Origin of the sequence: Vibrio sp. 10N.286.48.B8 (assembly GCF_003050085.1) — a bacterium.
Taxonomy (GTDB): Bacteria; Pseudomonadota; Gammaproteobacteria; order Enterobacterales; family Vibrionaceae; genus Vibrio; species Vibrio crassostreae.
On the sequence record NZ_PIGD01000016.1, the window covers coordinates 57,672 to 115,342 of the forward strand.

The window sequence follows — 57,671 nt, forward strand, 5'->3', positions numbered from 1 at the left end:
AACTCGATATAAAAAGAAACCGAAGGATCGCAAGATCACTTCGGTTTTTTAGTCTTTGAACTAGAGTGCATTGCTCACAACGCATTATTAGCGTGTTTAAGCGACCTTCACCGCAGAGACACCCCACTTCTTAAGCATCTCTTTAAGATCATTGGCGGTGTAAGGTTTACTCAAAATGTCATCCATTCCACACTGAATACAACGTTCCCGCTCTTCAAGTGTCGTTCCGGCGGTCAGTGCCACAATAGATTTAACGTAACCCTTCTCTCTTAGTTTCTCTGTCGCTTCAAAGCCGTCCATAACGGGCATTCTGCAATCCATGAATACAATGTCGTATTCATTGTCTGACGCGAGCTCAAACCCTTCGACACCATTACTTGCGATAGCCGGTTCAATCTCATGTTTACGAAGCATTTGCTGGATGATGATCTGGTTCATCTTAATATCATCAACCACCAACACTTTAAGTAGTGACAATTCCGCCTCAGACTCAAAGCCCTTGGTAACACTATCACTCTCAGCCGGAACATCGACAACTTGAAGAGGAATCGAGATGGTAAAAGTCGTGCCTGAGCCAACAACACTGGTCACGCTAATATCACCGTGCATCAAACCTACTAGCTTACGACAGATGGCGAGACCAAGCCCAGTCCCTTCGTAGTTTCGGCTACTTGAATTATCCGCTTGAGTAAAAGGTTCAAACAGCGTCTTATGAGAGGATTGAGCGATCCCAACTCCAGTGTCCTCTACGGAAAAAATAAATTGGTCTCTCAACCATTTAATCTCAACGCTCACATGTCCTTTATCCGTGAACTTGATGGCGTTTCCAATCAAGTTTACGAACAGTTGAGTAATACGCTCTAAGTCACCATAGAAATGGCTCGGTACACCTTTGTCTACATCAACATCAAACTTAAGCTGCTTTTCAAGTGCTCGATTGGTAAAGATACTATCGATAGTATTTCTCAAATCATGAAGCGCGAACTTCTTCGGTATTAACTCCAACATTCCCGCGTTGATTTTACTGTAATCCAATAGGTCATTAATGATGGTTCTGAGAAACTCTCCAGATTGACTTAAGTTGTTCACTATTTCACGTTGAGAACTATTCAGTTCGGTATCGCTAATCAATTCGGCACTACCTAGTAGGCCATTAAGCGGGGTTCTTAATTCATGGTTGATCATTGCGACAAAGTCACGCGTTGCTCTTTCAGATTCTTCTGCTCGTTTACGTGATTCAATGTTTCGATTGATAGCAAGCTGGTGGGTTAAGGCACTACAAATAAGGTCGGTAACTAACAACAGTTGGCTTTGGATGAATTCGAAATCTTGGTCTAATACCCTGACCTTCACAATTAACGCGCCGACTATGACCTTTTCAACCTCTAATGGTACGGTAAGGTGGTTGCCTTGCCAATGAGGCTCTTGAATATCTTGCTCTATCACCTCGACGGTTTCGTCACCATAGTCATAAGTGTGTAATTGAGGGAGCAGCTTGGGAGGCAAAATCAAACGACTGGCTTCAATCAGATAACTGTTGGTCACACTTGTCGTCAATTGTGACAACATGACGTCATCAAGATCATTACTCAGAAAAGCGCGTCCGAAATCAATCAACAGGTTGTCGATTTGTTCTTGGAATTCAATGCGACGTATGTTTGCATTGGAACGCTTCTCTAACTGACGCAGTGCAAGCTCGAGTTGGTGGTTGGCCTCAAAAAGTTCAAGGCTCTTTTGTTCCAACAAGGCTTCTGCTGCTTTTCGCGCAGCAATTTGGCGTTTAAGTTTTTTCTCTAGGGCTGAGGCCAGATCCATATCACTTTTCTACTTTGAGATTAAACCTAACCACGCTCTGGTCATCATTTTGTGGCGTCATCTCCACCGCAATAGATTCACCGTGGTATTCAGCGCACCCTTCGATAAGCCCTAAACAAACATGAGACATACATCTTGCGCTTTTGTAGTCAAAAACAAGTTGTGCTTCGGTCGTGGTGATAAAACTGAATTCAGGTGGCTCAGCATCTGGATAGAGCTTCTTCACTTCAACGTGAATGTAGCGCTCTACGTGCTGAATAAATTGAAAGGTGGTATTGCTGTGAGCAATGCTAGCTTTATTCGGCAATGAGGCTAATAAGTTCTTAAATACGGACTGCCCGAAAACGCGTTGCAAGCTTGCTGCATCTATATCGGTTTTTTTGCTCAGATTAATGATGAGTTTAACCAGATCTTTGTGGTCGTAACTTCCGACAGATGTGTAGATCCCTTCATCTTCTGACATCTCTAGAACTTCTTCCAAAAGCTCTAACCCAAACTTGTCTTCAACAAGCTCTAAAAATTCGGTGAATATGATTCCTTTCATCTCATACCTTTTCTTCTATTTCTTTTTAGAATGGTTCACTAAGTCATTGTTATCAAATTCTTAAACACAAAATCTACGCTCCGTAACCCAATTTTATGACATGGGTAACGCTTACTCGCAGATGCGTACATATTGAATATAGCAAAAACCGGCATTTTAAGGATGTCAGTAACTACGTGGCCCTTAATTACGCCTAGTTAATAGCTAAACTAAAGGTAAGTAAATGAAGACACACTCAAAATTGGTAATCAGCCCACTGTTATGTCTATACTTAAAATCATAATAATCAATATATTGGCTTGATATGAATAAAGAAAACTTCCTTCAACAATTCCAACTAAACCCTACCGTTGGCTATCACCCAGAGTCAGTAGAGCGTGTTTCGCATATCAGTGGCGATCAATTACGTAAAGCGGCAGTGGTGGTAGGTTTAGTTGAAAGAGAAGATGGTTTACATGTCATTTTTACTAAAAGAGCCGCTCATTTAAAGCATCATCCTGGCCAAGTCAGTTTTCCTGGCGGTAAACATGAACTCTCTGACCCTTCTATGCAATTTACTGCACTTAGAGAGCTCCATGAAGAGGTAGGAATTCGATCGGATCAAGTTAAAATTGTTGGGCAATTACCCGCTTTGAGTACTATTAGTAAATTTTCTGTGACACCGATTGTTGCTCTGGTCGATCCTGACTATGAAGCCATCATCGATGAGAATGAAGTTGCCTCTATTTTTGAGGTGCCTGCCACCTATGTTTTAGACCAAGCCAAGTTACACAGCCACACTGTTAACTTCAAACAAATCAAGCATCGTGTTTTTGCGATGCCCTTCCAAGAGCACCTAATTTGGGGCGTTACGGCGCAAATCATCCAATCTCTGCAGCAGCATGTAGTGCAACAAATCACATAGCAACTACGTTTTGTTTAATCTCTGTTAACAAATCGCAAGCTTTGTATGGAACAGAATTATTAATGCAATTTTACGCAAACGTTTCCCTGGTATAAATCTGAACAACCCCGCCTTTCGCATAATAAAAACTAATACCTAGCATGAGCATAAATCACCTGTAGCACGCCAATTTCGTGATCAAAAATCCGTTTTTCGCATATCATGTGACACGCCGTTTCATTACATGATTTAGATCTATTTTTTGTAGAAGAAAATTCTGCAGAATTAGCCCCGACTTATTTCCTGTTCCCAAAAAATGAGTAATTTAACATGAACACAACAACTTCTTCGGCAAATGCCGTTAAAGATTCAAGCAAGTTTAACTATAAAGATTTTACCTGGTGTTTATCACTATTCGGTACAGCAGTTGGTGCTGGCGTACTATTTCTTCCAATCAAAGCTGGTGCGGGTGGTTTTTGGCCATTAGTTATCCTAGCTCTAATCGCGGCACCGATGACTTGGTTCGCACACAAATCTCTAGCTCGCTTCGTACTGTCAGCTAAAAACCCTGAAGCTGATATTACAGACACAGTTGAAGAGCACTTCGGTAAGACTGGCGCAAACATTATTACTTTTGCTTACTTCTTCGCTATCTACCCAATCGTTCTTATCTACGGTGTTGGTATCACAAACACGGTTGATTCTTTCCTAGTAAACCAAATGGGTATGGAATCTATTCCACGTCCTCTTCTTTCTGGTGCACTTATCCTTGCTATGACAGCAGGTGTTGTATTCGGTAAAGAGCTGATGCTTAAAGCAACGTCAGCGATGGTTTACCCACTAGTATTCATCCTACTAGCACTATCTTTCTACCTAGTTCCTGATTGGAACACTTCAATGATGGACGTAAGCCCAGAATGGTCAACAATGCCTTCTATTATCTGGCTTGCTATTCCAATCATCGTGTTCTCTTTCAACCACAGCCCAATCATTTCACAGTTCTCGAAAGAGCAACGTCGTGTATACGGTGAAGACGCAGTTAAGAAAACTGACCAAATCACTGGCGGCGCAGCAATGATGCTGATGGGCTTTGTAATGTTCTTCGTATTCTCTGTAGTACTTTCTCTATCTCCAGAGCAACTAGCAACAGCACAAGCACAGAACATCTCTGTTCTTTCTTACCTAGCTAACGTACATGAGTCTCCACTTATCTCTTACATGGGTCCTCTAGTAGCGTTCGCAGCGATTACTTCAAGCTACTTCGGTCACTTCCTAGGTGCTCACGAAGGTCTTGTTGGTCTAATCAAGTCTCGCTCTGGTTCTTCAATCTCTAAGATTGAGAAAGCTTCTCTAGCGTTCATCGTTGTTACAACTTGGATTGTTGCGGTAGTTAACCCAAGCATCCTAGGTATGATTGAAACAATGGGTGCTCCAATGATTGCAGCTATCCTGTTCCTAATGCCTGTATTCGCAATGAACAAAGTACCAGCAATGGCTAAGTACAAAACTTCAGCACCTGTACAAATCTTTACAGCTTTATGTGGTCTAGCGGCTATTAGTTCTGTAATCTACGGCGCTCTTTAATCTCAAGCCCTTTTTATAAGATGGCATCCATCTTATATCGCGAGATTAAACAAAAAATATAATGATAATAAATGAGCCTCCCTACTCCCCTTGGGAGGCTCTCTTTTTGAGGTAATCGCTATGATTAGTGTATTTGATATCTATAAAATCGGTGTTGGTCCATCGAGCTCACACACAGTTGGACCAATGAAAGCGGGTAAAGAGTTTATTGATGACCTACGTTCAATGGGAAAATTGCGCGACATCACTAAAATCACCGTGGACGTATATGGATCACTATCACTGACAGGGAAAGGTCACCACACAGATATCGCAATCATCATGGGTCTTGCTGGCAATACTCCTGAGCGTGTTGATATCGATTCTATTGCAGGCTTCATTGCTCGCGTAGAAGAAACTGAGCGCCTTCCTGTTGGCATGCACTGTCATACAGTATCGTTCCCACGCGATGGCGGTATGAACTTCCACACTAGCAACCTTTCTCTACACGAGAACGGCATGAGCATCCATGCATGGGTTGGTGACGAAGTTGCATACTCAAAAACGTACTACTCAATTGGTGGCGGTTTCATCGTTGACGAAGAAAACTTCGGCAAAGAAGAAGAAAACCCAATCAAAGCACCTTACGAATTCACTACAGCTGAAGAGCTGGTTAATCAGTGTAAAGAAAGCGGTCTTTCTATCAGTACACTGGTTATGAAAAACCAAGCAGCATTCCACTCAGACGAAGAGTCTCGCACTTACTTCGCTAACATCTGGAAAACGATGCGTGAGTGTATGGATCGCGGTATGAATACTGAAGGTATCCTGCCAGGTCCACTGCGTGTACCTCGTCGTGCAGCAGCACTTCGCCAACAGCTGATCACTTCAGAAAAAACAACTAACGATCCAATGACGGTTGTTGACTGGGTGAACATGTTTGCTTTCGCAGTAAACGAAGAAAACGCAGCGGGCGGTCGTGTAGTAACTGCACCAACAAACGGCGCATGTGGCATCATCCCTGCGGTATTGGCTTACTACGATAAGTTCATCCAAACAGTGACAGAGAAAGACTACATCCGTTACTTTGCAGCTTCTGGCGCGATCGGTGGTCTTTACAAGCGTAACGCTTCTATCTCTGGTGCCGAAGTTGGCTGTCAGGGTGAAGTTGGTGTGGCATGTTCTATGGCTGCTGCTGGTCTTGCTGAGCTTATGGGTGGTAGCCCTGAGCAAGTATGTATGGCTGCAGAAATCGGCATGGAGCACAACCTAGGTCTAACGTGTGACCCAGTAGCTGGCCAAGTACAAGTACCATGTATCGAGCGTAACGGTATTGCTGCAGTTAAAGCAATCAACTCGACTCGTATGGCACTTCGTCGTTCTTCTGCTCCTACTGTTTCTCTAGATAAAGTTATCGAAACAATGCTAGAAACAGGCAAAGACATGAACGCTAAATACCGTGAGACTTCTCAAGGTGGTTTGGCTGTTAAGGTTGTTTGTTAATCACTCTGAATTAATAAACCGATAATAAAAAAGGAACGCCGATGCGTTCCTTTTTTTGTAACTGAAATTGGTTGACTGATTTATTCACCCAACCAAATTGTTTTATTAAATCACTTGCGAGATAAGCAGGAAGCAACCAAACAACAATGAGAAAAGCATCATTGGCTTGCCACCTTCCGCGCTGTATCTATCTTCTGCTACTTTCATGAAGCGTTGCTTGTGAACCATCACCAGAGGAACGAACACAGCTAAGAACACTAAGATGATACCTGCGTAGTTCAACACTTGTAGGAACTTGTCTGCAGCAAGCAGTGAACCTGCCAACGGTAAGATAAAGCTAATACAGTACGTTACTGCCGTATTTTGGTTGAACATGTCTTTGTTCTGGTTGAACAACGCCATCGCCACGCCAAAGAAAGAGGTCAACAACGCCAACCCAGTGAAGGTAGACAGAACATTACCCACCCAAGGAGATTGAGCCTCAAACGCCGCCATCAAATCGGATACGTTCTTAAAGCTTCTGAATTGCTCTTCACTCAAGTTACCCACTACCGCAAACAACCAGCACAAGTAACACACTAAAGGGATCAGAGAACCGACGATCACCATGTTACGCAGCTGTTTGTCTGTCGCTTCGTGGTTGTAAGAAACTAAAGTTGGAATCACAACCATAAAGCCAAAGCTTGTAAACAGGATTGCACTGGTTTTGATTAAATCAACGTGGTCATGGCTGGTTACCTGCATCAAGTTTTCTTGAGTCATGCTCGGTGCCAAGAACGCCATGGTTGCAAACAAACTTGCAAGCATCACGAAGAACAATGCGCGGTTGAGTTTATCAATCACACCAGTACCACTTGCGACTACAGCGCCAGCAAGCAAGGTAAACACTATTTGGCTGGTAGTAGCGGTAATTTCGACGCCAAAGTTAGACAGTAACTTACTCAGCAAGTCACCTGCGCCCAGAATGTAAGCCATTAATAGACAAATTAATAACGCGTATAGCAAACCGTTGGTAAGCAACTGGCCTTGTTTACCCAAGGTTTTTCGGGCAATAGAGTTTAATCCTAGACCGCCACCCGCTTTGATGGTCGCTTCTAGAAGTAATAATGCTGCGTAAGTCGTACCGAAGCAGATCAGTACCATCAGCAGTGTGCCATAAAGCAATCCAAATTGAGCTAATACCATTGGGATCGCGAGCATACCAGCACCGAGAGCGGTACCAGCGATAATTAGGGAGCTACCCATCATTTTAATATTCATTATTTTTAACTTATTTGTTTAGTTTTTATAGGTGTGAGTCTTCGTGCATCAAGTGGATGACAAAGGAATTCAGATAGAAATAAAGTTATAAAACGAATAACAATAGGAGCGATAAGCGGTAAAGAAGCGTGCAGAGACGTTGTCGAACAGGGCGTTCAAAGGGGAGCTTGTCTTAAGAGAGGTAAAACGAGAAGCGTGAGTAAGCGTTAACTGATGTGGTGAACCTTCCGTAGGTTCAATAATCGGCGATGTAATCTTGAATTTCATGTATGTGTCCAATAATTGATTCACATTCCATAGTATTTGAAGCAGCGTATCCGTTGCTGCCCTACCTCTAGCATTAGAGACCTTCTCATCTTATCGAATGAGACTCGAAACACAACGCTATAACCACACTTTTTGCTATTAAATTGAACAAAATAGCTATCTGGATATAAGTTGACCACCAAACCTTCTAATACAATAATTTTCATTGATAAAAGACAAGCTGATAAATACATCTAGCCCATGGAACCCGAGACTCTCTCCTCTAACTAGAATCAAATTCACAACTCAACGTTATATTTTGACATAAGACATAACACAAACTTGCTACATCACAGAAACATAACCACAACCGGAGTATGGTCACACAATTCGCCATACCCCATAGGTGGTAGTGACTCTTACACGTACAGTATGCGCGTCATTAAAAAATAAAAAATTAATACCTTATGCGCTCAACTATAACCTTCAAAATTCTAGTGGCCCTCGCTATTGTGTTCACTTTTTTGCTAGCAATATCGACCTACTTTCAATATTCGCAGCAAAAACAACTTGTTAACTCTGTATTGAGTGAACAGCTTCATGATAAGGCAAGTAACTATTTCGATAGCCTTAATATGATGATGCTGACTGGCACAATGGCGCAAAAAGAGACCCTGCGTCAAAAAGCGTTAGCACAAGAAGGCATTGAAGACGTTCGTGTTTTGCGCGCTGACGCTGTAAGCAAGTTATACGGTCCCGGTAATGACAATCAAATACCTGTTGATGATATCGACAAGCGAGCGCTAGCAGGTGAAACGGTTATCGAACCCTTTTCTGCCGATTGGGGTAAAGGCTTGGTTATTGCTCTACCCATGAAGTCGAGTGAAGATTACCGGGGTACCAATTGCGTCGCCTGTCATATGGCACCAGAAGGCGAAGTATTGGGGGCAATTCGCCTTGAATACAACCTTAGTCATGTCAACTCGCTGATCAACACTCAAACCATGACCGCTATTGGCATTATGACGGTGATCTCGTTTGCCGGATTTGTTCTTACGATGGGATTAATTCGCAAGATTATCGTGCGCCCTCTTCAACAGACTTCTCGCTTCATGACCCAAGTCAGCAGCGATAAAAACCTGTCCACTCGCCTGCCTGAACAAAGTAAGGATGAGATTGGCACGCTGGCTAACTCCATCAACTCGTTCATGGGCACCGTATCTGACAGCTTAGAAAAGGTACAGAATACTTCGCATAAACTGAATGCGTCTGCCAACCAACTGACTAGCGTCGCGCAAATTACCGAGCAAGCCGCCAGCGACCAGCAAAGCGAAACCGCAGAAGTGCAACACAATGTCGAAGGGATACAGGCGCAACAAGTCAATGTAGAACAAGCCACTTTAACCGCTTCAGAACTCATCAATCACACCGCCGATGTAGCGTGTAAGAGTGCCAACCAAGCACACGACGCAAGCAATGAGATAAAGAACCTAGTCAGCAGTATAGAAGAAGTGAAGCACAAGATACTGACACTCAATGAGCAAACCGGTGAGGTCTCTTCAATATTGAGTGTTATTCGTGGCATTGCCGACCAAACCAACCTTCTTGCATTAAATGCAGCGATTGAAGCGGCTCGCGCCGGAGAACAAGGTCGAGGATTTGCAGTAGTTGCTGATGAAGTTCGTCACCTAGCATCAAGAACCGCCGAAGCAACAGGCAGCATTGAGTCAATCATTCATCAATTCCAGCAAGGCAGTGAAGAGTCTCTGACTTCGACCGATCGCGTTTGCGAACAAGCCCATCAAAGCTCCACCGACATCGACGCACTTTCAATAGAAATGAATGGGGTGGTTGAAGAGATGAAACAGGTGCTAACCCACGCACAGAACATTCAGCAGCAAACGCAATCCACCACACAAGCGACTCAAGATGTTCAACAAAAGGTTGAAACCATCACTTCTCACGCCGACAACACATCGCAATCTGCGGCTGAAACCCGCGACATCAGCAATGACTTAGAAGAGCTGTCTGATCACCTTGAGTCACTGATTAATCAGTTTACTTTGTCGAGTACAAAGAAGAACCCATAGGTCGTCTACAACAAAAAAGCGCTCACAATGAGCGCTTTATCTTCCTAACAATGTCTAGTTCAGGCTTTCAAATAACCTTAGACAACGATTAGTGCGTAATGGAAACCGCGGTTAAGTCTTTATGCTTGTGGTACATCGCGTGTTTGAATATCAGATTCGCACTCACGGTATCCATTCCAGAAACCTCCACATAAGCCCCCTTTTTACGGAACTTGAACACAACCTTATCAAGCGCCTCAACCGAAGTGTTATCTAGGAACGAAGCATCCGATATATCGATCGTCACTAAAGAGGTCGCGTTGTCATAATCAAATAGATCGACAAACGCATCTGAAGAAGCAAAAAATACATGCCCTTTTACTCGGTGGATGGTGTGCATTTCGTTGGTCACCACTTCATCAGATATAAAGACCATCGACTTGCTAGCATGTGCATAAAACAGAGCCGATAACACCACGCCAACCGCCACCCCAATCGCTAAGTTATGAGTAAACACCACCACCGCCACGGTCACTAACATGGTTACATTAGTTGGAAGTGTGTGGTCTTTAAGCTCAACAATAGAACGCCACGAGAATGTGCCGATAGAAACCATGATCATCACAGACACTAAAGCTGCCATCGGTATCAGCTTCAACCAATCAGAAACAAACACCACCATTAATAACAAAACAACCCCGGCGATCATGCTGGACAATCGGGTTAAGCCGCCTGATTTGATGTTAATGATTGACTGGCCAATCATCGCACAACCCGCCATACCACCAAAAAGGGAGGCCACTATATTGGCAACCCCCTGCCCTTTACACTCATTGTTTTTATTACTTTCAGTATCTGTCAGGTCATCGACGATGGTCGCTGTCATCAAGGATTCCAATAAGCCAACCAAAGATAGAGCAATCGAATATGGAAGGATGGTTGCAAGCGTATCGAACGTGAATGGAATATTGGGAATTAAAAACACAGGCAGTGAATCAGGAAGCTTACCCATATCGCCAATCGTTCTCACATCTAATCCGAACAACAAACTAATGACTGTCAGGGCAACAATCGCGACTAATGGAGAAGGTATTGCACGACCAAACTTGGGGAAATAAGGAAGCAGATAAATGATCGCCAAACCCAAAGCGACTAATACATAAACGCTCGAAGGGACGTTGACCAATTCAGGGAGCTGGGCCATGAAGATTAGGATGGCGAGCGCGTTAACAAATCCAGTAATCACCGATTTGGAAACAAAGTTCATCAGGTTACCGAGCTTGAGATATCCCGCCGCGATTTGAATAACGCCTGCAAGAAATGAAGCAGCAAGCAAGTACTCCAATCCGTGCTCTCTCACTAAGGTGACCATTAACAGCGCCATTGCGCCTGTTGCTCCGGAAATCATTCCTGGGCGGCTGCCAACCAAAGCGGTTACGAAACAAATACAGAACGAAGCATATAGCCCTACTTTAGGGTCAACGCCTGCAATAATTGAAAATGCGATGGCTTCAGGGATCAATGCGAGTGCAACCACAACCCCAGATAATGAATCTCCTTTAACGTTTGATAACCAGTGTTTTTTTAAATAATTAAGCATGTAATTCTCTTTTACTTGTACAGCCAGTCCTGCCTTGTTGAGACATAATCTGATCGACTGTTTTTCTTGAATGAGCGAGCGCTCGAAAAGTGCGGGTGTAGAGAGAATGCAGGGGTTAAGGCGGCGTAATTAACACGTAGATATTAAACTCCTCTTGTTGCTTTAGTGGGAAATTAAGAAGGTGATCAAGTCCGATATGACTGAATCCGCGCCAATATAGAGCGAGTTTCAACACAATCACACTCCAATTATTGAAAACAAAGGTTTCGATTACGCCTTGTTCATTCGACGATTCACATTAGGCGGAACGTAAGGCGCACGCTAAGATCGAACAAAAAACACACCCTCAAACGTATTTATGGTCAGTAGACACAATATTTCTTTCACCAAGCAAGAATAAAGGTTGAAGCTGTCGGTATGACAGGTAATATGTTCAATCGATTTAAAAAGTTTATACAACTTAATGTTTCGGCTAATTATTGTGCAAATGTATGTTTATTTGCAGCAATGCCAGAGACTTTGAGTTGAATTTGTCCCTCAATGGAGAATGAAATCAACATGACTTACGCGCCTGTAACAGACGTACTTGGCGGCAAGCTAGCGGTAGACAGTGAAGTAACTGTTCGCGGCTGGATCCGTTCACGTCGTGATTCCAAAGCTGGAATCTCTTTCCTTGCCATTTATGACGGCTCTTGTTTCGACCCGATTCAGGCCGTGGTTCCTAATAATCTTAATAATTACGAAAACGAAGTATTAAAGCTAACAACTGGCTGCTCTGTTGAAGTAACAGGTAAGATTGTTGAGTCTCCTGCGAAAGGTCAAGACTTCGAACTAGCAGCAACTGACGTTAAAGTTGTGGGTTGGGTTGAAGATGCTGACACTTACCCAATGGCTAAGACACGTCACTCTATCGAATACCTTCGTGAAGTTGCTCACCTACGTCCACGTACAAACGTGATTGGCGCAGTAGCACGTGTACGTAACTGTCTATCTCAAGCGATTCACCGTTTCTACCACGAGCAAGGCTTCTTCTGGACTTCTGCTCCGCTTATCACTGCATCTGATGCAGAAGGCGCTGGTGAAATGTTCCGTGTTTCTACGCTAGACATGGAAAACCTACCACGCACTGAAAAAGGCGACGTAGACTTCAACGAAGATTTCTTCGGTAAAGAGACGTTCCTAACAGTATCTGGCCAACTTAATGCTGAAGCTTACGCTTGTGCACTAAGCAAGGTTTACACGTTCGGTCCTACGTTCCGTGCTGAAAACTCAAACACAAGCCGCCACCTAGCTGAGTTCTGGATGGTTGAGCCTGAAGTTGCGTTTGCAGACCTTAACGACGTAGCGAAACTGGCTGAAGACATGCTTAAGTACGTTTTCGCTGCTGTTCTTGAAGAGCGCCGCGACGACCTTGAGTTCTTCGCTTCTCGCATCGACAAGCAAGCAATTACTCGTCTAGAGCAATTCGTTGACGCTGACTTCGCACAAGTTGACTACACTGACGCAATCCAAATCCTACTAGACTCTGGTAAGAAATTTGAGTTTGACGTTGAGTGGGGCATCGACATGTCTTCTGAGCATGAGCGTTACCTAGCTGAAGAGCACTTCAAAGCGCCTGTTATCGTTAAGAACTACCCGAAAGACATCAAAGCTTTCTACATGCGCTTAAACGACGACGGCAAAACAGTTGCAGCAATGGACGTACTTGCACCAGGCATCGGTGAAATCATCGGTGGTGCACAACGTGAAGAGCGTCTAGACATTCTAGACGAGCGTATGATTGCTATGGGTATCGACCCTGAGCACATGAGCTGGTACCGCGACCTACGTAAATACGGCACAGTGCCGCACGCTGGCTTTGGTCTTGGTTTCGAGCGTCTAGTATCTTACGTAACAGGTATGGGCAACGTTCGTGACGTGATTCCATTCCCACGTACGCCACGCTCTGCAAACTTCTAATTCGAAAACCTATTCGATTTATAAGTTAAGAACAAATAAAACCTCCGCAATCGCGGAGGTTTTTTATGTTCTGAATAAAACAAAACGACGGCTGCTTCTGCTTCTGCTTCTGCTTCTGCTTCTGCTTCTGCTTCTGCTTATCACCATCAGAGACTAGTTATTCAAAAACTAATCAACATCTTGGTCTATAGCGTATTTTATTGCGAGACCGCAGATTGCCATCATAACGAACGGGATAGCCGCAGTGGTGTATTCCGCCCATGCCATATCAGCGAACGCTTTTGCTAGCAGTACGTGGCCGAGAATAAGCAGAAGCGCACACACAATCGCGACGATAATCAACTTAACTTCATTTCCCATAGTCATTTTCAACATAACGGTATCTCCAATATTTGCTCTACCGTTATTGAACCATAACTCTCTGGTCAATTAGGCGTACAGTTACGCCACAAACAACCCGTACAGTTGGAATGATTGTCTTTTTTATGAGGGACTTAAGGTTTTACGAGTTCGTGAGTTGATGTGCAAGTTTACCAAGCAAGATAAGCGCTTGTCCTTTCTCTTCTGTCAATTCATAAGAGAAGTTCAATCGTATCGCGTTATCCACTCTGCCCTGCTCACTGAACAGATCGCCAGATGCGACGCTAATACCTTGCTCAATAGCCAGTTGATGAAATTGTTGGCTGTCGAATTTTTCAGAGAAACGAATCCATATAAAGTAACCACCAGCTGGTTCTTCAATCTCGATTGAATGCGGGAAGTACTGCTTAATGACGTCTATAAATCGCTCTTTCCTGACTAGCAGGTTTTTACGTAGTTTACGAAGGTGATTGTCGTAGCTTTCATGCGTTAAAAAATGGGTGACGCCAAGTTGAACGGGAGCACTACTCGATAACGTAGAAAGAAGCTGCAACTTTTGAATCGCATCGTTAAAACGCTTGTTCACAACCCAACCTATTCGATAGCCCGGACATAAGCTTTTTGAATACGACCCACACAACAAAACAGAATCGGTCTTATCGAAAGCCTTTAGTGGTTTCGGTTTATGCCCTTCGTAATAAAGGTCGCCATACACGTCATCTTCAATAATGTAGGTTTCATGTTGTTCTGCAATATCTACCACACGGCGCTTCGCCTGTTCCGACAAACTGGTTCCCGTCGGGTTCTGAAAAGTCGTCATCAGCCAACACGCTTTGACATCTTGGTTTTGTAGTGCGTTTTCAAACTGCTCTATATTCAACCCATTAATTGGGCAAACATCCACTTCGATAGGGTTAAGCCCTAGCCTTTCGACAGCCTGTAGAGCACCATAGAATGCGGGAGATTCTATCACTACGTTATCACCCGACTTAGTGACCGTTTGCAGGCTCAAGTTAAGCGCTTCCATTGCACCTGACGTAATCACGATGTCTTGATGATTAACTGTAATGCCTTGCTGCAGATAACGCTGTGCGATTTGCCTTCTTAAAGACTCACTTCCAGGAGGCAGATTGTTAATCACACTGGCACCCGTCATCTTCCTGCCGGCACTGGCTAGATTTCGAGTCAAGGTAGGTAATGGGAAAAGATCGGGATCTGGAAATGCAGAACCGAAAGGAATCACACCCTCGGCTGAACTCGACTTCAAAAAATCAAATAAGCGGTCATTAATGGCTTTCTTTTCACGAACGAATGGCTCTACGTAATCAACGCCGTCCAGTCTCGGCGCGACAAAGTAGCCCGACTGAGGTTTAGCGATGATCCACCCTTCGCTTTCTAGCAACTGGTAGGCTTGTAAGACAGTACTATTACTGACGTTGTAATTACGACAACTCATGCGTACCGAAGGGATCTTCTCTCCGGATCGCCACGTATTGTTGGCTATCTGAGTCCGAATATCCTTTGCAAGCTCTTCATAACGCGCCATCTAATTGTACTACCTAGAGAAATTCTGTGAGCCGGTGATTTTATCACTTACGCCAACAACTATTGCTGCTATCCATATGATCGCACCTAATTTCCACAATAGTGTGAATTAGTTCACAGATAACTTTGTAAGCTTTGCTAAGTTTGTACCCAAGGTAGGAGCTAAGTTGGCTTTCTACCTCAATAATTTGATGTAACCCAAAAACATGCGAGATAACAATGAAAAAAATAGAAGCAGACCAATTAAGTTATAAAGGAGAGTCAAACGGTGTTCACAGTTGGACAACACCGAGCGGCCAGCCATATTACTGGCACCCAGATTGGCTCCATATTGCTGAAGATGCGACAGGCTCACATCCAAAGCAAAAGATCGATGTAGAACAAGACCAAGCACCAACAGAAAAACACGCAGTGTCTGCTATTCTGAAACACATCAACCAATGGGCTGCAGACAAACTAGCATCTCACCCTGAGATTGAAACAGGCTCTATTGAAGCTGAAATCAATCTGAAAAAGTAATTTGATTTAAAGTAGGTCGCGAACTCAATCACTCGCGACTTGAGTCAAATATACCGACTGAATAGCCTCGAACCTCGACCGAGGCTATTCAAGTATCTTCATAAAAATGCGGTAATAACCCTCACCTAGCTAACAAATCTCTAACACAAACCAGTTTCTTGTATCAATCCACGAAAGCTATCGATAGAATTTCCGGTCTTATTCACGTCAGTTATACTAATCATTCGTAATTCTAAAGTCGTGAATCTAATAAGAATGAGAACAAAGGCTTTTCGATGGATACTTCAAATTACAATCAATCGCTAACGACTAAGTTATACGTCATTGCTGGCGTACTGTTTGGCACCTACGGCAGCCGGGTATGCCCTATGCTCGAGAGCTTAACGACGTTAGAGATTTTCACACAAGTCAGTATTGTGTTTGCCTTATTATGGATCGCGCGTCGTTATTTATTAGCGCAACATACATTAGTTAAACAAGGTCGATTCGCGCAGCTTGATACCCTTCTATTTTTTGCCGCAAGTGTCCCGTTCGCGCTCTACTACAACTTAAGCTACGAATTCACTATAGATAGCAATTTGAAGGTGTTGTTTGGCATGAGTCTATTCGGCTTCTTTACCGGAAGCATTCTCCAATTGAACGCTAAGCTCAGCCAAATGGATAAAATGGAGACGACTGGACAATTTGACTTCCAACTGGTTGGTGAAAGGAGTTCGCTGGTCAAGCAAATGATTGGTTTAGTTATCGTACTTCTGGTAACACTAACCACCATGCTAACTATGATTGCCGTCAAGGACATCTTTTGGCTAGAACATAACCCAGATCGCTTATTGGATGGCACAGGGAAGATCAGCGTGATCAAAGAGTTTATTTATTTGGCGGTGGTGCTGGGTGGATATGCGATTACCATCATGACGCTTTGGAGCAAACTAATTAAGCGCATTCTCCTAAGCCAAGAGTGTGCATTAAACAAGGTGACCAATGGCGAGCAAGGCGTTCGCTTACCTATTTTCGGCTACAACGAGCTTGGTTCAATGGCCTCAATGACCAACACTATGCTTGATAGCCTCGAAACCGCGCAAAACGAAGTTAAAACCACACGTGACGTTGCGATTGTTAGCCTATCTGCGCTTGCCGAATCGAGAGACAATGAAACGGGCGCACACATCCTTAGAACTCAAGAATACGTTAAGGTGCTCGCACAAGAACTCAGCAAATCAGAAACCCACTCAAGCTTGTTAACACCAAACTACATCGAGTTGCTCTACAAATCTGCGCCTTTGCACGACGTAGGCAAAGTCGGTGTGCCTGATAGCGTGTTATTGAAGCCGGGTAAATTGACGGACGAAGAGTTTGAGATAATGAAAGGTCACCCCGCGATTGGTGCTGAAGCGTTATCTATTGCAGAAAAGCAGTTGGGAAGTAGCTCTTTCTTAAGAGTCGCAAAGGAGATATCTCTGACTCACCACGAGAAGTGGAATGGCAGTGGTTATCCTAATCAGTTGTCTGGTGAAGATATCCCGTTATCTGGCCGTTTAATGGCATTGGCCGATGTTTATGATGCTCTCATTTCGAAGCGAGTCTATAAACCAGCCTTTACTCATGAGCAAGCTAAACAGATCATTTTAGAAGGCAATGGGACGCATTTTGATCCGCAAGTTGTCGACGCATTTCTAGCGGTTGAACAAGCGTTTGTTTCGATCGCTGCAACCTACAAAGATGGCAAAAATATCGCTAGTGAACTCGAACGCGAAAGCCTTGTTGCTCAGCCCGCATAATCTATTCAAAAACCACTAACTTCTTGCACCCTATAGGTTAATCCGTAGGGTGTTTTGTTATCAAATACCCTCTTTAGTCAATAAATCTGATTGAAATGGATTTTTTTTAGCCTTTCTGTTCACTTCGTATTGTCTTAAAAATTCCATACAGGTATAACTACCCATAGATACTATCCCCTCTCAATTGACATGGATGAAGATTATGTTTGAAAAAGTGTTAGCTGCTCCCGCCGATCCTATCCTCGGCCTTACTGAAGAGTTTAAAAAAGACTCTCGTGCAGAGAAAATCAACCTTGGTGTTGGCATCTACAAAAATGAAGATGGTCAAACGCCTGTACTTAAAACAGTAAAGAAAGCAGAAGCTGCACTTCTTGAAAACGAAAAAACCAAATCTTACCTAACGATTGAAGGTACCGCTGAATACGGTCTAGCGGTTCAGAAACTGCTTTTCGGTTCAGATGCAGAGATCGTAACGTCTCAACGAGCTAAAACAGCACAAGCGCCAGGTGGTACAGGTGCACTTCGCGTAGCGGGTGAATTCATTAAGCGCCAACTAGGTGATGTAAAAATCTGGATCAGTAACCCAACTTGGGCTAACCACAACGGTGTTTTCGCTGCTGCGGGTATCGAAACGGCTCAATACAGCTACTACAACGCTGAAACTAAAGACAAAGACTTCGCTGGCATGGTTGCTGACCTAGAGAAAGCTTCTGAAGGCGATATCGTTCTTCTTCACGGCTGCTGTCATAACCCAACAGGTATCGACCCAACAGCTGAAGAGTGGGAAGTACTGGCTAAGCTGGTTGCTGAAAAGAAACTACTTCCTCTATTCGACTTTGCTTACCAAGGTTTTGCGAAAGGCGTTGAAGAAGATGCTGCTGGCCTACGTGTTTTTGCTAAATACAACAAAGAAATCCTTGTTGCTAGCTCATTCTCTAAGAACTTCGGCTTGTACAACGAGCGTGTTGGTGCATTCACACTGGTTGCAGAATCTGCAGACGTAGCAACAACAGCATTCTCTCAAGTTAAAAGCATTATCCGCTCTATCTACTCTAACCCACCAGCGCACGGTAGTGCTGTCGTTACTCACATCCTTGGTGATGCTGATCTACGTGCTGAATGGGAAGCAGAAGTAGCAGAAATGCGTGACCGTATCCAAGAGATGCGTGAGCTATTCGTAACAACACTGAAATCTGAAGGTGTTGATGCAGACTTCACATTCATCGAACGTCAAAACGGCATGTTCTCTTTCTCTGGTCTAAGCAAAGAGCAAGTAACTCGCCTAAAAGACGAATTCGCAATCTACATTGTTGGTTCTGGACGTATCAGCGTTGCTGGTATGACTAAGTCAAACATGGGCCCTCTATGTAAAGGGATCGCTGCGGTTCTTTAATCGTAAAGTGAAACCTGTATTTGCAGACCAGAAACCTGCACTTACAGACCGATAAGTATGCAAAAGCCAGCGATTAAGCTGGCTTTTTTGTGTCTCGACTTTCAGTTTTAGATACTTTGTAAGTTAATACTCTAAGAAAAACTCCACGCCCAGCTCATTGGTTCGTTCGCTACGAATCTTACCTTCTCCATCTCGATGTTGGTACGAGCCACCAATCGCAAACTTGTTGGTCACGAGATAACGTAAACCTAAGTGATAAATCTCTTCATCAAACAGATCACTTCGATTCACTTGCACACTACCGTTGGCAATCCAACGTTTCGCAAAACCATAGTTAAGCTCAGCTTTTACCCCTTGGATGAACTCAGTATCTGAAGATTCAGTTCGGTTGGTGTCATTATCTTCAACCTTACCTTTAGTGATACCAAGCAGGTAGTAAGCCACTATATCTAAATCTTTCTTGATGCTGTAACGGTAACCAACACCCGGCATAAGTGTATCAATTCGAGTCGTGGTGTCGTCAGGGTGAATGAAGCGTGCACTGTAGTCGCCCAGCAACAACCAATCATCCGTCATCGCGTAACTGACGCCTAATCCATACGACGAGGCATTGTTATTACTGCCTACATCTTCATTTAAACTGCCCGAATGCGCCGTGGCATAAACGTGGTCATAATCAAGAATATCCACCGCGTTAGTGTCCGCCCACAAACTTGGAGAAAACGCTAAAACCGCAGAGACAAAACTAAGCTTCCACTTCGACATTCCTATCATCCTTAAACTGTCACTCCATTAATTGAAAGGTTAGTCTATCCATAAGACTTTAAAAAGGTTTTAGCTCACAGATTGATTTGTGACGGCAAAATATTATCAAATGTTGTACCATGAAATCATACAAACCAATGGATGATCATTATGGATGCTGAGTTATTAGAGATTCAAAACTTTCTGGCACAATACCCCCCTTTCACAGAACTCCCTGAAGAGATGTTGGCGAAAGTGACCAGTAGCGTGGAAATTTCTTATTACCGCCAAGATACCCCTATCATTCACTTTGGTGACCAAATTCATGATCTTTATATGGTTCGAAGCGGCGAAGTCGAAGTCTATCGTCGTAAAGGTGAACTATATAACCGCCTTGATGAAGGCCATCTTTTTGGTCAAATGGGCCTACTGACCAACAACAAGGTGCGTTTCCCAGTCAAAGCGACTGAAGACACCCTGCTCTACTGCATTCCTGAACCTATCTTCCAAGAGCTTTACGACAACTACGATTCATTCGCCGACTTTGTCGAAGTAGAAGATAATGCGCGACTGCGCCAAGCCAATTCAGACAGCAACGACGCTAACGACCTGACCACATCAAAGGTAAAAACGCTGCTGACCAGCGAAGCGCCAATGATCGAAAAAACGCGCACGATTCAACAAGCCGCGACCATGATGGCAGAAGACAACGTCTCGTCCCTACTGATTATCGATCCAGATATTGTTGAAGATGATGAAGATGATTCAACGCCAGTTATTGGCATCATTACCGACCGAGATTTATGTACACGTGTACTCGCCGAAGGTCTCGACCCATCGGATGAAGTGTCTAGCGTGATGACACCCGAGGTTATCTCACTCGATCACAACGCCTATGTATATGAAGCCATGATGACCATGCTTCGCTACAACGTGCACCACTTACCTGTGCTTAAAGATAAGAAGCCTATCGGTATTATCGAAGCGACTGATATTGTCCGTTACGAATCTCAAAACTCGCTGTTGCTTGTAAGTAGTATCTTCCAGCAACAAAGCATTGAAGATCTAAAGGTGCTTTCTGAGCAAGTAAAAGACAGCTTTGTACGCTTAGTTAACGAAGACGCCAACGCCCACATGGTGGGTACTGCAATGTCGGTAATTGGCCGTAGCTTTAAGCAACGTATTATTGAACTGGGTGAAGAGAAATTGGGTAAGGCGCCTATTCCTTATTGTTTCCTCGCACTTGGCTCGATGGGGCGTGATGAGCAGCTGCTCGTTACTGACCAAGATAACGCCATTATTCTTGATGATACTTACGACGAGAAAAAACACGGTAAATACTTTGAAGAGCTATCGACCTTCATTTGTGATGGCTTAGACCAATGTGGCTATGTGTACTGTACTGGCGACATCATGGCGACTAACTCAACGTGGCGTATGACTCGTCGCCAGTGGGAAGAGTGCTTTGCCGATTGGATTGATGATCCAAACCCGAAAGCACTGTTGAATGCTTCAATCTTCTTCGACTTAGATGGCGTTTATGGTCGTCTGAAATGGGCTGAGCAATTGAACAGCTTTATTGTTCGACGCGCACGCAAGAACAACCGCTTCTTGGCGTGTCTTGCACGTAACGCACTCAACCGCACACCGCCGCTCGGTTTCTTCAAAGATTTCGTGATGGAGAAAGATGGCCGTCACAACAACTCAATCAACCTTAAGCGTCGTGGTACTGCGCCTCTGGCCGATTTGATTCGTGTTCACTCGTTGGCGGTTGGCTCTCGCTCTAAGAACTCATTCGAACGTTTGGATGACATTATCGACGCAGGTATTCTGCCAAAAGGCCGAGCTCAAGATTTGAAAGATGCGATGGAGTTTATCTCTCTAGTTCGTATTCGCCACCAAGCACACGATGTCGACAACAACATCGAGCCTGATAACAACATCGAGCCTGAGAACCTGTCTGACTTCGAGCGACGTAACCTAAAGGATGCATTCCAAATATTAAGTAATGCGCAAAACTTCCTTAAGTTCCGTTATCAAGCCAGCAACAAGTTTAAGTAGGGCCTATGAACAAACTATTCAGATCACCTGCGGTCGATTGGCCATTTAAGTTTGCTCAGAAGCTAGAACGAGCGAAAGACGAGCGCTTAAAGCACTTTTATAGCCAGCCTCTTCCAGCGCCTGATACGCCACTTTCAGAAGTGATGTTCTTGGCTGTCGACTTTGAGACAACGGGATTAAACCCAAACAAAGACGGCATTATTACTATTGGTTTAGTGCCATTTACGCTCAATCGCATCTACTTGCGACAAGCCAAACACTGGACGCTGAGACCAAAACAAAAGTTAGAAGAAGAATCTGTCGTTATTCATGGTATCACTCACAATGACATCATTGATGCGCCAGACCTTAGCGAAGTATTGGGCGAGATCTTAGAATCAATGGCGGGACATATCCCGGTGGTTCACTATCGTCGAATCGAGCGTGACTTCTTGGACAATGCATTGAAGGTGCGACTCGGAGAAGGCATTGAGTTCCCAGTTCTCGATACGCTCGAGATTGAATCCCAGATCCAGAACAAACTGGCCGGTGGCCTATGGAATAAGCTAAAAGGCAAAAAACCAGCATCAGTGAGGCTTGGGCAGAGCCGTCGTCGATACCACCTACCCGACTACACGCCGCATCATGCATTAACTGACGCGATCGCGACCGCTGAGCTTCTCCAAGCGCAGATTGCTCATCACTTTGACGCAGAGATGCCTTTGAAGAATTTCTGGCTCTAATTGAGTTTCGTAAGCTAAACATAAACACAAAGCCCACTAACTTCCATTAGTGGGCTTTGTTATTTTTTATCATCTAAGTTTATGCTGCTGTTGGCCCAACCAATCGAATTTCCCAATCTTCAACTTCACCCGTTTCTAGGCGTCGTTCAACCAACTTGCCCCAAGATTCTACGAGTGGCAGTTCAGCCATCTGGCTCAGTTCTTCTCGATCCAGGCTTCCCGTAAAAACGGCACTCATAATGCGCGCGAGCGACCAGTCTGGGTATGGTCTTTCACACAGAGTAATATCGTCGCCTTCACCAATGTCACCTTCCTCTAATACACGGAAGTACCAACCCGTTCGAAGCGTGTCTTGCAACCTTCTCGCCATGTCATTTTGGTCGAATCGTACGTTAAGCTTCCAACAAGGCATGCGTCCCTGTGAGACTTCCAACAATGTTGAGCCGATACGAATCTTATCTTTCAAGCAAATCGATTCTTCGGTTATGCCCATTGAGCTAATGTTCTCACCAAAGGCGCCTGCAGATTGGAAGATCGCTTTGTCGCCCAGTTCTTGTTTCCAAATTGGGTAGTGCTCACTTGGATAGATATGAAGCGCTTTTTGAATGCCACCATGAAAGCGAGGGTCGCCTTGTTCATCATTTGTGAAACCTAGCTCTGTGGCGTGCTGACGCTCTGAGAAAACCTGCTTATCAATGGCACTTTTTGCTCCATGTGCAAAAGTTACGGTCTTACCTGCCAAGACACTGTTTACTACGCCTAACTTCTTCATATCCCTTCCTTCTTATTGGACACTTTCTTACTGAGCTGCGTGAGATAAAACGACATCGCACTCGACTTCATTCACTATGCCAAGCATGATAGCCTAACAAGCCAATGTCAGAGTAGAGATGTAAGGACAATTAACAATGCCAACCCGCCAAATAGATTCTCACTCCGATGTCATGACCTCCAATGAGATGATGGTCGCTAATCCTAATTTACCAGCGTTGGTGAAGACCATCGATATGCCCAAAGGCTATGTCGATGCAATGCACCAACATACATGGCATCAAGTGATCTTCCCGATCAAGGGCTTGCTACAAACTAAAACTGATCACTACCAACATCTTGTCCCGCACACCTCTGCTCTTTTCGTACCTGCAGGTATTCAACACGAATCTATCGCATTGAGCCATACAACATTTGTCGGCATCTACCTTAATCCTGCATTTGGAAATAAATATGAGCCTCAAGTGCGAACCATTACCCTGACGCCGTTTTTAAATGAGTTATTACAGGAAATTCGCAGACAGTGCGAAGGACTTGTGAGTGATGAAGAGGTATCGCGATTACTTTCGGTATTGCACGATCAGATCATGAAAGACAACGTTCAGACCTATCAATTGTTGCTACCCGAAGACAGGCGTTTGAAGCTTATATTTGAAGTGCTGACAGAGGCACCAACGTTGGACTTTTCGTTGAAGGAATGGGGAGATAAAGTCGGCGCATCAGAGCGAACCTTGTCGCGCTTATTCTCAAAAGAGTTCAACACATCATTTCAGTTATGGCGACAACAAATCCGCCTGATTTACTCGTTGTCTTTGCTCGATGAAGAGTTCTCAATCCAAAGCATTGCCGACCAAGTCGGTTATCAAAACGACTCGTCCTACATCAAAGCATTCAAGGCTTCCTTCAATGTCACCCCGCAGCAGTTTCGCTTAAATGGTCGACGAAGATAATTTCAGCCTCTTTGTTTTTAACATCTGTAGAGATAAAAAAAGAGGAGCCTCAGGCTCCTCTCTTTATTGGTTAATATCGAAATTCGCCTATTGAATTAAGCGTATTTCTCTTCAAAATCTTTCATGAAGTTGACTAATACTTGTACGCCTTCCAAAGACATGGCGTTGTATAGAGATGCTCTCATTCCACCCACCGCTCGGTGACCTTTTAAGGATTTCAGACCCGCAGCATCAGCTAACTCTAAAAACTTTGCATCTAGTTCTGGTTTCGCCAATTGGAAAGGTACGTTCATTCTTGAACGGTTTGCGGTGTGAACATCGTTTTTGTAGAAAGCAGAGCTATCAATCGCATTATAAAGCAACGCCGCTTTCTCTTTGTTCACCAACTCCATCGCTTCAACGCCACCTTGAGCTTTCAGCCACTTGAATACAAGGCCTGATAGGTACCAAGCGTAGGTTGGTGGTGTGTTGAACATTGAGTCTTTTTCAGCAAGTACTTTGTAGTTAAGAATACTCGGCAATACTTCGTTTGCTAGTTCTAGTAGATCATCACGTACGATAGCAATGCAGATACCAGCTGGGCCGATATTCTTTTGAGCACCCGCGTAGATAACACCATACTGAGAAACATCGATCTTACGAGACAGAATGTTAGATGACATATCCGCGACGATTGGCTTATCCGTTTGAGGAAGCTCACTGATTTCAATGCCATCGATGGTTTCGTTTGGACAGAAATGTACGTACGCCGCTTCTGGGTCGATTTTCCAATCTTTAGCCGGAACAACCGCCGCTTTGCCATCAATAGATGTCTTCGCGTTAAATACATCGATTTCGCAATATTTGCTCGCTTCAGTCACTGCGCTTTCTGCCCAGTAACCCGCATCAATGTAAGTTGCTTTCGTCGCGTCACCTAGAAGGTTTAGAGGAACAGCAGCGAATTGAGCACGAGCGCCCCCCTGACAGAAAAGAACTTTATAGTTGTCTGGGATGTTCAGAAGATCACGTAGGTCTTGCTCAGACTCATCGGCAACTTGAATAAATTCTTTGCTGCGATGGCTGATTTCCATAACGGAAGTGCCTAAACCATTCCAATCAATGAAGTCTGCTTGCGCTTGTTTCATTACCGGTTTAGGCAGTGCCGCTGGGCCAGCACTAAAGTTGAATACGTTATCTAATGTAAGTTCCATGGGGATAATTGCTCCTGCTAAATAATAACTATGCAAGTAATACCATGTTTTACCCAACATAAAAACAACAAAAGAGGTCTTAAGACCTCTTTTGTTTCGTACCGTACAAAATGTTTAACTTAACCCGTTAGATCGCCCTATCAGTATTAAGCCCGACTCTTTTTATTGAACAAAAGCCGGCATAAGCAGTGCAATTAATGGAATTTCTTGTCCATTTTCAAACACTAGATTTCCATTCTCTAGGTCAGCCGTGATTTCATAACCACTTTCTGTTTGCTTGATCATTTCCATCACGATCAATTCGTCGATACCTTCACGGATAAAAGGGTATTCTTCAACAAGCTCATTTGAGAAGCTAGATTGAACATTACCTGTTAATGCAGGAACAATCATTGAAGGGTTACTGCTGATGTTTTCTGTGCCTTCCGGTACGCTCACCAACCATTTAGATTCAAACTGACCCTTGCCTAATTCTAACGACATATTGTTCATTGAAAGGTCGAAGCCTTTAGCAAACAGTACGTCGATGAACGGAATGATCTCAGCCACATCTTCTTGTGTCAGAACAGGATTCGCCTGGTAAATTTCAAAGATTTTCTCAAACGACTGGCTGTCCAGTTTCGACATTTCAAAATCGACGTTTAGATTGTTCAACTGGCCTTCGTTGGTCTCAATATTGGCGATATCCAACTTAAGACTGCTGCTCAAGCGCTTAGTCGCTTCATCTAGATGCGATTCAAAATCGTACTTAGAGTTTTCGATGGTCATGAAAGGCTGCATTGCAGAATCTGAAATCAAGAAGCTATCAATAGTAAAATTCTGCGTGCCTAACCAGTAACCTTTCGCTTGCTGGCCTGAGCCAATGCCTTTTAGGTTAGAGAGTGTGACCTCTTCACCCGTTTCAAAATCAATTTGAACCGATGGGATAGAAAGCTGGTAATCAACCTGCCCTAATACAGTGGCATGGCCAGACAGATTCGACTTCGTGATAGATACCGAGGTACCATTTTCTTCTGAGCCTTGGTGATTGAACTGGCTTAACTCGAAGTTGAAATCCGTGTTGCCGTTTAGCTCAGTGCTGGTAGTCAGAGTAAGAGGCAGAATGTCAGTATTCTCAAACGTCGACAGCGCGTTTAAGCTCACTAAGCCATGGCTCACCGCACTATTAATGACAAACTCACTCGGTAAGCCATCGAGCGCAAGTTGCTCTTTCAAGCTCTCATCCGTCACAGTTACGCGAGTGGTTACAGTAGAAGAAAGGTAACCTCTATCGTATTCCACGATCTCAGCTTGAATGCTTGAATTGTTAAGCTTTGCAACGCCATCAGTAATCGCATTTTGTCCAATTTGCCCAACCGCTAATGGCCAACAAAGTGCCAATGAGATTGCTCCGCCAATTGCACCAATTTTTCTTAACTGTTCCATGAGTTCTCTTTCTACACTAGTCTGTTTTTTTTAGTCTAACCCATCAATAGCAAACAAGAAACATTGAGTTAAATCAGTCTATTGCTCGATACTTCGATTGCCTCAATAAATTAACGGCTAGCTCTCATCCTTATTGAGCGGTTCTTGCTAGGCTAGAGACGTCGCTACTATTAAGGTTGAGCTGTGAATCAATACGCTGTTATCTGTTTGGACAATAATCCGGTTAGCATTGAAAGGATACGTTCGGAGCTGGCTCCGTTAGCTTCTGTATTCGATATTTATACTGCCGAGAACATAGAAGACGCGCATCACGCATTAGAAGATATCCATGATCACCACCAAACCGTTGCTTTAGTGATCACTCATCATCATTCTGGATTTAATGGTGTGCAATTTCTAATTGAACTGGAACAACTGCCCCATAGTAATACCGCAAGAACAATATTAGTCAGCGCTTCGTCAGACATCCAATCCATTCTGACCGCGGTGAATGAGGGCCGGCTCAATCACTGCCTAACCAAACCCGTTCAAGATCAAGTTCTATTCAAATCGGCGCAAAAAGAGCTGACCTCTTTTGTTATCCAATACGACTCAGAAAACCTGTTATCTTACAGCGACGCGTTGGATCAACAGCGCTTATTCAGAGCGCACATCGAGCAAAAGATTCATTCTTTTCAATCAGGATTCATTCACGACTACCACCAGCTTTCTGACAATGCCCTTGCAGAGCGTGTCGTCAGTGCATTACAAGATGTGTTTTCAAAAGATGACAAAACCAAGGCCATTCGAGACTACTCACCCGAACATCTCCTCACTGTAGAAGGTGAAGACAATCGCTTTTTATGGCTGATCATTGAGGGTGAAGCCGCTCTCTATAAAAAAGATGAGTTGGGGCAACAGCGGGAAGTGGTACGACACTCTAAGGGCAACATTGTCGGCGGGATGTCATTTGTGACGGGTGAACCTTCATTCTCAACCGCGATAACCCTAACGCAAACACGAGTCATCAAGCTGGATAAAGATAGCTTTGCTCAAGTGATGCACTCAAACAATACCCTGCTGCCGTTATTCACCAATCTATTGCTCCGTCATTTTAACCGCCGCTTGCAAAGAAGTATCACTAATAAAATCAAGCTGCAACAAACGTTGGAGTCACTAGAGTCTGCACATCAACAATTGATCGAGAAAGAGAAGATGGCGATGCTTGGGCAACTTGTCGCGGGCGTTGCTCATGAGTTGAACAACCCTATTGCCGCGATCTTACGAAGTATTGAAACCTTGTCTGAACATCTCGACCAGATACTCGAAAACTCGTCACTCCCACAATCGAATAAAGGGACTGACGTGCTGGCGCATTCAAAGTTAGCCAAGCCACTATCAACGGCTCAAGAAAGACAACTCGTAAAGCACCTCACCTCTACTATCGATGATCGTGCGCTAGCCAAAAAAGCCGTGAGACTAAACCTAAGCCAAGACTCGGCGGTTCTAGACACCTTGAAAGACTCACCTGTCGCAGGCAAAGAGCTGCTCAATGACTTAGAGCATTACCACTATGTTGGAAACTCTATTCGCTCAATTCAAGTGTGCAGCAAGCGTATTGCCGATATGGTCAAAAGCCTAAAAAGCTATGCCCGAGAAGATGAAGAAGTTCGCCACTACACAGATATCCACGAAGGGCTTGAAGATACTTTAGTGATCTTTGAAAACAGACTCAAACATCACCAACTCGAGAAGCATTACGACACCAACTTACCGCCTTTATTGTGCCAGTCACTCTCTCTGCAACAAGTGTGGACCAATCTTCTTTCCAATGCGCTCGATGCCCTTTCTGAACGAGGCAAAGTGTCCATTACTACCTCTCAACATACAAAAGGTGACGACACGTTTCTTGTGGTGCAAATCTCCGATACTGGCCACGGCATTGCCAAAGAAGACATCAACACCATTTTCAACCCAAATTTCACGACCAAAAAAGAAGGTAACTTTGGTTTAGGGATTGGGCTATCCATTTCTCAACAAATCGTTTCGGCTCATCAAGGATTTATTTTGGTGGAGTCAGAGGTAGGCAGTCATACAAACATGCAAGTGTGGCTTCCATTCAAACAAGAAGGAGCACCTCATGAATAAGTACCTAATTTTATGTGTCGATGATGAACCTGAAGTTCTCAATAGTGTCCTTCAGGACTTGGCGATATTTGAAGAGAACTTTCTGGTTGAAGGTGCTGAATCGGTCGATGAAGCCATGCAAGTAATCAAAGAAATGGGACAAGATGGTATTAAGCTCGCGTTAATCTTGTGCGACCACATCATGCCAGAAAAAACCGGCATCGATTTTCTGATCGAACTCAACCAACACGACGCGACCAAGCCAACGCGTAAACTGCTACTCACAGGGCAAGCTGGGCTTGAAGATACCGTCACGGCCATTAACAACGCTGCACTTGATTTCTATATTTCAAAACCTTGGCAAGGCGACCAACTGAGAGACACGATTACTCAACAATTGACTGACTATGTCATTGCCAACGACAAACAATTGCTTAACTGGACTTCCATCTTAGATACCGAGCGTATACTGACTTCCATGGCGGATAAACGCACCAGTTTTGGTGAATAGCATTAATTGGTTAATAGATACTGAGAAAAGCAGCATTCGATATAAGAACCGTCCGAATACATACAAATTTTGGATAATTCGTTCTTCTATTTTCCTCATTCGCCCTAAAACATGAGATCTCCGTTACAGACTGATCCTTAATTTGCTTGTTTTTTAACTAAATGAGTAAGGTTTTACATTTTAAAGGATTACTTTTCCGTGAGTTAGATTAAACTGTCTCAATGTTTATGGTTTGCCGATTTGTCTCAAACCAAAGGAATTAACACTAATATAGGTTTACGGTCGTTATGCGCAAAATTCTACTTACTACCGCTATGCTATTGGCTTCTGGTCAAGCACTAGCTGTTGATGAACAACCACAGGTAATGAGCAACTTTAACTATGATTACTTTGAAGCACGCATCGGTGCTAGCCCAGTAACATTTGGTGGTGCGTTCAGTAAGTCAATTCACCCGAACGCTCATGCTGTAGCACGTATCGATTCAGAATTTGAAGGCGATTACGACTCAGCTGTAGGTCTTGGTTTCCACGCTCCACTAAACAACTGGGCAGACCTAACAGGTGAAATGCTAGCTCGTATCGTTCAGCCAGAGAACTCAAGCTCTACTGATATCGGTATGGAAATCAACGTTGGTGTTCGCCAATGGCTTGGTCCACAACTAGAAGTTGGTGGTAAAGGTGGTTACGTTTCTATCGATGACAACGATGATTGGACAGGTTCTGTTTACGCGCGTTTCCACTCTACAGAGCTTTTCTCTCTAGGTGCTGAAGCTCGTATTAACGACTTCTACGGTGACCAACTTATGTTCACTGCTCGTTTCAAGTACTAGTACTTAACGTTAAAGCCCGAACAGATAAGCTCTTAGCCTCTCAAACTTGCTAAGACAAAAACAAAAAAACCGAGGACATTCCTCGGTTTTTATTTATTAACAGTAATCTTAAGCATATAAGGCAAACTTCTTTAGTGGCAGCTCTTTAGTAATTGCTGCTTGCGTGGCTCTTGTAATAGTTTCCAGTGAATACCATCAATTGCACCCGCAAATTTCCAAAGTAGTTTTAGGTCAACATCGTTTCCGTACGCTTCGCGAACCTTATTAAACACTTCAGGCGCGCCCAACTGCATAAACATTGAAACATCATCCACACCCGCCTTTTTAACCATGCGTTCTAACGTAAGTTGCATGTTTGGTAGATCTCTTAATCTGCGGCTAGCTGATGATTTCTTGAAGCTACGTTGCTGAATTGAGTTATCGATTGAAGTACGAATAATACTATCCAATTCAGGATGTTCACATGTAAACAGATCCGTAATATCGTAGTAATTTACGGTAGCTGTTGTCTGTTTTTTTACATGACGATACTTTTCACAATCAAGATCGGTCAGTTTTTTATCTAATGATTTTCCACCTCTAATGAATAAACAACCTTCACTCAATAAAGCGAACATAGCGTCATTTTGAAAGAGGCCAATACCTCCGAACATAGAACGTTTTTGATGCTCACCAAATTGATTCACGTAATTAATAAATGCTGTCTCGGTCATATCCGTTGATCCTTAATCAAATTACCCCGATTAGGTTGATCACCAGACAAGCAGCTTGTTATGCGAAAAATTTTAAATCTATTTTGTTATTCTATAGGTGAATATTATGGTTTCGTTTTTCACCTTTAAATAAATCATACTTCGAAAAGAAAAATAAGTCTGGACATAGTTCACATCAATCAATTGAGTATTCTGGTTTTTCATGATTGACGTCACAGTAAACTATCAAACCATGCTTGAATTTGGACACCTAGTGATACACCGGTTCAAATTATTAAAGGTTATGTGGACGGATGAGTATTGCCTCGCAGCATCGTGGCTTGTAAAATGGCAGGACATACATGTTTTTACTTTTTATATGAATCATTTATCGTTTTTCTGGCTACCACAAAATAAGACTCTTCTCTTAAAGGGTCTAGAATCAGAGTTTGCCCAACTTGTTGGCCATTCTATCTCAGCGGGAAAAATAACACTTCCTCCTATCCCTAACGTTGTACTGAAAATTCAAAAGCTCTGTACCCTTGAGTCAACCGGGATTGCCGAAGTTGCCGAGTGCCTACTCGAAGATCCAGGCCTCACTGCTATCGTCATTCGTGTGGCTAACTCTGTCGTCTTTAACCGACGTAATATTACTTGTGTTGATATCATGACAGCCGTGTCCCGCCTTGGCATATTAAGAGTTCGTGACATCGTGACAGCTCAAGCCATAGAGCAACTCAAACATTCAGTGAACCTAAGCAGAGAATGTAATGAGTTATTGGTTAATAGCGCTTCTGTATCCAAAGAACTGGGCGCCACCATGGTATTGGTGACCAACGGCTTCAAAGAGCTCTCTCCTATTGAATACCGCTACCTTGAACATGAAAAATCACTGCTTGTTGGATTGCTGGCTGATATTGGCTTGTTCTGTTTGGTTAGCGAATACCACCTCTACCTCGAAAATGGCAATTACCTAGACCACGACATTGCTCTACAAATATTCCAAGGCCAATGTTCTGCTACCAGTAAATTGGTGCTTAACCGTTGGGGCTTCGACAGCGACTTTATTGATGTATGCAGCAATACCATCAACAACCACGAACAACGTGAAGTGTCTTACTTAGATATTGCTCGAATCGCTAACCACCTGCTGATGTTCAGAAACAAGGATGAGAACATCGATGATCACGAAGTTGAGCTTAACGTGACAGGTGCAGAGGTGCTTTATAAATTAAGCAACTTGAGCAAACATGATTTTAATGCAAAGCTAAGCGACGTGATCAATACTAGCGGCTTCTAAGTTACTGTTAAGTGACAAGTAAATGTAATATGAAGTAAATGCAATGGGGAAAGCATGTTTACAGGGATGATCTTTATATTTGCGCCACTCGTCGTGGGGTATCTTTTTTCAATTTCGAACGCTCAGACGCTAGACTTCATCAACCGCTCAACATCGCGGTTGATCTACGTGATTCTGGCGTTAATGGGACTCAGCTTAGCCGCTCTCGATAACTTAGGCAGTAATCTACAGACAATCCTTCTTTACACCGCCACTTTCTTCGTCTGCTTAAGCGTTTGTAACCTGATGGCGCTGCCCGCTATTGATAAGTTACTGCCACTCAAGACTGACAGCAGTAACAAAAAGCTTCCCCTCTCTTCTATGGCAATGGAGTCTGCCAAGCTGATCCTAGTGGTAGGTTCAGGCCTTATCGCTGGCTTAGTACTGCCTATTGGCCTCGATTGGGTTGATACCGCAAGCGAATGGATTCTGTTTGTTCTTCTCTTCTTTATCGGTATTCAACTGCGTAATAGCGGGCTGACACTTCGTCAGATCCTGCTCAACAAACACGGCATGGTTATCGCAATCACGATCATCACGACCTCAATGTTAGGCGGTGTGATCGCTGCTTACATCCTTGATATCCCTCTTTTCAAAGCCCTAGCTATGTCTTCTGGATTTGGCTGGTACTCGCTGGCAGGTATCTTGATGGGTGACGCCTTTGGCCCTGTCTATGGCGGCGCATCGTTCATGCTTGAGCTATTAAGAGAGTTGGTTGCTTTGGTACTGATTCCAGTGCTGATCCGCAGCTATCCATGTACCTCTATTGGTTATGCTGGTGCTACTGCGATGGACTTCACCTTACCGGTTATTCAAACAACAGGCGGCGTTCGATGTGTACCTATCGCTATCGTCAGTGGCTTTATCCTAAGCTTGCTTGTTCCGATATTGATGTTGTTCTTTGTATCTCTTGCTAACTAGATCGCAGGAATAGCGTTTGTTTTAGATTAGAATGCAACTCGAATACCAATGCTCAAGACACCGATACAGTTACCGAAATAAAAAGACACTAAGTGTCATTGCTCAACAAATAATGATCACGGTAATCTGTAACTACAAAGTTATAAAAAGAATAAACTTACAAAAGGAACCACTATGAAACGCCTTTGCGTCGCATTACTGCTAGCTTCAACTTCTACCTTCTCTTTTGCAGCAGATTCAATGTCTGAGACAAACCAATGCCAAGCAAAAAAATATGATGCGTACATTGATGCATCTTTGAATTGGTATGCCGACCTTGCTGCATTAACCTCTGAACAATATCCAGAGCTAACAGAAGTCAGTGAGTGGTTCCTAGAAGGCCGTAAACACCACTTTGAGCTTAACCGTGCAGCGGTAAACTACTACCTTGTGAACGATTCAAGTAAAGTAGCAACTGAACAACCGGTGGAAGCTTGGCTGCAACTTGAGCAACACGACATTAAAACGTTATCAACACGTGATGATGAGCTTGGCAAAATCGCGAAAACAACGTTCGACGACCGCCAATCAACGCCTCATGCTCAAAACTACGAGCTACGTTCTGCGTTTGCAGAGCTGCTTAGTCACCCTAAGCAAATCGACACAGCGCTGCAGCGTTACAATCAGTCGATTAGTAAACTTGAAGCGATTAAGTGTAAATAACCCTTGGTTTAATGCGCTTTTATGAGAAGTTGGATTTCATAATTAAGACGGGACATTGTTCCCGTTTTCGTTTAGATTGTCCCGCTCGCGTCAATATAAAAAAAAATAACTCGCTTGCTATGGTTACGGAACAAAAAACAGCAGATGTTAGCTTCGACAGTCTTTTACGTATCTTCACGGTACCGGAAGGCCCAGATTCAACACTCACTCAAATTGAAGACAAACTTTCACGAAACCTGAATCAATTCTTACGTGAACACATTGTGGCTGAAGAAAAGCCACTGCGTGAAATTGAGAAAGATTTTTCAAATGCTCATATCCCAGAGCAACCTGAGTTTGTTTCTGAACATACTGAGCATCTCCTCGATTCTCTCGTGTCTCATTCGGTTCATACGTCTTCGCCAAGTTTTATTGGTCACATGACGTCTGCCCTGCCGTACTTTCTGATGCCGCTTTCTAAAATCATGATTGCGTTGAATCAGAATCTAGTAAAAATCGAGACTTCCAAAGCTTTCACTCCCCTAGAGCGTCAAGTTCTGGGCATGTTACATCGCCTGATTTATCAAGATAGCGACCAGTTTTATTCTCGTTGGATGCACAGTGCAAACCACTCTTTAGGTGCGTTTTGTTCTGGTGGTACCATCGCGAACATTACCGCGCTGTGGGTTGCACGCAACAATGCCCTAAAAGCCCAAGGTTCGTTCAAAGGTGTGGAAAAAGAAGGCTTGTTTAAAGCCATGAAGCACTACGACTACGAAGGTCTAGCCATCTTAGTCTCTGAACGTGGTCACTACTCTTTGAAAAAAGCCGCAGATGTCCTTGGCATTGGTCAAGAAGGTCTAGTGTCTGTTAAAACGGATAACGACAACCGCATTTGCACTGACGATCTAAGACTCAAAATCGAGCAGCTTAAGCAGAACAAGATTAAGCCTTTCGCCGTGATCGGTGTGGCTGGTACAACCGAAACCGGTAATATCGACCCGTTAAGGGACATTGCAGAGGTGTGTGCCGAAACAGATTGTCATTTCCACGTTGATGCAGCTTGGGGCGGTGCGACCTTGATGTCTAACAATCACCGTCACCTACTTGATGGTATTGAGCTAGCCGATTCAGTCACCATTGACGCACACAAACAGCTTTATATCCCTATGGGTGCGGGCATGGTTCTGTTTAAGAAGCCAGATGCGATGACAGCGATTGAACATCACGCTCAATACATACTTCGTAAAGGCTCAAAAGATTTAGGCAGTCATACTCTTGAAGGCTCTCGTTCAGGCATGGCAATGCTGGTTTACGCCGCAATGCACATCATTAGCCGTCCAGGCTATGAACTACTGATCGATCAGAGCATCAACAAAGCGCGCTACTTCGCCGACCTAATTAAAGATCAGAGCGACTTCGAACTGGTTTCTGAACCTGAGCTTTGCCTACTGACCTATCGCTACGTTCCTGAAGCTGTAAAGGCAGCATTGCTTAAGGCTGATCCTGAACAACGCGTAGAGCTAAATGAACTTCTTAACGAACTCACTAAGTTTATTCAGAAAAAACAGCGTGAAACGGGTAAGTCGTTCGTATCTCGTACTCGCTTAAACCCTGAAGCGTGGGCACATCAGCCAATCATCGTTTTCCGCGTGGTGTTAGCAAACCCACTAACGGGCAATGATATTCTCTCTTCAGTGCTTGAAGAACAGCGTGAGATCTCTAAACTAGCACCTAACTTGATGGGCAAAATCACCAAACTGGTTACGCAAATCAACGCATAGTCATTCAATTTTAGTTGCATCAAATTGAAAATTTCTTTCTTTTTGATGTAACTAAGCTGTCAGTTCATACTCAATTTGCATTCTTTTTGCTCAAACCCTCTTCCAGTTCTGTAGTTTTCTAAAATTTTGTTGAGGTTTGTCATATTCTTAAGCATTCATGCCGTGTTTTTGTATTAGTAAATAGTATGTTGGGTTTATACTGACTCTATGGTGCTAGTTAGCTTGATATCTATTTGATGCAGCAGTATTTACGATACCCAATCTAAGTTTGGTTTTGTACTTATTGATATTTGTTTCAGCCATACCCCCTGGTAAAAGATATTAACTAGCAAGTTGTTCTCTATACCCTTGTGAACACTATGAATACATTAGAAAAAATACAAAAAAACCTGGAAAATTTCAGCAAGTCTGAGCGTAAGGTAGCCGAAGTAATCATGGCTTCCCCTCAAACTGCAATTCATTCTAGCATTGCTACCTTAGCTAAAATGGCTGACGTGAGTGAGCCTACAGTTAACCGCTTCTGTCGTCGTTTAGACACAAAGGGCTTTCCTGACTTCAAACTTCACCTAGCTCAAAGCTTGGCGAACGGTACACCTTACGTGAACCGTAATGTTGAAGAAGATGATGGTCCGGATGCTTATACGCATAAGATTTTCGAATCAACTATGGCTTGTCTAGACGTTGCTAAAAACAGTCTAGATGCGATGCAAGTAAACCGTGCGGTTGACTTGCTGACTCAAGCAAAACGCATTTCATTCTTCGGACTAGGTGCCTCTTCTGCTGTCGCCAAAGACGCTCAAAACAAGTTTATTCGTTTTAATATCCCAATCACGTGTTTCGAAGACATCGTGATGCAGCGAATGAGCTGCATTAACTGCAGTGATAATGACGTTATTGTTCTTATCTCTCACACTGGTCGCACTAAGAGCCAAGTAGAGATTGCAAACCTAGCGCGTGAAAACGGCGCAACGGTTATCGCTATCACAGCAAAAGACTCTCCACTAGATAAAGCAAGTTCGCTTTCTATCTCATTGGATGTACCGGAAGACACAGACGTTTATATGCCAATGGCAAGCCGAGTTGTTCAAATGACGGTTATTGATGTGTTAGCGACAGGCTTTACGCTTCGTCGTGGTTCTGGTTTCAGAGAGAACCTGAAGCGCGTTAAAGAGTCTCTTCGTGATTCACGTTACGAGAAATACTCTCAGTTCTAACCTTCTAGGGTTCGAGAAAAGAGCCTCTAAGGTAAGAACAAAAAGATAGCTATTAAAAAACGGAGCCTAAAAGCTCCGTTTTTATTTGTCTGTTTAAAATAGTTTATATTGATTTATATAGTAGACAGATCGAAGGCCGTTAAATAGTCCAACTGTTGCCTTTCTCTACCACGCTGTTCTCGGACGCATAAGAGTTGATAATGGTAAAGCTAGACTCTACTGCAGATTCTTCAAATTGGTTCATTGAAGCCGCCTCATGATCCCCTTCTCCACAACTGCACTCCTCGCAAACCTGTTTCAGAATATGCACTAGCCTCTCTTGGTTTAACGGCAAAGGGTTTCCTTTGATAGCCACTGACTTGAGCGCATCGGCAGAAACCTCATCAAACTGAGCTTCACAGACGCCAAATTCCTGCAAATTGGGTAACTTAAGCGTATCCAGCACTTCAGATAACCAAGAAATCGCCTCTTCTTCTTTTGCTTCGGAGTTACCTATCACTATCTGAGCGATTCGCTGATAACGCGCTAAAATGTCTAATCTTTTCTCTTCTCTCGCAACCGCAATATTTTCCAGCATCACGAACGGAGCTAAGCGCGCGGTAATCACACTGTGAGGCGCTGAAATCTTGCCTCCTAATGCAGAAGCTAAACCATGGGCAGCACCAAGCTTGGCGTTTGTTATCGCCATACCACCAAGCATAGAAGCAAAAGCAAGATCAGAACGTGCTTGAGGCTCGTCATAAACACACGCCCGAACCACAGAACTACTCAACTTGCGCAGCCCTTCTTCACAGATCATATCGGTTAACGGGTTGGGTTCACCACACACGTAGGCTTCCATTAGATGAGTAAATGCATCCATCGCACCTCGTCCAGATAGATACAGATTAGTTCCATGAGTTAGGGTTGGGTCGACAATCGCAACGTCAGCCAGCATGTCTGGGCTTCTAAGGCTTACTTTCACTTGGTCTTGCCCTGATTTCAGCACCGCGTTTTTAGTGACCTCCGCGCCGGTGCTCGCAGTGGTTGGAATAGCAATAAATGGCAGAGGTTTAGTTTTAAGAGGTACATTACGCCCGACGACTTCAACATAGTCGTATAAATTGCCTTGATTAGGTAAAACCGCAGCTAACGCTTTTCCCATATCGATGGCACTGCCTCCACCCATCGCGACTACCATATCTGGCTTAAATCGACGGGCAGAAATAGCGGCCTCTTCGACCATTTTAATATTAGGTTCTCCGGAAACGGCAATGTGCTGATAACGCATACTCTGCGCATCGAGATAGTCAGTAACAACTGAAGTGCGCTCTAATGTATTGCCTGTAACCAATAGCACGCTATAGCCGTATTGATTAAAGAGAGACAATGAAGCGGAAAGTGCTCCATCACCAAAGATGATCTTTGTAGATGTCATAAATTGAAACATGGTGCCTCCTGCGCCTATGACTGAACAAAACTGCGAACTCTTGGTTGTTGGAATTTAGTCTTTGTATCGTGCATCAGTATTAAGATGCCTCGTTCTGTATGAGCTTTTTTTGACGAGGTGCAACTTGTCGCATTAAAGATGGATTAAAGTCGTATTCTTAGGGGTAATTCACACTCTTAAATTAAGGGTAATCAATCTAGATACCTATCAGAAATCAACATGGATCCTTTTTGTGACCATTATTTGCTCTGATAGACAAAACCTATTGTATTAAGAGGTAATTCCATCTTTATTTCCCCATGGCATTGAGGCATAGTTGGTTTTAAGAAATTTTGAGTGGCATTCACTAAAGAATAGTTAACATAATCGAGTTAACGAGCCTCATCCCGTATTTAGGAGAAATTAAATGTTTGTAGTTATTTTTGGTCGCCCTGCTTGCCCATTCTGTGTTCGTGCAAAAGAGCATGCTGAAACTCTTAAAGCTAAACGCGATGACTTCAACTACCGTTACGTTGACATCCACGCTGAAGGCATCAGCAAAGCTGACCTAGAAAAGACTGTTGGTAAGCCTGTAGACACAGTGCCACAAATCTTCATCGACCAAGACCACATCGGCGGCTGCACAGAATTTGAAGCATACGCAAAAGAAAACCTAGGTCTTTTCGACTAAGCTAGGATTTCTCACAAGAGAATCGAGGCTAAGACTTTAAACAACTGACCAATTTATGCGTTGGACTGTACGATTTATAGAAAGCCCGCTCATTGTAGCGGGCTTTTTTTATGACCAGTTTTCATACGGAATAAGAATAAGGTCAAAATCAAGTAAATTAGCAAAATATCGCTTATAATTTATTTATATTTAGATACAATTCACCTCTCAAACTTACCCTGTGTTTCACGCCAATTATTGAGCGACCACTGTGAATATCGACGTTGTTTTTCTGTTAGAACAAAACCCCATTCTCCTCATCTTTGTTGTTTTATCGATTGGATTAGCCATTGGTAAAATTCGTTTCGGTAGTCTCCAACTCGGCAATTCAATCGGTGTTCTGATTACTTCCCTCGTTATGGGACATCTTGGCTTCTCTTTTAATGCAGATGCACTCACCATTGGCTTCATGCTGTTTATTTACTGTGTTGGCATTGAAGCGGGTCCAAACTTCTTCGGTATCTTCTTCAGAGACGGTAAGCACTACCTCATTCTGAGCCTTGTGGTACTTTCTACAGCGATTGCCCTAACCTATTTCAGTAGTCATTACCTTGGTTTAGGCTTTGGCTTGTCTGCCGGCATGATGGCGGGTGCGCTTACAGCAACACCAATTTTGGTAGGCGCACAAGACGCGCTCAACTCAGGCTTAGCAGAAGTACCAAGAAACATGGATTTGAGCCTGATTATCGAAAACCTATCGGTGGGTTACGCGATGGCTTACTTGGTTGGCTTAATCAGCATGATCATGTTCGCTCGCCTGATTCCAAAGCTGCAAAAAGTAAACCTGCACGACTCAGCTGAACAGATTGCTCAAGAACGCGGTTTAGGTGCTTCTGGTCAACGTAAGGTTTACCTTCCTATCATTCGTGCTTATCGTGTGGGACCAGAGCTTATCTCTTGGACTGACGGTAAGAACCTGCGTGAATTGGGTATCTATCGCCAAACAGGTTGTTACATCGAGCGTATTCGTCGTAATGGTATTCTTGCCCACCCAGATGGTGATGCTATTCTGCAAGAAGGCGATGAGATCGCATTGGTTGGTTTCCCAGATAGCCACGCTCGTCTAGACCCAAGCTTCCGTAACGGGAAAGAGGTTTTCGACCGTAACTTACTCGATCTACGCATAGTGGAAGAAGAGATTGTCGTTAAAAGTGACAGTATCGCAGGTAAACGCCTTTCAGACTTAAACCTGTCTGAGTACGGCTGTTTTCTTAACCGCGTAGTACGTGCTCAGATTGAAATGCCGATGGACTTAAACATTGTGCTTTCTAAAGGTGATGTACTGCAAGTGAGTGGCGAAAAGAGCCGTGTCCACGGCCTAGCAGAAAAAATTGGTTTCATCTCAATTCACAGTCAAATGGCAGATTTGATGGCCTTCTGTAGCTTCTTCATTCTGGGTATTTTGTTTGGTTTGATCACCATGACATTCGGTCAGGTTTCATTTGGACTAGGTAACGCAGTTGGCCTGCTTCTATCGGGTATCATGCTGGGCTTCTTACGAGCAAACCACCCTACTTTCGGTTATGTACCTCAGGGTGCGTTGAATATGGTCAAAGACCTCGGCTTGATGTTCTTTATGGTCGGTATCGGATTAAGCGCCGGTGGTAAGATATTCGAGCACTTAACCCAAGTCGGCCCTCAGGTCATTGGTATTGCTCTCGTAGTGAGTGTGCTGCCTGTATTCTTCGCTTACTTGGTTGGTGCTTATGTTTTGAAGATGAACCGAGCGCTGCTGTTTGGTGCAATCATTGGTGCGCGAACCTGTGCTCCAGCAATGGACATCGTAAACGACCACGCTCGCTCAACCATTCCAGCACTAGGTTATGCGGGTACTTACGCGATAGCCAATATATTGATGACCCTAGCAGGTACTTTCATCATCATAATTAGCTAGCGCCTACTGCATTAAAAGCAGCCAAGCTTAGATATTTCGAATGCACTAATTCATCTTTGGATTAGTGCATTTTTTGTTAGTTCTTCTCTTCCGCTTGCTCTTAAATCTCTTCGAAACCGATACTCGCTTCTCGTATCCCGTATCCGCTCTTCAAACTCTTCGAATACCGCCACTCATATCCTGCATCTGCTCTTAATTTCTTCACTCAAATAACAGACAAAAAAATAGGCGCTCAATGAGCGCCTATTTCGTTTTGATTCGATTGTTTGAATTAGATGTCAGCTACATCAAATTCAACAGCTGGGTTAACGTCAGCTTCGTAATCAACGCCTTCAACACCGAAACCGAACAGCTTCAAGAACTCTTCTTTGTACTCTACGTAGTCAGTCAGTTCTTTTAGGTTCTCAGTTGTGATTTGAGGCCATAGGTTACGACAATGCTCTTGAATGTCGTCACGAAGTTCTAGGTCGTCTAGACGTAGACGGTTCACTTCATCGACTTCTGCTGCGCTGCCATCTTCTTTGTATAGACGTTGGCTGAACATACGGAAGATCTGTTCCATACAACCTTCATGAATACCTTCTTCACGCATCTTCTTGAACACCATAGCGATGTAAAGAGGCATAACAGGGATTGCAGAGCTTGCTTGAGTCACAACAGACTTAAGAACAGCAACGTTTGCAGTACCGCCAGTTTGACCTAGTTTCTCGTTAAGCGCTGACGCTGCACGGTCTAGATCCATCTTAGCTTTACCTAACGCGCCATCCCAGTAGATTGGCCACGTTAGCTCTGTACCGATGTAGCTGTAAGCAACTGTCTTACAACCATCAGCTAGAACACCGGCTTCAGATAGAGCGTTGATCCAAAGTTCCCAATCTTCACCGCCCATTACAGTAACAGTGTCTTTGATCTCTTCTTCAGATGCAGGCTCAACACTTGCTTCGATGATCATGTCTTTGTTTGTATCAACAGCTGTTGATGTGTACGTTTCACCGATAGGTTTCAGAGCTGAACGAATAACTTCGCCAGTCTCTGGCATTTTACGCACTGGAGACGCCAGTGAGTACACAACCATATCGATTTGACCTAGATCTTCTTTGATCAGGTCAATCGTTTTCTGTTTCGCTTCGTTAGAGAAAGCATCGCCGTTCAGGCTTTTTGAATACAGGCCTTCTTCTTTAGCTAGCTTGTCGAACGCTGCTGAGTTGTAAAAACCAGCTGTGCCCGGCTTTTTCTCAGTACCGGCTTTCTCGAAGAAAACACCGATAGTTGAAGCGCCGCCACCAAATGCAGCCGCAATACGTGAAGACAAGCCGTAGCCACTTGAAGAGCCAACAACTAGTACACGTTTAGGTGCGTTTGCGATTGGGCCTTGAGCTTTTGTGTAAGCAATTTGTTCTTTTACATTAGCTTCACAACCGACTGGATGTGTTGTAGTACAGATGAATCCGCGAATTCGAGGTTTGATGATCATATTCAACTTCCTTAAAAAATCAGGTTAAGGATAAAAGTTTCGTACGCAAATGGCATCTAATTTCTGTAAAAATGTGGTGAAAATGCAAGTGGTTGGAGCACTCAGCGAATATTTGCTGACTAAGTCACCATTTGTTAACGCGTCTATTGCGACTTCTACGACAAAAACAAAAAAAGGCACCTTATTAGGTGCCTTTTGTCATTTCTTTATCTAAGCAACGCTATTTAGCTTAGGTTTTAACTCTTTTCGCGTCAAAGTTTCGCTGAAGTCATGACTGAAGTGATCAACTTGAATCGCTGCGTAGCGTAGTTTGTCTGCTGCAATGATTTGGTCAACTTCGTCTTGAGTAAGAACGTCTGCCGCCAGAGCTTGGGCAAGTTTATCTTGCAGTAAGCCTTTACGAGCTACTTTGCCCTCTTTCACTGCTTTGAAGATCTTACGCTCAAGAGGCTTAATGCTGTACATCGCATTGAACGCATTCTCCATTAGGCCAACGCTATCCTCTTCTTCTTTACCGATGTAGCAAAGGTGAGTCAGACGTTCACGGTGTGCACCCGGAGTCATCAAGCTTTCCGCCAGTTGTACCGTTAGGTTGTCACTTGGTTTTTCAAAGTGGTTACCTACAGGGAACACTAGACCTTTAAGTACTTTACCAACCATCTTGTTCGGGAAGTTTCTGTACGCTTCTTGTAGCGATTTCGCCGCGTTATGGAAACAGTGTTGAACCGCGTAGTGTATGTAGTCTAGGTCAGCTTGTTGACGACCTTCGTCTTCATACTTTTTAAGTGCAGCAGAAGCCATGTAAAGGTAACTTAGACCATCACCTAAACGTGCAGAGATAAGCTCTTTACGTTTCAGCTCGCCACCTAGCGTCAGCATTGCGAAATCCGCACTTACTGCAAGCGCACGGCTCAAGCGAGTCAGGTCTTGGTAGTACGGCTTTGTTGGACCACTCATATCCGCTTTAATGAACTTAGAGCCTGTTAATGCCGCGCCAAACGCGCCGAACGTATTCTTAGTCGCGTGACCAATATGCTTGAACAACAAATTATCGAAGTCCTTCGCACCTTGCTTCTCGTCTGGGTTTGCAGCCGCTTCCATCTCGCTTAGTACGTATGGGTGACAGCGTGTCGCACCTTGCCCGAAGATCATCAGGTTACGAGTTAAGATGTTCGCACCTTCTACTGTGATAGCAACTGGAATACCTAGGTAAGGCGCAGCCAAGTAGTTCATTGGACCATCTTGAATTGCACGACCTGAGTGGATATCCATTGAGTCATTCAGAATAGTACGCGCCATCTCTGTCATATGATATTTCGCGATAGCCGTTACGATACCCGGCTTCTCCTTCATATCAAGTGAAGTAGTTGTCAATGTACGAGTTGCTTCTAGTAGATATGTTAAGCCACCAATACGGCCTAAACTCTCTGCAACACCTTCAAATTTACCAATCGACATGCCGAACTGCTTACGAACATAAGCATACGCGCCAGTTGTTTTCGCAGTTAGGTGACCCATCGCTGTGCCTAGGGCTGGTAGTGAAATACCACGACCTGCAGACAGACACTCCACCAGCATACGCCAGCCTTTACCTGCGTAATCTGCACCGCCAATTAGCCATTCCATAGGGATGAATACATCATGACCGCGTGTCGGACCATTCATGAATGCAAGGCCAAGTGGATCATGACGCTCACCAATCACAACACCTTCGTGGTCAGCAGGGATTAGCGCACAAGTGATACCGATGTCTTCTTTGTCGCCAAGTAGTTTCTCAGGATCGTGTAGTTTGAAAGCCAAACCAAGTACCGTCGCCACTGGCGCTAACGTGATATAACGCTTGTTCCAGTTCAGCTTAATACCTAGCGTCTCTTTACCTTCGTGCATTCCCATACACACAGTTCCGACATCAGGGATACCACCCGCATCAGAACCCGCTTCTGGGCCTGTTAGTGCGAAACACGGAATATCGGTACCGTCAGCAAGACGAGGCAGCCAGTAGTCTTTTTGATCTTGAGTTCCGTAGTGAGAAAGCAGCTCACCAGGACCAAGAGAGTTTGGAACCATTACTGAAACCGCAGTACTGATACTACGCGTGGCAATCTTAGTTACGATAGTTGAGTTAGCGTGTGCTGAGAATTCACGACCGCCGTACTCTTTCGCAATAATAAGAGAAAAGAAACGCTCTTTACGTAAGAAGTTCCACACTTCTTCAGGAAGGTCTCGGTCTTCTTTTACAATTTGGTGGTCATCAAGCATAGCCAGCAAAGTTTCAAGCTCATTATCCATGAACGATTGCTCTTCTGCTGTCAGCTGAGGTTTAGGATATTGGTGCAGCTTAGTGAAATCTGGTTTGCCAGAAAACAGCTCTCCGTCCCACCACACGCTACCTGCTTCCATCGCTTCTTTCTCGGTGCTAGATAGTGGTGGTAGTACTTTTTTAAAGAGTTTAAAAGCTGGGTCACTTACCCATTTTTGTCTTAGAGAGCTCATAGTTCAGATCCTTTTGTTCACTATATTGGTTGTGAATGTTTCGCTTTTTATTGTTTTATTCTTCTGCTGACATGCCAGCGGCTAAATATGGAATAAGAATATCGACCACTGCCTTAGCATCTATCTTTCTGTCATAGTCATTCTCTGCAATTTCTACCAGAGCCTGACTTGATGCCATGGTGAATACACAAGTCCCTAGGGTGAAGTGTAATCGCCAAAATAACTGTTCTTGAGTGAGGTTCGGATTCGCCTTCATTACTGACGTTGTAAACAAAGAAAGTACTTCGCTATAACGGGTAGTAATGAACCAACGCAAGTGTCCTTGCACATCCGTATAGCCTCTGCCGATAAGTAACATGAACCGGCTTGTACCATTTGGCCTAACATCATTAAGTGCTCTTAGTGGCTGTCTCAAAGACTCAAACACGTCACTCATAGAATACGTTTCGTTCAAGTTTAAGTTCACTAATGCATCTTGCAGTGCTGGCATAAATGCTTCTAAGTAACGATTGAGTACCGCACGAACCAGAGTCTTCTTATCGCCAAAGTGATAGTTCACTGAAGCTAAGTTGACATTCGCTTTACTCGTAATCGTGCGTAAAGAGGTGTCATTAAAACCGTGCTCAGCAAATAAGCCTTCAGCCACATCTAAGATTTTGTCTTTGGTTGTACTTCTTGGTGCCATTTCAATCACTCGTATTAAACAACTGTTTGAAATATACGCTTAGTACATTTATTTAACAAGCAAGCAACATCACATTTTCACAAATTGGTCGTACCAGTTAGTAAAACTCAGCACTAACCGATTGAATCGCTGTGTGTTTACAAAAAAAGAAAAAAATAATGAATTTTCTTGGAACTGAAATGGAAATGGAGGGTCATAAATTAGGTAGAAAACAGCGTATTTAGAAGTTTAACAGGCCGTCAAACTTGTTCTTCTCACTGCTTTCTTAATTACTGCATTTTCCTTATTAACTCCTATACTTGTATCCGCCCAAACCACGTTGGTTTGGGCTTTTTTTTGTGTGTTATTCCGATACCTTTTCTTTGGCTGGTATTCGATACAAAAAAAGCCCCCGAAAAATCGAGGGCTTTGCTTACATTGAGTGCTAGAACCTTTCACTTTATCTAATTAAGCTGCGTCATTTTTTATCAGCTCTCCCAGCACTGCTAGGTCATTACCTAGGTCAACCGAACCACCCAGTTCAGTCGCAATCCCCTCAACAACGATAGTTTGAACATCATCCCCTCCATTGATTGGAATGGACAACGCGATATCTTCTCCGTCGACAGAGACCTCTATCGCATCAAGTAACTCTGCCATTTGAGTCTCGTCTTGAGGATCTTCGACCAAATCATTGAGATCAATCAGGTCCCCAGAACCAGCAGTATAAAGCTCGAAATCTTTAATAATATCAGTACCGTTGTCGAGCGCGGAGTCTAGCCAAGTGAAGATATTATCTCCACTATCTCCAATCAGCAGATCGTTACCTGACTGTGCATACAAGGGTTCATTACTCGCCGCACTAACAACGTTATATTGCTGCGGATCTTCGATATCTATCGTGACCGTCTCTACCGTGCTTTCTGCACCATTAGAATCGACTGCGACGTAATCAAACTGCGGGTCTTCGGTTACTGCCTCGTTACCTTGGACATAGCGTAACTCCCAACTGCCCCCTGTCGATGACAGCTCCATCCCAACAATCGGATTGTCTGGTGAAGAATAACTAAAATCATACAGAATTTGGCTATTCCCCGTATCCCCTGGATCTTTTTGATATTGCTCCGTCTGAGTCGTGCCATCAGCAAAGGTATAGAGCACTTCAACATAAACATTACTATCAGTGTTAAATGAACCACCCAAACCATCTAAACCAAAATCAACAACCTCTAATGGATTATTAGTAAAGTCGAGGACCAAGGTCTCCTGGCTGTTCATACCTCTACCATCAGTATCACCAATACCAAAACCAACATGAGATTGTTCGCCTTGATACTGTTTCAACGGTTTATCATTGTTATCTTCGATCGTTACTGTAATCGTATTACCGTTATCTAGCGTAATAAGTCTCTCTGTTGGTGAAACTTCTTCCCCCCAATTATAGAAACCATCAACAAGATCTGGCATATCCTCAGGATCACCACTGAAGCCCATTTCAAACATCTCTCCAGGTCCAGCAACAAAACTGATATTGTTCGGAACAAACAACACACCGTTATCAACATCAGACTGAACGATTTCTCTCGTGACGCCATTTTCGTCGGTATACAAAAGGCTGCCGTTGGTTGGCAAGCTTTCTATCCTAATATTAAGTGGAATGTCATCATGGTCATCTTCTATATCTGAGATGTAATCAGGCATACCACCATCTTCAGAATCGAAAAGGATTGGTATGACTGCGTCCTCATCATTGACGACCGTAAAGCTCGTCGCTTCAGGTGCATCATTGACACCATTGATTGTTATCTCGATAACATGTTCAACACCATCGATAGCGGTTACGACATATCGCTCTATAACTACGTCATCATCGTTCAAGTATTGAACCGCATCGTTATCAACGACATAACTCCATGCCCCCTCCGGAGTAATCGTTAACATACCCAGAGCAAGAGCATAAGTAGACCCAATCGGGGTAAACACACCATTAGGTTTAAAGGCTGGCATGTCACTCGTGTCGACATCAGTAATCGTTAAAGTACCTGACGCTGAAAGTTCGTTGGTATCAGGATCAACATCGACATCTTCCGTCACCTCACCCATATCAGAGTCACCTTCTCCTACGGTAATCTCGGACGGATCATCGGCACCGTTAATAGTAATGGTCACTTCGCTCGTGGTTCCGTCTATTGCAGTAACCGTGTAAACCTCGGTAACGAACTCATTGTCGTCAAGGTATTGCACATCATCGTTATCTACGACGTACGTCCATTCGCCATCATCGGTTATGGTCAACATACCTAACGCGGTATCATTGGTTGAGCCTTCAGGATTAAACACACCGTTTGGTTGAAAAGCAGCGACATCGTTATCGTCGACATCGGTGATGGTCAGTGTCCCGGAAGTTATTAAGTTGTTGCTCTCTAGGTCAACATCCACATCCTCAGTCACTTCACCTGTGTCTGAATCACCTTCGCCAACGGTTATATCAGATGGATCATCTGCACCGTTAATAGTAATGGTCACTTCGCTCGTGGTACCGTCACTTGCTGTCACGGTATAAACCTCGGTTACGAACTCATCGTCATCCAAGTACTGAACATCATCGTTGTTAACTACGTAAGTCCACGCACCGTCGGGGTCGATGCTCAATATGCCTAGCTGTGAGTCGTTTGTTGAACCTACGAGGTTAAACTCACCATCAGCTGAAAAGGTGGGAGTGTCGCTGTCTACATCTGTAATCACGATCTGACCAGACGTCACCAATTGATTGGTGATGTCATCTACATCGATGTCCTCGGTCACACTGCCTGAGTCATCAGTGGCTACAGCCGCATCATCAGTACCGATTATCGTTACAGTGATGACTTGTTCGCCTCCATCGGAGGTTTGTACTGTTGTCGTGTCTTGAATTTGTTCGCCATCGGCAAGCTCATCATAAGGACTGTTGGCCACGAAAGTCCAAGTACCATCTTCGTTTACAACAAAGGTACCGAGATCATTATCTCCAACAACCTCTTTGCCAATAAAGGTAACGTCCGGATCATCGCTGATTAAGGCGCCGCCTGTCTCAATTGGTTCATCCTGCTCAAACTCAATAGCGTTAGTGTCACCTGAAATAAGCGCAAAAGCGATGATATCAAAAAGAGCATTACTTTGAGTTTCTGACAATCCTTGAGACTCAAACCCTTCAGTTTCAAAATTCGTGGCGGCTTGAGTTTCAGCTCCAGTACGTTCAATCCTACCGCTGTTGGTCAAACTCGAGCCTTCTTCACCAGCAGCAGTATCAAACTCATCTCCTAGTTCTGTTGGATCAAATCCTTCTTCAATAGCACGCTGAACTTGAGCGATCGCATCATCAGTGTCTAGCACATTTTGTTGGCCCTGGTTATCTACAAAACGTGCAGAAACACTTGGCACACTCTCTTCACTAGTATCAAAACTGATAATTACGTCGCTAGCGGCTGGTTGTTCGCCCGGAGACAAACGTCTAACTTGACCTTGAGCGTCGAGCACTACACTCCCGCTAGCAAGGCCTAGTATATTTAGGTTGATGTTTCCCATATCCATATTCCCACTTCTACCCAGAACACACCAAACGCGGATTCAATCCCACTCTGCGCTGTGGCTATTTCCTACAATAAATTTAGTAGCGGCACTATTGATAATCAACTCATTAAAGTGGTTCATATAAGGAACTTTGAAAATTAGTCAATAGCAATAGCGACTTACATTCAAAAAAAAACCAACAAACTTCGCATTTTTTTGCAAATGTCCTAAGCTTCGTTTAATACCCTTCTCTCAATTCAGCGGTAAACGTAGGTTGGGAAACGGATGAGACATTGAAAGTAGAAGGAGAGCTACTTTGAAATTGTTTAAATTATCCATCATGTGCTGCTTAGTTACTGCAACACAGCTAACCGCTCAAACTCTGGAACAGTCTGTAGCTATTACTTTGGCAACGAATCCAGAGATAAAAAGTATCTTTAATGAATATGTGAGCGTGAAAAAACGTAATGATGCCTCTGGAGGCGCATACAAGCCCAGCATCGATCTTGATGCTGGTATTGGGTACGAAGGTATAAACCCTGCACCAAATAACGGCCCCGATACCGATCTAACAAGAAAGGAAGCGACGATTTCCCTCACTCAACTGCTGTGGGATGGTTCCGCGACACTGTACGACATTGATCGAACTGCCGCAGAAGCCGAGTCGGTTCGTTTGCAATTGATCGCGGATGCCGAAGACAAAGCGCTTGAGGTAACACAAATTTATCTAGACGCAGTAAAAGCCACTGAAGTGCTGGCACTGTCAGAAAGTAACCTTTCAATACACAAGAAAATCTATAAAGATATAAAGAAACGAGCGAATTCAGGCATAGGTTCAACAGCGGATGTATCTCAGGTAGAAGCTAGGATTGCAAAAGCTCATGGTAACTTGTTGGCCGCACAGAATAATTTGATCGATACCCACACCCAGTTCAGACGAGTAGTTGGTCAAGAACCCCTAGGCTTAATTTACCCAAGAGCCGATATTTCTAGAATTCCTTTGTCATTAACCGACGCCATTGTTGATGCATTAGACCAGCACCCTGTAATCAAAGTCGCAAACGCAGATGTCGATTCAGCCCACTTCCAATACAAACAATCAAAGGGCGTGAACTACCCTACCTTCTCCATCGAGGCTTCTCAGTCGTGGCGTGATGATGCAGGTGGCGATGAAGGCTCAAGTCAAGAAACCCTCGCGATGCTACGCATGCGATATAACTTGTACAACGGCGGAACAGACAGCGCTAATTCAGAAGCTGCGGCATACCAATTGAACAAAGCCAAAGATCTGAGAGATCGCGCTTATCGACAAGTGGAAGAAGGTCTTCGCCTCTCATGGAGTGCATTGGATCTAACGTTACAACAAAAGAATTTTCTATCCGACCATGTTGATTCAGCTTCGGAAACTGTTATCGCATATGAAAAACAATACCGAATAGGCAAGCGTACTCTGCTTGACTTACTCAACACTGAGAACGAACTATTTGAAGCCCGTAAAGATTACCTAGATGCCCACTATTCAGAGCAGTACGCTAAGTACCGTGTGATGAACGCGACAGGTTCTTTATTGAATGCTCTACTGGTCGACATTCCAGAAGAGTGGACTACGCCAGTGGAGTATTAATGATGAAAATACCTTACTTATTACTTCCCGTGTTAACGATGACTTTACTTGCCTGTTCGAACCAGCAGGAAGAGGCCTATATCGAGACACCTGAAGCTGAGCAGATTGCAGACCTGCAAGACGATGATAAAGATGGTGTGGTAAACGCTCGTGATATCTGCCCTGGTACGCCTGAAACGTCACAAGTCGACAATGATGGTTGTGGAGAAACGATTCGTGCGGAAGAAGTCAGACAGCTAAAAATACTCTTTGCTCATGACTCATTTGAAGTGAACCCAATTTTCTCAGACCAGATCAGCACGATGGCAGCGTTTCTTGAAACCTACAAAAGTGCCTCGATTGAAATACAAGGCTATGCGAGTAAAGTGGGTTCTAACGAGTACAACTTAGACCTGTCAAAAAAACGAGCAAACAATGTTCAAGACGAGTTACTGTCGAATGGTATCGAACCAGAGCGTGTGAGAATTGTCGGCTATGGTGAAGAACGATTAGAAAACGATGGTGATGACCCTACTTCACACGCACTGAACCGTAAGGTAACAGCGACAGTAGTAGGGTTAAGTGAGCAGATCGTAGAGGAATGGACCATTTTTACCACGCTAGAAAAATAGCGTGACATTGTCACTGAAGGTGTCACGTGGGTTATCTTACAAAGACTGCTTAGCGACAAGATCAATAAAGCCGTGATAGGGTCGCCTATCACGGCTTTTTGTTTTTTGTAACCACTGAATCTCGGGAATGACTCAGTGGTTCTTCTTGCTACTCAGGAATCGGCTCGATAGTTAACCGAGCCAATTACCGGTTAAAGTTTTACTTCTTGGTGCTTAGTTTTCGGCAGAGAAATACTTAGCAGGAAGTAACCTAAGATAGCTGCTGTCGTAGATCCCATCAGGATGCCTAATCGAGCTAGCGTATCAAAATCTGCGTTCGTTGGACCAAATGCCAATGAAGAGATGAAGATAGACATCGTAAAGCCAATACCACACAGCACAGACACTGCGAAGATGTTCATGAAGTTCACACCTTCAGGAAGCTTAGCTACGCCCGTTTTCACAGCACCCCAGCTGAATAGGAAGATACCCAGTGGCTTACCAACCAATAGACCCATAGCAATACCAAGCGGTAGCATGCCTGTAAGGTTTGAAATTGAGATGCCTTCCAGTGAGATACCTGCGTTTGCAAATGCGAAGATTGGCAAAATTGCAAAAGCTACATATGGGTGCAAAGCATGCTCTAGGTGTTTCAGCGGAGAATGTTCTCCCTTATTGCCTTTTAGTGGGATAGCAAAACCAATTACTACACCAGCTAATGTTGCGTGAACACCAGATTTCAATACAGCGAACCACAGGATCGCACCAACAATTAAGTACACACTCAGCTTAGTTACATGCTTGTTATTTAGCATGAACAACACACCAGTCGCGATGAAGCCAACCGTCAGTGCAAGCGTTGATAGGTCACCTGAGTAGAACAGTGCAATGATAACAACAACACCTAGGTCATCGATAATTGCCAATGCTAGTAAGAATACCTTCAGGCTTACCGGTACACGGTTACCAAGAAGAGCCATGATACCCAGTGCGAATGCGATATCTGTTGCAGCCGGGATAGCCCAACCTTGAAGCGCTTCAGGGTTACTTGAGTTAAATAGCACGTAAATAAGTGCAGGAGCTAACATACCACCCACAGCTGCGATAGCTGGGAAAATTGCTGTCTCTTTAGACTTTAATGCGCCTTCCAAAAGTTCGCGCTTAACTTCTAAGCCGATTAGAAGGAAGAAGACAGCCATTAAGCCATCGTTAATCCAGTGAGACACAGACATACCAAGAACGTAACTGTGAAGTACACCTTGGTACATTTCGTTCAGTGGTGAGTTTGCTACAAACATTGCGATCGCCGCAGCGATTACTAGGATGATGCCGCCAGCAGATTCCATTTTAAAGAAGTCACGGATGACGTCGGTCATGATTTCGCCCTTATATTTATTATTTAAATAAACGAATAACAAAGAATAACCACGAGTTTATATCCAAGTCTAATTGATAGATAATCACTTCTTCGGATGTTTAACTTCGGTTTTTCCTACAAATACTAAACAATACGTCGTATATTCCATAATGTTGTTCTGCGCCATGAATTAAGTATAGATGAGATCATCGAACCTGTATGCACAATTCATTGGGGTTGGATAAAAGTCGCAGACATAAAAAAAGGCTATCAAATGATAGCCTTAGGTGTTTTTTAGTAGCCAGTTAATTGCATAAAGCCTGTCGCTTCATGGCTCCCGCTCGCCATAATCGGCCCTTCCCAATATGGTATGACAAAAGGAAGCCACATATCCCTGCGTATAATACGCGTCGTGAGGTTGATATCATGCTTAGGGACATTAATGATCCACTGCAGAGGCATCCGTCTTCTATTCATCAACGTTGTATTTTGCAATGGTTGAATTGAAATATCGGATTCCGTCAATTGGTAAACTTTGCCAGAGCGCGTTGCTAATGTACCAAATACGTAAGGCAACTGTTGGTTATGACGATAACGGTTAATACTCAACGCAGTGCCGTCATCGAGATTAAACACAAACCAATCCCAACCTTGTTGACCCACTCCAAGTAAGCCACTACCCCACTCTTTATGTACCCACGCAGTTCCCTCCACTTCCTTGGTAACGCCGTCTAAGTTCAACACACCACTCAAAGATAAAAATGGAGCGCTGAAGTTATAAGACGCGACAGGTAATAAGTCGTGTTTTTTCTGATAGCCATTATCGCCGTTGAGTACATATGGCCCTTTTGCAATAGTGTCGAGCTCAAGTCCAAAAGTGTCAGTTTGCACTTGAAGACGGCCTGGAAATGGTGTGTTGCCGAGTGCACGCCAGTTCCAGTTATCAATCCAAAGTCTGAATGGACGGTTAGTCATCCCCGCTTGGCCAATGCCGCCACGAGCCATGCGCTGTTCTTTCCATACTTTGGACTTAGAAGAGACCACTACATTTGAGATATAGACTTGAGGGCTTTGCCACCCAGGAGTTTCACGTTCGTCCGTTGCAATACGGAAAAAGCTCCACTGTACCGAATAGTCTTTGCCATCATCGCCTTTCAAAGACGCAAAGTAATGCCACCACTCATGTTGAAACTCTGGGTGGAACTTAAAATCTTGTGGTAGCGAAACATTGCGGTCTGGTAACACTGGCTCAAACACATTGAAATGTTCACTAACCAATACCGAGTTAACTTCATTCTCGCCCTTTTCACCGGGATCGATGAAATAGGAGTAATAGCCCCAAACACTTAAAAAGATGCTGAAGAAACTGATTAATAGAAGAGAAGACAGGATTCGATGTCTTAACTTAGTTGAGCTATTCCGTAAAAACATACTAAAGCGCATCCCTCAGTGACTTCATCGGAGTGTTCCGAATCATTCTCATCACTGGTAAAGCACCAGCGAGCATCAATGCTGCCATGGCCCACGCAAATGTCTGCAAATAATCCCAAGGAATCACTTGTAACTCGAGTGACCACCCAAAAGACTGCTTTATCACGATATCAACAATTAAGCTCGCTAGCGCCAAGCCAAGCGGAATCGCAATCAAGGAGGAAATAAGCCCAAATACAAACAGCTGCAAGCTACCTGTCAGAATCAGCTCTTTCGCCGAGACACCCAAACAGCGCTGCAAGGATATATGTCTTTGTCGAGACACTTCACCCGCTACAGTAGCAAAGAAGATACCGAAGACTGCAATAACCAAGGTGATGTTGCCTAATGTATCTGCAATCGCGAACGTTCTATCGAACACACGCATCGCTTGACTGTGAATATTGTTGTTATCGAATACACGCTCAGAGCCAAGCCTGAATACGCTTTCTAATCGGCTGCGAAGGCCTACCGAATTAACATCATCTTTGAGTATTACGCCAAGGCCTACATTACCCCGCCCTGCAAACCCATACAGCCAGTTTCGATGTGACATCATGACTTGATGGTAAGGGTTACCATAATCGTAATAAACTCCAACAACCTGCCAACCAGAGCCGAGGCTATCATAGAGGTCAATGTAGTCGCCAGGGCGAATCCCCAACTTGAGAGACATCGATTCGCTGATCAACACACCTTTAGAGTGGTGTAAGTGGTACCAGTAATTCGGAATACCTAATTTGATTGTCAGCGCTTCTAGTTCGCCTTCAGAAGGACCCGTACTGACAACCTGAATACTGCCGACTGGAGAAGCAACATCTTTCTCCCAACGCCACCAAACCGAATCTACTTCAGGTTGATCTGACAGCCAGTTACTCATACGAGCAGCGGCATTATTGGTTGGGTAGATATAAAGATCGGCGGCCAGGCGCTGTGTTAACCATTTATCAGTAGTATCTCTAAAGCTACCCACCATGGTTTCTACACCAATATTGGCTGTTAAGGCCAACATAAAGGCCATCGTCGCCACGCCACGGTAGCTCATACTTGAAGCTGCATCAGCAAAGAACCAGCGAGCACGAACCCAGCGCAATGAATAAGAGAGGCTGTTAAATAACTTCCACATCAAAAACGGGGTAAATAGCGCCACACTAATTAGCATCAATGCGATAATCGCAAAACCCGTTTCTTGAGTCTGAGGGGCTTGATACACAGCGACAGCTGCAACCAAGAAGCCACAGCCAATCAAAGCTTGCCAAGTAAACTCAGTACCCGCAAAACGCATCAAAGACAATCGAGAGGTCAAACGAATCGGTTGTGATCTAAGCAAACGTACCAATGGCCAAGCGCAGGCTAAGAACGCACCAAGTAACGCCATCAATAAGCTGTAGCCGCTCCAGCGCCAATTCCAGTCAATCGTTAAACCAACGTTGGCATCGTATAAATCACCTAAGCTTGAAGATACCGCTGGTAACAATTGATTGGCTAACATGACACCAAAAATATTACCGCAGATCCAGCTCAGTCCGACCAATAGCAGTAGCTCTAAGCAAAGTGCTTTAGCCAGTTGCCAGCCCGACACACCTGTTTGTCTTAAGATACCGACTAACGGTTGACGCTGAATAAACGACAGCGACATCGCTTGATAGAAAATGAATAAACCAACCACAAACGACAGCATGCCCATCGCTTTTAGATTTAAGTGAAAAGCGCTAGTCAGTGACTCTAATTCCGCTTTAGAGCTGCGAGAGATTGTCAAACCATTGGGTAGCATGTTTTTAAGACGCTCAAACTTCTCAGGCGACATGTCTGAGCATGCAATCACCGAGAGGCCTGCGCTGCGTTTCAGCATTCTCAGTAGCGAGATATCAGCAATCAGCCTTGTACCATCAATGATGTTGTTTTGATCAACCATTAATGGACCAAGCTCAGAGCCATCCATAAGGTGGATATAGTCACCGTTTTTCCACTCCATGTGTTCGGCGAGATCATCGCTCACAAGGATCGGATATGGCGGTTTCATGAGATTTAACGTATTGAGATCTTTTAACGCAACGCCCGGCTGCAGTTGAAGCATAGAGACTGGATCTATGCCAATCAGCATGAAATTTGAACCGTTTTCATCAGTGATACGGTGGTGATCAAAAGGAGAACACTGCTGAAAGCCTTCACGTCGAAGATGGATATAAAAGCCTTGTGGGATTTTATTGGCGTTGTGTTTTGGTCGAATACGGTAAGGAAGAGGATTCGAAAAGAGTTTTTCGCCATGTGCATAGCTTTGCTTGGCGTGTTGGTTAATGGCAGTAACACCAACCAAAAGTGATACGCCTAGGGTTAAACCAAGCCATACCAAGATAATCTGAAGTGGGTAACGTCGATAATGACCGAGTAGTGCCTTAACTACGGGCCATAACATGCAGTTGCCCTCCTTGTAGGCGGATCCTGCCATCCATATGCAGCGCTACTTTCTCACTGTGTGTTACCAACAGTAATGTACATTCTAATTGGCGAGCCAAAGAGGTCAGCAAACGCATTACCGCTTCAGCGTTGCGCTCATCTAAGCTACCTGTTGGCTCATCGGCCAGTAAGATTTTGGGTTCCATATACAGCGCACGAGCAATTGCCGCACGTTGTTGCTGACCACCAGACGCCTCTTCAGGATAACGACCAAGCAAAGGCATCAGATCTAAAGCAGAAAGGATCTGTCGCCAGAGCCCCTTGTCTTCGGGTAAGCCTTTTAATTGGCGGCAAAAACGAATGTTATCGGCAATGTTCAATGTCGGCAGTAAGTTGAACTGCTGAAAGATATGGCCGATGTTGTTTCTGCGATAAGCGGTGCGGTCACGCTCGGTAGAGTCGTGCATATTGAAGTGAGGGAAAGCAATTTCACCTGAATCAGCTAGGTCTAACCCCGCAATAAGGTTCAGTAAAGTACTTTTACCTGAACCACTTTCTCCCATTAATGCTAGCTGGTCACCTTGGTTTAATGTTAATTCAGCACCTTGCAAAACAGGGTGAAACTCCCCCCCATCGACATAGCCTTTACATAGGTCTGACAGCTTTAACATTAAACAGCTCACATTAGTTAGAATTTGGAAGGAGAATCTACACTAATTCCCTGTTAGGAGGAAGTATTTTGAAAGATAGATCACACACCAACGATAAAGTGATGTGATTGGTGCGTCCTACTTCAACTTCCTATCAAGTTTTTAATCCATTTTCTTGTTTTCATGCGATAGAGCGACCCGCCCCACTTAATCACTTCTTCAGTAAGGAACAGTAGGTAAACCCACTCAGGTGGAAGCTTAAAGTAAATAGCGGCGATGGCTGCCAAAGGAATACCTATCACCCACTGAGCAATCAGATCTTGGTATAGACAAAACTTCACGTCACCACCAGCTCTGAGTACACCAACGATCACTGTCATTGGAATAGAGCGG

Annotated in this window: 45 protein-coding genes (1 of these 45 only partly in view); 23 read left to right on the forward strand and 22 right to left on the reverse strand. The window is 43.9% G+C overall.

Going from position 1 to position 57,671, the window contains the following annotated elements; translation table 11 throughout:
* Window positions 1-96: 96 nt before the first annotated feature.
* Window positions 97-1,815, reverse strand: a complete 1,719-nt coding sequence (locus CWO08_RS17415) for an ATP-binding protein (protein ID WP_102432743.1) — start codon at window positions 1,813-1,815, stop codon at window positions 97-99.
* 1 nt (window position 1,816) lies between these two features.
* A complete protein-coding gene (locus CWO08_RS17420; RefSeq protein ID WP_108020840.1) occupies window positions 1,817-2,359 on the reverse strand; it encodes a heme NO-binding domain-containing protein in 543 nt (180 codons plus the stop codon).
* 304 nt (window positions 2,360-2,663) lie between these two features.
* On the opposite strand from CWO08_RS17420, the gene CWO08_RS17425 reads away from it, so the two are divergent.
* The 3 genes from CWO08_RS17425 to CWO08_RS17435 all read left to right on the forward strand — a co-directional run bounded on the left by CWO08_RS17425 (window position 2,664) and on the right by CWO08_RS17435 (window position 6,308).
* The gene (locus tag CWO08_RS17425) at window positions 2,664-3,263 is read left to right on the forward strand and encodes a CoA pyrophosphatase (RefSeq protein WP_081228700.1); all 600 of its coding nucleotides are present in this window, start codon (window positions 2,664-2,666) and stop codon (window positions 3,261-3,263) included.
* Between the two features lie 309 nt (window positions 3,264-3,572).
* Entirely contained in the window at window positions 3,573-4,826 is a 1,254-nt protein-coding gene (locus CWO08_RS17430) for an aromatic amino acid transport family protein (RefSeq protein WP_048658418.1), read from the forward strand.
* Window positions 4,827-4,946: 120 nt separating this feature from the next.
* The gene (locus CWO08_RS17435; protein ID WP_048609201.1) at window positions 4,947-6,308 is read left to right on the forward strand and encodes an L-serine ammonia-lyase; all 1,362 of its coding nucleotides are present in this window, start codon (window positions 4,947-4,949) and stop codon (window positions 6,306-6,308) included.
* Window positions 6,309-6,413: 105 nt separating this feature from the next.
* On the opposite strand, the gene CWO08_RS17440 is transcribed toward CWO08_RS17435, so the two are convergent.
* Entirely contained in the window at window positions 6,414-7,556 is a 1,143-nt protein-coding gene (locus CWO08_RS17440) for an amino acid permease (protein WP_102432745.1), read from the reverse strand.
* A gap of 81 nt (window positions 7,557-7,637) precedes the next feature.
* A complete protein-coding gene (locus CWO08_RS23855; protein WP_123923953.1) occupies window positions 7,638-7,835 on the reverse strand; it encodes a hypothetical protein in 198 nt (65 codons plus the stop codon).
* A 446-nt stretch (window positions 7,836-8,281) separates the two neighbouring features.
* Here CWO08_RS23855 and CWO08_RS17445 point away from each other — a divergent pair, with 446 nt between their 5' ends.
* A complete protein-coding gene (locus tag CWO08_RS17445; protein ID WP_108020841.1) occupies window positions 8,282-9,904 on the forward strand; it encodes a methyl-accepting chemotaxis protein in 1,623 nt (540 codons plus the stop codon).
* An 88-nt stretch (window positions 9,905-9,992) separates the two neighbouring features.
* Here the strand turns inward: CWO08_RS17445 and CWO08_RS17450 are convergent, their stop codons facing one another.
* Entirely contained in the window at window positions 9,993-11,483 is a 1,491-nt protein-coding gene (locus CWO08_RS17450; protein ID WP_108020842.1) for a SulP family inorganic anion transporter, read from the reverse strand.
* Between the two features lie 558 nt (window positions 11,484-12,041).
* On the opposite strand from CWO08_RS17450, the gene asnS reads away from it, so the two are divergent.
* Complete coding sequence (asnS, locus tag CWO08_RS17455) at window positions 12,042-13,442, forward strand: asparagine--tRNA ligase (protein ID WP_017060416.1); 1,401 nt, start codon at window positions 12,042-12,044, stop codon at window positions 13,440-13,442.
* 168 nt (window positions 13,443-13,610) lie between these two features.
* Here asnS and CWO08_RS17460 read toward each other — a convergent pair whose 3' ends face one another.
* Together CWO08_RS17460 and CWO08_RS17465 are read right to left on the reverse strand one after the other, a co-directional pair.
* Window positions 13,611-13,817: a hypothetical protein gene (locus CWO08_RS17460; RefSeq protein ID WP_004734707.1), complete on the reverse strand. Its 207-nt coding sequence runs from the start codon at window positions 13,815-13,817 to the stop codon at window positions 13,611-13,613.
* A gap of 127 nt (window positions 13,818-13,944) precedes the next feature.
* The gene (locus CWO08_RS17465) at window positions 13,945-15,348 is read right to left on the reverse strand and encodes a PLP-dependent aminotransferase family protein (protein WP_107899253.1); all 1,404 of its coding nucleotides are present in this window, start codon (window positions 15,346-15,348) and stop codon (window positions 13,945-13,947) included.
* 218 nt (window positions 15,349-15,566) lie between these two features.
* Here CWO08_RS17465 and CWO08_RS17470 point away from each other — a divergent pair, with 218 nt between their 5' ends.
* From CWO08_RS17470 to CWO08_RS17480, 3 genes are all read left to right on the forward strand, one after another.
* The gene (locus CWO08_RS17470; RefSeq protein WP_017060414.1) at window positions 15,567-15,866 is read left to right on the forward strand and encodes a hypothetical protein; all 300 of its coding nucleotides are present in this window, start codon (window positions 15,567-15,569) and stop codon (window positions 15,864-15,866) included.
* Window positions 15,867-16,141: 275 nt separating this feature from the next.
* Window positions 16,142-17,644 carry an HD-GYP domain-containing protein gene (locus CWO08_RS17475; RefSeq protein ID WP_102432747.1) on the forward strand — a complete coding sequence of 501 codons (1,503 nt, stop codon included), beginning with the start codon at window positions 16,142-16,144 and terminating at the stop codon, window positions 17,642-17,644.
* 202 nt (window positions 17,645-17,846) lie between these two features.
* Window positions 17,847-19,037: an amino acid aminotransferase gene (locus CWO08_RS17480; protein WP_102432748.1), complete on the forward strand. Its 1,191-nt coding sequence runs from the start codon at window positions 17,847-17,849 to the stop codon at window positions 19,035-19,037.
* Window positions 19,038-19,160: 123 nt separating this feature from the next.
* Here the strand turns inward: CWO08_RS17480 and CWO08_RS17485 are convergent, their stop codons facing one another.
* Window positions 19,161-19,802 (reverse strand): outer membrane beta-barrel protein, encoded by a 642-nt coding sequence (locus CWO08_RS17485; protein WP_108020843.1) that lies wholly within the window; start codon window positions 19,800-19,802, stop codon window positions 19,161-19,163.
* A gap of 150 nt (window positions 19,803-19,952) precedes the next feature.
* Here CWO08_RS17485 and CWO08_RS17490 point away from each other — a divergent pair, with 150 nt between their 5' ends.
* Together CWO08_RS17490 and CWO08_RS17495 are read left to right on the forward strand one after the other, a co-directional pair.
* Window positions 19,953-21,842: a putative nucleotidyltransferase substrate binding domain-containing protein gene (locus tag CWO08_RS17490; protein WP_108020844.1), complete on the forward strand. Its 1,890-nt coding sequence runs from the start codon at window positions 19,953-19,955 to the stop codon at window positions 21,840-21,842.
* A gap of 5 nt (window positions 21,843-21,847) precedes the next feature.
* On the forward strand, window positions 21,848-22,564 hold the full coding sequence (locus tag CWO08_RS17495) for a 3'-5' exonuclease (protein WP_048658409.1): 717 nt from the start codon (window positions 21,848-21,850) through the stop codon (window positions 22,562-22,564).
* A 79-nt stretch (window positions 22,565-22,643) separates the two neighbouring features.
* Here the strand turns inward: CWO08_RS17495 and CWO08_RS17500 are convergent, their stop codons facing one another.
* The gene (locus tag CWO08_RS17500) at window positions 22,644-23,336 is read right to left on the reverse strand and encodes an MOSC domain-containing protein (protein WP_108020845.1); all 693 of its coding nucleotides are present in this window, start codon (window positions 23,334-23,336) and stop codon (window positions 22,644-22,646) included.
* Between the two features lie 136 nt (window positions 23,337-23,472).
* Between CWO08_RS17500 and CWO08_RS17505 the strand changes: the two genes are divergently transcribed.
* Window positions 23,473-24,285 (forward strand): helix-turn-helix domain-containing protein, encoded by an 813-nt coding sequence (locus CWO08_RS17505; RefSeq protein ID WP_108020846.1) that lies wholly within the window; start codon window positions 23,473-23,475, stop codon window positions 24,283-24,285.
* A gap of 95 nt (window positions 24,286-24,380) precedes the next feature.
* On the opposite strand, the gene serC is transcribed toward CWO08_RS17505, so the two are convergent.
* Both serC and CWO08_RS17515 read right to left on the reverse strand, forming a co-directional pair.
* Window positions 24,381-25,475 (reverse strand): 3-phosphoserine/phosphohydroxythreonine transaminase, encoded by a 1,095-nt coding sequence (serC, locus tag CWO08_RS17510; protein WP_029224511.1) that lies wholly within the window; start codon window positions 25,473-25,475, stop codon window positions 24,381-24,383.
* A gap of 162 nt (window positions 25,476-25,637) precedes the next feature.
* A complete protein-coding gene (locus tag CWO08_RS17515; protein WP_017091692.1) occupies window positions 25,638-26,900 on the reverse strand; it encodes a DUF945 family protein in 1,263 nt (420 codons plus the stop codon).
* A gap of 183 nt (window positions 26,901-27,083) precedes the next feature.
* On the opposite strand from CWO08_RS17515, the gene CWO08_RS17520 reads away from it, so the two are divergent.
* The 3 genes from CWO08_RS17520 to CWO08_RS17530 all read left to right on the forward strand — a co-directional run bounded on the left by CWO08_RS17520 (window position 27,084) and on the right by CWO08_RS17530 (window position 30,347).
* On the forward strand, window positions 27,084-29,027 hold the full coding sequence (locus CWO08_RS17520; RefSeq protein ID WP_108020847.1) for an ATP-binding protein: 1,944 nt from the start codon (window positions 27,084-27,086) through the stop codon (window positions 29,025-29,027).
* The gene (locus tag CWO08_RS17525) at window positions 29,020-29,517 is read left to right on the forward strand and encodes a response regulator (RefSeq protein ID WP_048664795.1); all 498 of its coding nucleotides are present in this window, start codon (window positions 29,020-29,022) and stop codon (window positions 29,515-29,517) included. Before CWO08_RS17520 ends, CWO08_RS17525 begins: the two co-directional genes overlap by 8 nt.
* Window positions 29,518-29,804: 287 nt before the next feature.
* A complete protein-coding gene (locus tag CWO08_RS17530; RefSeq protein WP_019822601.1) occupies window positions 29,805-30,347 on the forward strand; it encodes a hypothetical protein in 543 nt (180 codons plus the stop codon).
* Window positions 30,348-30,478: 131 nt separating this feature from the next.
* On the opposite strand, the gene CWO08_RS17535 is transcribed toward CWO08_RS17530, so the two are convergent.
* The gene (locus CWO08_RS17535; RefSeq protein WP_017060401.1) at window positions 30,479-31,060 is read right to left on the reverse strand and encodes a TfoX/Sxy family DNA transformation protein; all 582 of its coding nucleotides are present in this window, start codon (window positions 31,058-31,060) and stop codon (window positions 30,479-30,481) included.
* Between the two features lie 358 nt (window positions 31,061-31,418).
* Between CWO08_RS17535 and CWO08_RS17540 the strand changes: the two genes are divergently transcribed.
* The 5 genes from CWO08_RS17540 (at window position 31,419) to CWO08_RS17560 (ending at window position 36,978) form a co-directional block, all read left to right on the forward strand.
* Complete coding sequence (locus CWO08_RS17540) at window positions 31,419-32,339, forward strand: HDOD domain-containing protein (RefSeq protein ID WP_048664794.1); 921 nt, start codon at window positions 31,419-31,421, stop codon at window positions 32,337-32,339.
* 54 nt (window positions 32,340-32,393) lie between these two features.
* Window positions 32,394-33,299 (forward strand): lysine exporter LysO family protein, encoded by a 906-nt coding sequence (locus CWO08_RS17545; RefSeq protein ID WP_048658402.1) that lies wholly within the window; start codon window positions 32,394-32,396, stop codon window positions 33,297-33,299.
* A 174-nt stretch (window positions 33,300-33,473) separates the two neighbouring features.
* On the forward strand, window positions 33,474-34,001 hold the full coding sequence (locus CWO08_RS17550) for a hypothetical protein (RefSeq protein WP_048658401.1): 528 nt from the start codon (window positions 33,474-33,476) through the stop codon (window positions 33,999-34,001).
* A gap of 119 nt (window positions 34,002-34,120) precedes the next feature.
* Window positions 34,121-35,764, forward strand: coding sequence for a pyridoxal-dependent aspartate 1-decarboxylase PanP (panP, locus tag CWO08_RS17555; RefSeq protein WP_048668657.1), 1,644 nt, complete (start codon window positions 34,121-34,123; stop codon window positions 35,762-35,764).
* 359 nt (window positions 35,765-36,123) lie between these two features.
* Window positions 36,124-36,978 carry a MurR/RpiR family transcriptional regulator gene (locus CWO08_RS17560; RefSeq protein ID WP_004734686.1) on the forward strand — a complete coding sequence of 285 codons (855 nt, stop codon included), beginning with the start codon at window positions 36,124-36,126 and terminating at the stop codon, window positions 36,976-36,978.
* 139 nt (window positions 36,979-37,117) lie between these two features.
* On the opposite strand, the gene CWO08_RS17565 is transcribed toward CWO08_RS17560, so the two are convergent.
* On the reverse strand, window positions 37,118-38,407 hold the full coding sequence (locus CWO08_RS17565) for an iron-containing alcohol dehydrogenase (RefSeq protein ID WP_108020848.1): 1,290 nt from the start codon (window positions 38,405-38,407) through the stop codon (window positions 37,118-37,120).
* A 406-nt stretch (window positions 38,408-38,813) separates the two neighbouring features.
* Here CWO08_RS17565 and CWO08_RS17570 point away from each other — a divergent pair, with 406 nt between their 5' ends.
* Together CWO08_RS17570 and CWO08_RS17575 are read left to right on the forward strand one after the other, a co-directional pair.
* Window positions 38,814-39,077 carry a GrxA family glutaredoxin gene (locus CWO08_RS17570; protein ID WP_009847069.1) on the forward strand — a complete coding sequence of 88 codons (264 nt, stop codon included), beginning with the start codon at window positions 38,814-38,816 and terminating at the stop codon, window positions 39,075-39,077.
* A gap of 250 nt (window positions 39,078-39,327) precedes the next feature.
* On the forward strand, window positions 39,328-41,010 hold the full coding sequence (locus CWO08_RS17575) for an aspartate:alanine antiporter (protein ID WP_017630384.1): 1,683 nt from the start codon (window positions 39,328-39,330) through the stop codon (window positions 41,008-41,010).
* Between the two features lie 271 nt (window positions 41,011-41,281).
* On the opposite strand, the gene fabV is transcribed toward CWO08_RS17575, so the two are convergent.
* The 4 genes from fabV to CWO08_RS17600 form a co-directional block, all read right to left on the reverse strand.
* Window positions 41,282-42,484, reverse strand: coding sequence for an enoyl-ACP reductase FabV (fabV, locus tag CWO08_RS17580; RefSeq protein WP_102480572.1), 1,203 nt, complete (start codon window positions 42,482-42,484; stop codon window positions 41,282-41,284).
* A gap of 210 nt (window positions 42,485-42,694) precedes the next feature.
* Complete coding sequence (locus tag CWO08_RS17585) at window positions 42,695-44,977, reverse strand: acyl-CoA dehydrogenase (RefSeq protein WP_108020849.1); 2,283 nt, start codon at window positions 44,975-44,977, stop codon at window positions 42,695-42,697.
* A 55-nt stretch (window positions 44,978-45,032) separates the two neighbouring features.
* Window positions 45,033-45,662, reverse strand: coding sequence for a TetR/AcrR family transcriptional regulator (locus tag CWO08_RS17590; RefSeq protein ID WP_017065403.1), 630 nt, complete (start codon window positions 45,660-45,662; stop codon window positions 45,033-45,035).
* Between the two features lie 447 nt (window positions 45,663-46,109).
* The gene (locus CWO08_RS17600; protein ID WP_108020850.1) at window positions 46,110-49,205 is read right to left on the reverse strand and encodes a VCBS domain-containing protein; all 3,096 of its coding nucleotides are present in this window, start codon (window positions 49,203-49,205) and stop codon (window positions 46,110-46,112) included.
* A 301-nt stretch (window positions 49,206-49,506) separates the two neighbouring features.
* Between CWO08_RS17600 and CWO08_RS17605 the strand changes: the two genes are divergently transcribed.
* Together CWO08_RS17605 and CWO08_RS17610 are read left to right on the forward strand one after the other, a co-directional pair.
* A complete protein-coding gene (locus CWO08_RS17605; RefSeq protein WP_107898799.1) occupies window positions 49,507-50,814 on the forward strand; it encodes a TolC family outer membrane protein in 1,308 nt (435 codons plus the stop codon).
* Window positions 50,814-51,425: an OmpA family protein gene (locus CWO08_RS17610; RefSeq protein ID WP_102480575.1), complete on the forward strand. Its 612-nt coding sequence runs from the start codon at window positions 50,814-50,816 to the stop codon at window positions 51,423-51,425. Before CWO08_RS17605 ends, CWO08_RS17610 begins: the two co-directional genes overlap by 1 nt.
* Before the next feature lie 191 nt (window positions 51,426-51,616).
* On the opposite strand, the gene nhaA is transcribed toward CWO08_RS17610, so the two are convergent.
* The 5 genes from nhaA to CWO08_RS17635 all read right to left on the reverse strand — a co-directional run.
* Complete coding sequence (gene nhaA, locus CWO08_RS17615) at window positions 51,617-52,780, reverse strand: Na+/H+ antiporter NhaA (protein ID WP_048664785.1); 1,164 nt, start codon at window positions 52,778-52,780, stop codon at window positions 51,617-51,619.
* A gap of 275 nt (window positions 52,781-53,055) precedes the next feature.
* Entirely contained in the window at window positions 53,056-54,204 is a 1,149-nt protein-coding gene (locus CWO08_RS17620; protein ID WP_102432758.1) for a lipocalin-like domain-containing protein, read from the reverse strand.
* Complete coding sequence (locus CWO08_RS17625) at window positions 54,194-56,647, reverse strand: ABC transporter permease (protein ID WP_048658392.1); 2,454 nt, start codon at window positions 56,645-56,647, stop codon at window positions 54,194-54,196. The genes CWO08_RS17620 and CWO08_RS17625 overlap by 11 nt, the downstream gene beginning before the upstream one ends.
* Complete coding sequence (locus tag CWO08_RS17630) at window positions 56,628-57,299, reverse strand: ABC transporter ATP-binding protein (protein ID WP_017060385.1); 672 nt, start codon at window positions 57,297-57,299, stop codon at window positions 56,628-56,630. The genes CWO08_RS17625 and CWO08_RS17630 overlap by 20 nt, the downstream gene beginning before the upstream one ends.
* Before the next feature lie 122 nt (window positions 57,300-57,421).
* Window positions 57,422-57,671 carry the 3' portion of an MATE family efflux transporter gene (locus CWO08_RS17635; RefSeq protein WP_108020851.1) on the reverse strand. The gene runs 1,124 nt beyond the window's last position, so 250 of the gene's 1,374 nt are visible here — the last part of the coding sequence; the start codon falls outside the window, past its right edge; its stop codon occupies window positions 57,422-57,424.

Excerpts from the sequence above, each read along its gene's own strand:
- CWO08_RS17445 (WP_108020841.1), top strand. The coding sequence starts at position 8,282 with ATGCGCTCAACTATAACCTTCAAAATTCTAGTGGCCCTCGCTATTGTG.
- CWO08_RS17585 (WP_108020849.1), bottom strand. The coding sequence starts at position 44,977 with ATGAGCTCTCTAAGACAAAAATGGGTAAGTGACCCAGCTTTTAAACTC.
- panP (WP_048668657.1), top strand. The coding sequence starts at position 34,121 with ATGGTTACGGAACAAAAAACAGCAGATGTTAGCTTCGACAGTCTTTTA.
- serC (WP_029224511.1), bottom strand. The coding sequence starts at position 25,475 with ATGGAACTTACATTAGATAACGTATTCAACTTTAGTGCTGGCCCAGCG.
- CWO08_RS17530 (WP_019822601.1), top strand. The coding sequence starts at position 29,805 with ATGCGCAAAATTCTACTTACTACCGCTATGCTATTGGCTTCTGGTCAA.
- CWO08_RS17470 (WP_017060414.1), top strand. The coding sequence starts at position 15,567 with ATGAAAAAAATAGAAGCAGACCAATTAAGTTATAAAGGAGAGTCAAAC.
- CWO08_RS17560 (WP_004734686.1), top strand. The coding sequence starts at position 36,124 with ATGAATACATTAGAAAAAATACAAAAAAACCTGGAAAATTTCAGCAAG.
- CWO08_RS23855 (WP_123923953.1), bottom strand. The coding sequence starts at position 7,835 with ATGAAATTCAAGATTACATCGCCGATTATTGAACCTACGGAAGGTTCA.
- CWO08_RS17620 (WP_102432758.1), bottom strand. The coding sequence starts at position 54,204 with ATGCGCTTTAGTATGTTTTTACGGAATAGCTCAACTAAGTTAAGACAT.
- CWO08_RS17570 (WP_009847069.1), top strand. The coding sequence starts at position 38,814 with ATGTTTGTAGTTATTTTTGGTCGCCCTGCTTGCCCATTCTGTGTTCGT.
- CWO08_RS17465 (WP_107899253.1), bottom strand. The coding sequence starts at position 15,348 with ATGGCGCGTTATGAAGAGCTTGCAAAGGATATTCGGACTCAGATAGCC.
- CWO08_RS17525 (WP_048664795.1), top strand. The coding sequence starts at position 29,020 with ATGAATAAGTACCTAATTTTATGTGTCGATGATGAACCTGAAGTTCTC.
- CWO08_RS17480 (WP_102432748.1), top strand. The coding sequence starts at position 17,847 with ATGTTTGAAAAAGTGTTAGCTGCTCCCGCCGATCCTATCCTCGGCCTT.
- CWO08_RS17415 (WP_102432743.1), bottom strand. The coding sequence starts at position 1,815 with ATGGATCTGGCCTCAGCCCTAGAGAAAAAACTTAAACGCCAAATTGCT.
- CWO08_RS17540 (WP_048664794.1), top strand. The coding sequence starts at position 31,419 with ATGAATCATTTATCGTTTTTCTGGCTACCACAAAATAAGACTCTTCTC.
- asnS (WP_017060416.1), top strand. The coding sequence starts at position 12,042 with ATGACTTACGCGCCTGTAACAGACGTACTTGGCGGCAAGCTAGCGGTA.
- CWO08_RS17490 (WP_108020844.1), top strand. The coding sequence starts at position 19,953 with ATGGATGCTGAGTTATTAGAGATTCAAAACTTTCTGGCACAATACCCC.
- fabV (WP_102480572.1), bottom strand. The coding sequence starts at position 42,484 with ATGATCATCAAACCTCGAATTCGCGGATTCATCTGTACTACAACACAT.
- CWO08_RS17535 (WP_017060401.1), bottom strand. The coding sequence starts at position 31,060 with ATGACCGAGACAGCATTTATTAATTACGTGAATCAATTTGGTGAGCAT.
- CWO08_RS17630 (WP_017060385.1), bottom strand. The coding sequence starts at position 57,299 with ATGTTAAAGCTGTCAGACCTATGTAAAGGCTATGTCGATGGGGGGGAG.
- CWO08_RS17505 (WP_108020846.1), top strand. The coding sequence starts at position 23,473 with ATGCCAACCCGCCAAATAGATTCTCACTCCGATGTCATGACCTCCAAT.
- CWO08_RS17485 (WP_108020843.1), bottom strand. The coding sequence starts at position 19,802 with ATGTCGAAGTGGAAGCTTAGTTTTGTCTCTGCGGTTTTAGCGTTTTCT.
- nhaA (WP_048664785.1), bottom strand. The coding sequence starts at position 52,780 with ATGACCGACGTCATCCGTGACTTCTTTAAAATGGAATCTGCTGGCGGC.
- CWO08_RS17440 (WP_102432745.1), bottom strand. The coding sequence starts at position 7,556 with ATGATGGGTAGCTCCCTAATTATCGCTGGTACCGCTCTCGGTGCTGGT.
- CWO08_RS17495 (WP_048658409.1), top strand. The coding sequence starts at position 21,848 with ATGAACAAACTATTCAGATCACCTGCGGTCGATTGGCCATTTAAGTTT.
- CWO08_RS17610 (WP_102480575.1), top strand. The coding sequence starts at position 50,814 with ATGATGAAAATACCTTACTTATTACTTCCCGTGTTAACGATGACTTTA.
- CWO08_RS17425 (WP_081228700.1), top strand. The coding sequence starts at position 2,664 with ATGAATAAAGAAAACTTCCTTCAACAATTCCAACTAAACCCTACCGTT.
- CWO08_RS17590 (WP_017065403.1), bottom strand. The coding sequence starts at position 45,662 with ATGGCACCAAGAAGTACAACCAAAGACAAAATCTTAGATGTGGCTGAA.
- CWO08_RS17565 (WP_108020848.1), bottom strand. The coding sequence starts at position 38,407 with ATGTTTCAATTTATGACATCTACAAAGATCATCTTTGGTGATGGAGCA.
- CWO08_RS17435 (WP_048609201.1), top strand. The coding sequence starts at position 4,947 with ATGATTAGTGTATTTGATATCTATAAAATCGGTGTTGGTCCATCGAGC.
- CWO08_RS17450 (WP_108020842.1), bottom strand. The coding sequence starts at position 11,483 with ATGCTTAATTATTTAAAAAAACACTGGTTATCAAACGTTAAAGGAGAT.
- CWO08_RS17430 (WP_048658418.1), top strand. The coding sequence starts at position 3,573 with ATGAACACAACAACTTCTTCGGCAAATGCCGTTAAAGATTCAAGCAAG.
- CWO08_RS17460 (WP_004734707.1), bottom strand. The coding sequence starts at position 13,817 with ATGTTGAAAATGACTATGGGAAATGAAGTTAAGTTGATTATCGTCGCG.
- CWO08_RS17500 (WP_108020845.1), bottom strand. The coding sequence starts at position 23,336 with ATGAAGAAGTTAGGCGTAGTAAACAGTGTCTTGGCAGGTAAGACCGTA.
- CWO08_RS17475 (WP_102432747.1), top strand. The coding sequence starts at position 16,142 with ATGGATACTTCAAATTACAATCAATCGCTAACGACTAAGTTATACGTC.
- CWO08_RS17420 (WP_108020840.1), bottom strand. The coding sequence starts at position 2,359 with ATGAAAGGAATCATATTCACCGAATTTTTAGAGCTTGTTGAAGACAAG.
- CWO08_RS17625 (WP_048658392.1), bottom strand. The coding sequence starts at position 56,647 with ATGTTATGGCCCGTAGTTAAGGCACTACTCGGTCATTATCGACGTTAC.
- CWO08_RS17550 (WP_048658401.1), top strand. The coding sequence starts at position 33,474 with ATGAAACGCCTTTGCGTCGCATTACTGCTAGCTTCAACTTCTACCTTC.
- CWO08_RS17545 (WP_048658402.1), top strand. The coding sequence starts at position 32,394 with ATGTTTACAGGGATGATCTTTATATTTGCGCCACTCGTCGTGGGGTAT.
- CWO08_RS17515 (WP_017091692.1), bottom strand. The coding sequence starts at position 26,900 with ATGGAACAGTTAAGAAAAATTGGTGCAATTGGCGGAGCAATCTCATTG.
- CWO08_RS17600 (WP_108020850.1), bottom strand. The coding sequence starts at position 49,205 with ATGGGAAACATCAACCTAAATATACTAGGCCTTGCTAGCGGGAGTGTA.